Below are 55290 nucleotides of genomic sequence, written 5' to 3'. Positions count from 1 at the left end.
GTCCGATATTTCGGACTACGGCACGATCTGCACGGAGTCACCGGGCCGCAGGGTCTGGTAGAACTTCACCGCCGCCGCGTGCGACAGGTGCACGCAGCCGTGGGACTGCGCGCGCAGGCTGCCCTCGTGGAAGGCGTCCCCGTCGTTGGTGAAGAACACCGAGTAGGGCATCGGCCCGTTGAATTCCTTGCTGTAGTGGTTGGCGTCCTTGTACTGCACCCGGAAGTGGCCGGTCGGCGTCGGGTACTGCGGTTTGCCCGTGGTGACCGGCACCGGGCCGTAGGTCACCTGCCCGCCGTTGACCAGCCAGGCCTGGTTGGTGTGCAGTTGCAGACATGCGCGCGCCTGCGCGTCGCAGGGCGTGGGCGCGGCCTCAGCTGCCGGTGTGGCGAATCCGAGCGCGCCGATCGCCGCCGCGCCCGCCACGGTCACGGAGATCTTTCGCAAGGTAGCCATGCATGTTGGTTACTCCTTGCCGCCCCTTCCATGCAAGGTCGTAACGAGTTTTCCGACCAGCTGCTCGGTCTTGTCCGTCCTGGTGAACGAGGTCAGCTTGAGCGGCACCGCGAAACGCTGCTTGGCCACGGCCTTCGGGCGGGCGAACTCGCGCAGCCCCTCCGGCCCGTGGATCCGCCCGAACCCGGAGTCGCCGACCCCGCCGAAGGGTAGCGACGCGATCCCGGCGAAGGAGAACGGAGCGTTGATCGAGGTCATCCCCGCGCGTAACCGGTCGGCCAGCCGCTGCCCGTTGTGCTTGGAGAACACCGTCGAGGCCAGGCCGTACTTCGTCGCGTTCGCCTTCTCCACGGCCTCGTCCATGTCCCGCACCTTCGCCACCGTCATCGTCGGCCCGAAGGTCTCCTCGCACACGGCCTCGGCGTCCTCGGGCACGTCGACCAGCACGGTCGGCTCGACGAACCGCTCACCGACGTTGCCGCCGGTCAGGGCCCGGCCGCCGCGGGCGATCGCGTCCGCGATGTGCTTGCGGACCACGTCGAGCTGGGCGGGCATGGTCATCGGCCCGTACTGCTCGCCCGCCTTGACCTTGCCGGTCAGCGCGAGCACCTTCTCCAGGAACGAGTCGTAGACGCGCTCGTGCACGTACACGCGCTCGACGCCGATGCAGGTCTGGCCGGAGTTGGAGAACGCGCCCCACACGGCGGCGTCGGCGGCCGCGTCCAGGTCGGCGTCGGAGTCGACCAGCAGCGCGTCCTTGCCGCCGGCCTCGATCACCACCGGGGTGAGCGTCTCCGCCGCGGCGGCCATGATCTTCTTGCCGGTCGCGGTCGAACCGGTGAACGCGATCTTGTCCACGCCCGCGCCGACGAGCGCTGCGCCGGTCTTGCCGAATCCGGTGATCAGCTGGAACACCGGGTGCTCGGGCACGGCCTCGGCGAACGTGTCGACCAGCCACTTCCCGACGCCGGGCGTGTACTCGCTGGGCTTGAACACCACGGTGTTGCCCGCCGCGAGCGCGTAGGTGATCGAGCCCATCGGGGTGAACACGGGATAGTTCCACGGGCCGATCACGCCGACCACGCCCAGCGGCAGGTACTCGACGGTCGCGGTGTGGTTGGACAGCAGCAGGCCCGCCGAGCGGCGCTTGCGGCCGAGCACCTTGCGCGCGTTCTTGGCGGCCCAGGCCACGTGCTCGATGGCCAGCACGACCTCGAGCTGCGCGTCCCCGTACGGCTTGCCGGTCTCCCGCTGGACGACCTCGCACAGTTCGCGCATCCGCCGGGTGATCGTCGCGTTCCAGCGGCGCAACCGCTCCGCGCGCCCGTCGAACCCCAGCGACATCCACCACCGGGAAGCTTCGCGTGCCCGTTCGACCGCCTCTTCGACCTGCTCGCGGGTCTGGACCGGGTAGGTCCCGACGACCTCGTCAGTGGCCGGGTCGAGCGAATCGAAGGTCTCCTGTGACACTTCCACGGCGGTCATCTCTGGCCTCCCTACTGGTGAGTACGCCCAGGATGGCACAAGCAGTGGCCAAGCTCACTACCTGAACGAGAGACGCGGACCACAACGAGACCTGATCACGTGACTTCATGGCGAGGCCGTTTCGACCGGCCTACGCTGAACTCGTCTCATGCGAGGGAGCGAATAGATGCGAATCGTCCACTATGGACACGCCTGTGTGCTGCTGGAAACCGACAACGGGCGGATCCTGCTCGATCCCGGCGCCTTCTCCGAGGGCTTCGACGCCGAGCGTGAACTGGACGCGGTGCTGATCACGCACCAGCACTTCGACCACATCGACTCGGAGAAACTGCCGGGCCTGCTGGAGGCCAACCCGAACGCCAAGCTGATCGTCGACCCGGGCTCGGAGGAGACCGTCGCCAAGCTCGGCCTGGAGTACCAGGTCGTCCGGCCCGGCGACGCGTTCGAGGTCGGCGGCACGGCGGTCAACGTGGTCGGCGGGCAGCACGCCGTCATCCACGAAGACATCCCGGTCATCCCGAACGTCGGCTACCTCTTCGAGCACGGCGCCTTCTACCACCCCGGCGACTCGTTCCACGTGCCGGAGCAGAAGGTCGACGTGCTCGGCCTGCCCACCGGGGCACCCTGGCTCAAGGCCGGCGAGGCGGTGGACTTCCTGCGTGCGGTCGCGCCGCGCGTCGCGGTGCCGATCCACGAGGCGGTGCTCGCGAACCCGGCCATGCACTACGGGTTGTTCACCAACCTGGCGCCGGAGGGCACCGAGGTCCGCGTCGCGCCGCGGGGCGAGGCCCACAAGCTCTGATAGGTCGAGCCGAAGGCCCGGTTCTCCAGCGCCACGTCGACCGCGTCGAGCAGTGCCTGCCGGAGGCCCGGCCGGGCGAGATCGGCCGCGTCCACGCCGAGCCGTACCAGGCCACCGCGCCGCGCTGCCCGGGCCGTCGCGAGCACCAGCGCGAACGCCCGCACGGTTTCGGTGCGCTCGCGGCTGGTGAACTCCTGCACGCGTGCCCGGTGCACCTCGCCGGTGCGCAGGTCATGGATCGCGCCGAGGTCCGCGCAATAGCGGAATCCCTGTCCGCGCAATGCTTCCAGCGTCCCACGCGAGGCGAGCCAGCGTGGCGGCGCGAAGCCGTCCGCGGCGAACCCGGCCCGGTCGAGCGCGGCTTGCGCGGCGATCAACCGCAGCCGGGCCTCGTGCGCGGGCAGCGCCGCGAACTCGGCTTTGCGCCCGAACGTCAGCGCCCGGTGCGACGGCGCGATCCGGTGGTCGTAGCCGTGTAGCAGGAGGCCGTCGCCCCGGCTGGTCCGGGCGTGGATCCACTCGGTGACCGGGCCGTCGGAGCGGGGGTCGAAGAGCAGCGACAGCGGTACCTTGCGATGGTCGAGCTCCGCGGCGAGGTCGGCGCAGCGGTGCAGTGTCCGGGGGCCGATGCCGGACAGTGAGACCAGCAGACGGGCGTCCATGGCACCCATTAGCGCAGCCGCACATGACCCTGCGCTTACCCCGAGATGACGCTGTGCCTACAGGATGGGTGCGGGCACGTAGTCGGTGGCCTCCGGGAAGCGGGTCAGGATGGCCTCGACGTGCTTCGCGACCGCCGCGACCTGCGTGGGAGCGACGCCGGTGAACGACAGCCGGTCGGCGAGCAGGCGGTCGAGGTCCTCGCGGCTGAGCGGCAGGCGCTCGTCGGCGGCCAGCCGGTCGAGCAGGTCGTTCTCGGAAAGCCCCTGCTCACGCATGGCGAGCGCGACCGAGACCGCGTTCTCCTTGATCGCTTCGTGTGCGGTCTCGCGACCGACGCCCGCCCGCACGGCTGCCATCAGCACCTTCGTCGTGGCCAGGAAAGGCAGGTAACGGTCGAGTTCGCGGGCGACGACGGCCGGGAAGGCGCCGAACTCGCCGAGCACGGTGAGGAAGGTTTCCAGCAGCCCGTCGAGCGCGAAGAACGCGTCCGGCAGCGCGACGCGGCGCACCACCGAATCGGACACGTCGCCCTCGTTCCACTGGTCGCCGGCCAGCTCGCCGATCATCGACAGGTAGCCGCGCAGCACCACGGCCAGCCCGTTGACCCGCTCGCACGAGCGCGTGTTCATCTTGTGCGGCATCGCGGACGAGCCGACCTGGCCCGGTTTGAAACCCTCGGTGACCAGCTCGTGCCCGGCCATGAGGCGAATCGTCTTGGCCAGGCTCGACGGCGCGGCCGCGAGCTGCACGAGCGAGGACAGCACGTCGAAGTCCAGCGAGCGGGGGTAGACCTGGCCGACGCTGGTGAACGTGCGGGAGAACCCGAGATGCTCGGCTATCCGCCGCTCCAGCAGGTCCAAAGTCGACTCGCTACCGAGCAGGTCGACCATGTCCTGCGCCGTGCCGACCGGCCCCTTGATCCCGCGCAGCGGATAGCGGCCGATCAGCTCGTCCAGCCGCTCGAACGCGACCGTCAGCTCGTCGGCCGCGGTGGCGAACCGCTTGCCCAGGGTGGTGGCCTGCGCGGCGACGTTGTGCGAGCGGCCCGCCATGACCAGGTCCGAATGCTCCACGGCCAGCCCCGCCAGCTTGGCCAGCACGGCGGCCACCCGGCCGCGGATCAGCTCGAGCGAACGGCGGATCTGCAGCTGCTCGACGTTCTCGGTGAGGTCACGCGAGGTCATGCCCTTGTGCACGTGCTCGTGCCCGGCCAGCGCGTTGAACTCCTCGATACGCGCCTTCACGTCGTGCCGGGTGACGCGCTCGCGCTCGGCGACCGAGGCCAGATCGACCTGGTCGAGCACGCGCTCGTAATCCTCGATGACCCCGTCCGGGACCTCCACCCCCAGCTCCCGCTGCGCCCGCAGCACCGCGAGCCACAGCTCCCGCTCCAACGTGACCTTGCGTTCCGGAGACCACAGCGCCACCAGGTGGGCGGAGGCGTAGCGGGAGGCGAGCACGTTGGGAATGCTGGGTTTGGTCACCTCTCCAGCCTAAACACCCGTGTTCGTGTGTGAGTGTGAGCCTGCTTCAGCTCAACGCGTCGCGCAGCATCGTCCGCGCGACCGCTCGCGGATCCGGATCCACCTCGATCAGCGCGTTGACCACGGCGCCGTCGACCAGTGCGATGATCTCGGCCAGCCGCTTGCGGTCGACCGGTTTGCCGGAGCGGGCGAAGATCTCGGTCAGCAGTTCGTGGAACTCGGCCTGCATCGCGCGCATCACCGGGCGCAGGTAGGGGCGGCGGCCGGTGGTGACGAGCCGTTCGTAGCGCAGCAGCACCGCGTCGTACGTCGTGTCCTCGCCGAGCAGCTGGTCGAGCACCACCTCGACCAGGGCGTTCACGTCCCGGTGCTCGGTGCCCAGCGCCGCGAGCTGCGCCTTGCCCGCGTCCAGGTCCACCCGGCACCGGTGCGCGACGGCGGCGGTGACGAGGTCGTCGAGCGAGTCGAAGTAGTACGTGGTCGACGCCAGCGGCAGGCCGGCGCGCTCGGCGACGGCGCGGTGCCGGATCGCCTCGAAGCCGCCTTCGACCAGCAGGTCAGCTGCCGCTTCCACCAGCGCCGCACGCCTGCGTTCGCCCTTGGGCGTGCTCGCTGCCGCGGTCATAGCAGAAAATGTAACCGCGACTCGCGGCGCTTCCGTTGAGGGTGGCGGTGCGCGAGGGGCCGGCCTTCAGAAATGCCTCGCCAGCGACGTGGAGATCTGGGCGAGTCGCGACTCCAGCGGCGGGGCGCTGCCCGCGTCCGGGGAGCTCAGCACGACCAGCGATCCGCCGCTCGCGGTCTCCGCCGTGGACAGCACGGTGCCGTCGCTGAACGGCTTCATCGCGAACGGGGTGGGGAACACCGTCACCGAGACGAAGCCGTGCCGGTCACCGTCGCTGACCTGGAACCCGGCCGAGCGGGCGTTCGTCGTGCACACACGACCGGGTGCGGGGCCGGTCACGCCGGTCGCCGGGAGCTCGCCGGCGAGGGCTGTGGCGAGCTCCCGGTCGACCTTGTCGCACCCGGAGGTGCTTTCGGCCCGTGGGCCGTCCTGTCCGTTGCCGCCGCTTCCCTGCATGGGCGACGGGCCGGACAAAGCTCCCGGAGGACGTACCGGCGCGCCGGCCGGTTGCGCGCTCTGCGACTCCGTCCCTCGAAAGTAGGTGACGCCGACGATCCCGGCGGCGCCGAGCAACACGACGACGCAGGCGCAGGCCGCGAGCAGTGCCGTTCGGCGACGAGCCGTCGCTCGCGCGGAGGCGTTCGTGACGTCCGTGAGGGTGAAGCCGGGCGGCGGCGGGTCACCGGGAGCAGTCCGGAAGAGGCCTTCCAGTTCCTTTTCATCCACCCGTCTCCACCTCCTCGCCAAGCGCCGCGCGCAGATGGGCCAATCCGCGTGCCGTCTGGCTCTTCACGTTCCCCTCGCTGCACCCGAGCACCCTCGCGACTCCGGCCACGTCGAGGCCCTCGAAGTACCGCAGCACCAGCACCGCGCGTTGTTTCGGTGGCACGTCCTCGAGCCCGGCGAGCAGGTCGGCCCTGGTCGCGACCTGCTCGTCCAGCGAGCCGCCGGCGGGCTCCGGTTCGGGCACCCGGTCGGTGTGCCGCTCCCGGCGCCACGGACGGCGCGACTCGTCGATCGACGCCCTGATCAGCGTTTTCCGTACGTAGGCATCGGTCGCGCGAGGGTCGCGGATCTTGGTCCACCGCCGGTGCAGCGCGACGAACGCCGTTTGCGCGAGATCGTCCGCGCGATGCCAGTCACCGCAGAGCAGGTACGCGGTTCGCCGCACGGAGTCCTGCTTGGCAGCGAAGTACTCCGCGAACTTCCGTTCGTCGTCCTCGTTCACCGGCCTCCCGTGGCGTCTCGCAGGTGAAGACGTAAGCGGGGCACGTTACGGTTGCACACCTTCTTGTAGATCAACTAGTGAGTGTGATGTGATCTGACTGTGACCTCCACTGACTCTCCGCTCGATTTTCGCTCGGACACCGTCACCCGGCCGGATGAAAAGATGCGCAGAGCGATGGCGTCCGCGGAGGTCGGTGACAACGTCATCGATGTCGACCCCACCGTCAAGGCCCTCGAGGACCGCGCGGCCGAGATGCTCGGGATGCCGGCGGCGCTGTTCACACCGAGTGGCACCATGGCCAACCTGATCGCGCTGTCGGTGCACCTGCAGCGCGGTGACCGGTTCCTCGCGCCGAAGGGCGCGCACGTCCTGGTCAACGAACTGGGTTCGGCGGCGTGGCTCGCGGGCGGGATGCCCGATCCCCTCGAACACGACGCAGGCCCCGGCCGTCCGAAGCCGGCGACCCTGGCCGCCGCCATCGGCGCCCGCGGCGGCCCCTACTACACGCTGCGCACCACGTTGCTGTGCCTGGAAAACACGCACAACGCCTCCGGTGGTGCGGTCATCCCGCCACACGAGCACGCCCAGCTGCTGGCGACTGCGCGGCAGGCGGGCCTGCGCGTGCACCTCGACGGTGCCCGCATCTGGCACGCCGCGACGGCGCTCGGCCTGCCGCCCGCGGCGCTGACCGTGGGTGTGGACACCGTCTCGGCGTGCTTCTCCAAGGGCCTGGGCGCGCCGGTCGGTTCGGTGATCGCGGGGACGGCGAGTTTCATCGAACGCGCCCGGCGGATGCGGCAGATGCTCGGCGGTGGAATTCGCCAGGGCGGGATCATCGCGGCGGCCGCGCTCGTCGCGCTCGGCCGCGTCGGTGACCTGGCCGAAGACCACGAAAAGGCGCGCAAACTGGCGGCCGGTCTGGCGGATCTGGGGTGGGACGTCAACACCCCGGAAACGAATATCGTGCTGGCTCGCGTCGCGGATGTTTCGGTGACGCTGGAGTCGTTGCGTGCACTCGGAATCCTGGCGGTACCGCTCGGCGGCCGGGTACGGTTCATCGCACACCGCGATCTGTCCATGGCGGACATCGAGGAGGCGTTGCGCCGCATCAAGGCCGGAGGGCATCCATGAACGACGGCGGGGGGTGGGCCCGCGAAGCGGGGCGGGAACAACGCTGGATCGTTTTCGACTATGGCGAAGTCATTTGTGGGAGAACGAATGCCTTGCCGGAGCTGGCGAACACGATGGGTGCGGGACTCGCGGAATTCGAACCGCATTACTGGGCGCACCGCGATCGATATGACCGGGGCGCCGCGGATCTTGCGTACTGGAGCGGGATCGGTGAGGCGCTCGGCGTGCCGGTCGATCGGTCCACTTCGGACAAGCTGACCGCGATCGACATCGAGGGCTGGTCGCACGTCGAGCCCGAGTCGGGGGAACTGCTCGCCGCGCTGGACGAGGCGGGCGCCCGGCTGGCGTTGCTGTCCAACGCTCCGGCTTCCTTCGCCCGGTTCGCCGAACGCCAGGACTGGGCGAAGCATTTCCGCGTGCGGGTGTTCTCCGGCGACGTCGGCGTGGCCAAACCCGACGCGGCGATCTTCGAGACGCTGCTCGCCCGGCTGGAAGCCCAGCCGGGCGACTGTCTGTTCTTCGACGACCGCCAGTCCAATGTGGACGGCGCACGAGCCGTCGGCCTGCGCGCCCACCGCTGGCTCGGCGTCCAGGCGGCGGGCGAACTGCTTTCCTAGCGACGCAGCTGCTTGGGGGTGTTGCGGCCCTTGATGGCGCCATATGCCGCCGTGCCGAGGAACACGGCGCCACCGATGATCGCGATCCAGAGGACGGCCTTGAGCAGGAAACCGACCACCGATCCGATCACCATGAACGCCACCCAGGCGACGATGAGTGCCCCGACGATCTTCCAGAACATGGCATCCCTCCGGGTGAGCCTCGCGAACCGGTGCGGCCCGCTACGAGCCAAGGCTCCCACGTCGGAGGGCGCGAAGGCTCGTCTCACTGGCAACGTTCAGGGGAAAGCCGGGGTTCCCCCTGAGTCGAGCCACTCGCCGAGCCGCCGGACCCCCTCGGTGACCTCCTCGGTCGCGCCCGCGAACGAGAACCGGACGAACTTGCCGCCGTCCACCGGATCGAAGTCGATGCCGGGCGTGATGGCCACGCCGGTGTCGGCGAGCAGCCGCTGGCACCAGCTGAGGCTGTCCGTGGTGTGCGCGGAAGCGTCGACGTAGGCGTAGAAGGCGCCGTCGACCGGGGCGACCCGGTCCAGCCCGATCCCCCGCAGCCCGTCGAGCAGCAGGTCACGGTTGGCGCGGTAGTGCGCCACGTGCCCGTCCAGCTCCTCGTAGGACTCCGGCGTGAACGCGGCCACGGCGGCGTGCTGCGCGAGCGCGGGGGCGCAGATGTTGAGGTTGCCGGTCAGCACGTCCACGGCGCGGTGCAGCCGGCGTGGCACGAGCATCCAGCCCAGCCGCCATCCGGTCATCGCGAAGTACTTCGAGAACGAGCCCAGCACGATCGACTCGGCCGAACTCTGCCAGGCGCAGCCGAGCTCGGTGCCGTAGGAAATGCCGTGGTAGATCTCGTCGCTGATCAGCTGCACACCACGCGCCGAACACCAGCCCGCGATCGCCGCCAGTTCGCCCGGCGGCAGCGTGGTGCCCGCCGGGTTCGTCGGGCTCGCGACGACCAGGCCGCTGATCGGGCCGAGGCGGTCGAGCAGGTCCACGGTCGGCTGGAAACGGGTGCTCTCGTCGGTCGCGAACTCGACCACCTCGCAGCCGAGCGCGGACAGCAGGTTGCGGTAGGCCGGATAGCCCGGACGGGCCATCGCGACGCGGTCCCCCGCGTCGAACGCGGACAGGAACGACAGCATGAACCCGCCGGAGGAACCGGTGGTGACGATGACGTCCTCGGGGCTGACCTCGAGCCCGTAGCGCCGGTCGTAGTGCCCGGCGATGGCCTCGCGCAGTTCGGGGATGCCGAGCTGCACGGTGTAGCCGAGGTTCTGCTCACGCAGCGCTCGCTCGGCGGCCTCGCGCACCGGCCGCGGCGCGCCCGCCGTGGGCTGCCCCGCCGCGAGCGAGATCACGTCACCGTGCGTGCGCTGCCGCGCCTGCGCCGCGGACAGCACCTCCATCACGTGAAACGGCGCGACGTCCGCACGTCGCGCCGGTCCGGGGAACACTGCTACATCGACCATTGCTTCAGGCTAGGCGGGTCAGTAGCCGACGTAGCCGCCGCCATGGGCCATCGAGGCCAGACCCGGGGTGTTGGCGATGCTGCCGTAGCGGCCGATCGTGTACCGCACGCCCGCGATGATGTTGTCCACCGGGTTGTAGATGTCGTCATGCCCGGGCAGCTTGTTCGCGTTGAACGTCGAGTCGATGCACTGCATCAGGCCCTTGGACGGGTGCCCCGCCTGTGCGTTGGAGTCCCACAGGTTGATCGCGTTCGGGTTGCCGCCCGACTCGTGCTCGATGATCGCCCAGATGTTCTTGATGTCCGCGTCGGTGACGTTGACGCCGGCGGCCTGCAGCTCCTTGATGGCCTGTTCGATCCACTGCTGCACGTTGCCGGGCGGCTGGCCGCTCGGCGGGCCACCGCTCGACCCGAGGCCGCCCGCTCCACCGCCACCGCCACCGCCGCCGTGGCTGCCCCCGCCGCCTCCGCCACCACCGGAACCGCCGCCGTGCAGACCGCCGGTGCTCTTCATCGACGACGGCGCGGTACCCAGCGGCGGCACCGAGTCGTAGCCGCCCTGGACGTCCTGCTGCACCAGGCCCATCACCCGCTGGATCTCCTGGTTGGCGGCGTTGAGCTTGTCGCCGATCTGGCTGTTGGCGTCGTTCGCGACGGCCGTCGTGGCCTGCAGGTTCTCCGCGATGATCGCGTCCGGCATCTTCGCGGGCATCGTCGCGCCCTCTTGCTTCGAGTTGGCGGCGTCGACCTGCGCCTGCGCGGCGTCGGCCGCCGCCTGGGCCTGCTGGTTCATCCCGTCGATCTTGGTGTGCGCGTCGTCGCGCAGCTGCTGGACCTCTTTCTGCGTGCGATCCAGGAAGCTCTGCAGGTTCCCCAGTTCGTTCGCGACCTCGTCGAGGTGGTCGTTGACCTTCTGCCCGGCGTCGCCGATCTTCTTGACGTAGTCGAAGAACGCGTCCGCCTGCGGTCCGGTCCACGTGCCGCCGCCCAGTACGGCCGTGGCGTTGCGCAACGCGGCCGAGTGGTCGGCGGAGTCCTTCGACGCCTGCCGGAACTGGTCGGCGACACCCTGGATGTCGGCCGGCCGGACCTTCTCGACCTGCTGGGTCTTCGACTCGACGTCGGGCCAGTTCGGCGGGAATTCGGCCTTGGCGCTCATGACAGGCTGTCGTCCTTCACGGTCACGCTGTCCTTCGCGGCGGCCTCTGTCTCGCGCAGTGCCTTCGCGGCGTCACGCAGCGCGCCGCCGGTGGAGCGCATCAGATCCGCGGCCGCGTCGAACTGTCCGTGCATGCGGTCCTTGAACGAACCGAGCGTGCGCGCCGCGGCCTCGGACGGCGTCTCGCCGGGCCGCTCGTCGGGATGCTTGAGGTCGCCGAACGGATTCGGCCCCTGGATGCCGGTCATCTTGCCCTTGGCGTCCTTGAAATGGTCGTGCAGGACCTCGACCTTGCCCGCAACGTGCTCCATCGAGTCCGGATCGCTCTGTGGCACCCTCGCCATCCCCCTTCGGCATTTTGACTCCGCCAGATCAGACGCCCGCGCTCCGGCGGCGGTTCCCGACTCTTTTTAGCAGGTCAGACCTCATCCAGCAGTTCCCACAATCGAATCGCCAGCAACTGGTTGTCGGCCGGGGCGACGGTGATCCAGTCCTGTCCGTCGGCGCCGCGGCCGAGCTGTACGAGATAGCGCCCGGCGTCGGTGTCGTGGAAGGCGATCACCCGGTCGGCGCGGTGGATCTGGCCGTCGCGGCCGAGCCGTTCGACGCCGAACTGGCCGCGTGCGGTCATCCCGGCCATCATCCCGGCCAGCTCCTGCGCGTGCCACAGCTCCACCCCGCGGTCTTCCAGCGCCGTGACCAGCGCCTTCGGATCGCCCTTGGCGTCGGCGTCGGCCTCGCGGACGACCTGGTGCGGCACGCTCACCGACCGTCCGACCCCGGCGCCGAGCTGCCCGGCGACCGAGACGGCCGATTCCGGAAGGGACGTGTCGCGGGCCGGGATCAGCCACACCTCGTCGCGGTCGACCACGGCGAGCAGCGCCTGACTGCCGATGCTGACCGCGAGACCCTTGATCTCGCGATCGGTCCACACCCAGATGTCGATCGAGACCTTCGGATGCGCGAGCAGGTTCAGCTGGTCGACGAGGTCGGTGCTCGCGCGGTCGCCCCTGGCCAGCCGCCGGGACCGCAGCGACTCCCATGCCTGTTCGACGAGCGCGCGCCGCTCCGGATGGGTGCGGCCGGGGCTGGGCACGCGCAGCGCGGGATGCGGCGGTGGCAGGCGCTCGGCCTCCCACAGCATGTCGAATTCCAGTGTGGACAGCACGATGCTGCCGTTGTCGGCCACGGTGCTCAGCGATCTTCCGAGAGCCGGTGTTCGCCGATGACATCGATCGAGACCTCGCGACCGTCGGCGAACAGGTCCCGGTCGTCGACGCCGTACTTGCGCACGTGCAGGGCATCCTCGTCGCCGTCCTGGGTGGCGGCGGGTTCGAGGATCGCGCGGGTGTGCTCGGCGCTCGGCGGTTCCGGCGTGGCCCGCTTCGCGTGCTGGGCCTCGGCCTCCTCCGGCAGATCGCCGACCGGCAGCTGCTGGGTGCGCTTGCCCGCGGTGTTGCGACCCCGGCCGCGGCCAGGACGCTCTTCCTCACCGCTGACCGCGCCGCCGACTCCGGCCGCGCCGACGGCGGGCGCTCCTTCGGCGAGCCCGCTCACGCCAGGCGCACCGCGCATCGAGAACCCCGGCCCGACGTTCGCGCCCGCGGACGAACTGGACGGTCCCGCGCCGAACATCTTTCCCTTGCCCAGCAACGATTCCCCGGGCTGCGGCGCGCCTGCGCGTGCCTGCCCGTCGGCGGGAAACCCGGTCTTGGCCCAGGACCCCGACCGCGAATCGGGTGCGAGCCGGCCGCTGCCGCTCTGCGACGCGCCGGGCACCAGACCGGTCGTCGTGCCGCCCGGCCCCTGCGTGGCCGGCAGCGCGGGGTTGACCGGGGAACCGGTCGCCGGACGGGCCGTCGTCTCGCTGGGCCCGCTGCCGGTCTTCACCGGCCCGGCCACGTTGACCGGTGCTTCGGTGGCCGGGGCGCTGGCGGGGGCCGTGGCCGAACTCGGTGCGGTGGTCTGCGGCTGCGGTGCACTCGCGGCGACCCCGGTCTGCCGGACCGGCACGCCGATCGCCGGGGTGGCGGTGTCGGCGACCGGAGCGTGCACCTGCGGCGCCGGGGCCGGAGCCTGGGCGGCGGCCGGAATCGCGGCCGTCGCGCCCGCGGCCTGCGTCGGTGAGATGTCCGGGGACACCGGCGTGATCGGGGGCTGCGCGGTCGGAGCGCCGCCGGTGTCCACGGTCAGTGTCTGCGGCGCGTCCACCGGTTCGGACGAGGCCAGATAGTTGCCGGTGTCGTGGGCGTAGGCGTTGAGCGCGTCCACCGCCTGTGCCCGTGCCTCCAGGCCCGCGCGCACGTTCTTCGCGTGGTCGGTCTCGAACCCGAACAGGCTGAACACCGTGTCGCCGAAGGTGTATCCGCCGCCGCTCTTGAGTAGATCCCTCGGGTCGGGCAGCTTGTTCTTGGTGCGGTTGAACGCCTCCCCCTGCTGGAAGATCAGCTGCGCGGCGGCCGAGACCTTGCTGGTGGCCGCTTCGGAGAATCCGGCTTGTTCGGCCATCACCGCGCTGGCCTGGCCACCGGCTTGGCTCTCCCACGTCACGCCGAGCGCCCCGAGCTGCTGCCGCAGGGTCTGGTCGGTCTGCGCGAGCGCGGTCGCGATCTGCTTGAGCGCGTCCACCGCGTCGCCCATGCTGGCCGCACCGGCGCCGTCGCGGAACTTCGCGACCTCGGCCGCGAGCGCTTCGGAGCCGTACCCGTCGAAGCGCTGATCGCGCAGCTTGGTGATGAGCTCGGGGATGTCGTAGCGACTGCTGTCGAAGGTGCTCACTTCAGCGTCTCCAAGGTCTCGACGGCCATTTTCGCCACGGTGGTGGACATGTCGCACAGCTGTTGCTGGGTGAAGGAGCTGTTGTCGGGTGCCATCTGCGCGCGCAGCGTCTGCCCGTCGCCGACGCCGACCAGCGTCTCGCAGTCCTGGATGCCCTGGCTCGGCCGGTAGATGACCAGCGCGGGAAACCCGGGCACGTCGACGGGCTGCTGGGTCATGCTCGTCTTGTGGTGCGTGCCGCCGACCCAGTCCTCGATGCCGTAGTTCGGAACCGTCTCGAGGTAGTAGGTGTAGCTCGGCTGGGCGGCGTCCACGTCGAACGCACACGTCGGCCCGTCCCGCCAGCTCGCGCGGTCGACGAGCCGGGGCGCGCCGTTCTCCTTGAGCTGGTTCAGCTGGGTGTCGGTGAGCAGCTTGCACGGATCGACGTCGCGCAGCGACAGGTCCTTGGTGCGGGCGGGCAGGCCCGAGCCGGCACCGGCCGGGGTGGTGGCGGGCGCGGCGACGCCGGCCACGGTCGTGGTGCACCCGCCGAGCGCGAACATCGCGAGGACCCCTGCCGCGGCGGTCCTAGTGCGTGCCCGCACCGCGGTCTCCGAGGGCCTTGATCTTCTCGTCCTCGCCGATCCGGTAGTCCTCCGCGGCCTTGCGGAGCTGGGCGGCGAACCCGCGCAGCTCCTTGATGTAGTTCTGCACGCGTTCGGCGTAGGAACCGTCGCCGGTGGCGATCACCCGGTTCCACGCTTCGGCGGCGGTCGCGCTGACCACGTCCTCGGCCGGTGCGTCGATGTTCAGCTCGGCCAGCAGCTGGCGGACCCGGTCCTCGAGCGCGTCGGCCTGCTCGTTGACGATCTTGGCGACCTGTGCGACCTGATCGGGTTCGACCTGGATGTCCGCGACTCCGGGCACGGCGGGAACCGCCGAGCTCAACGCGCCCACGGTGTTCATCTTGCGCACCCCCGAGTACGGAAAGTAGCGAGCCCCTTCGATCAGCAGGCTACCAACGTGCGAGTAACGACGGGCTGAGTTTGGACGCAGCCGACCCGGGAGTGGTTCCGGTGCTACCGCGCCGGGACGGTGATCTCGCCGGTCACCGCGCGCGACGCGATGTCGGTGCGGTGGTGGGAGCCGGCCAGGTGCACCTTCGCCACCCGCTCGTACGCCTGCTCCCGCGCCGCCGCGAGGTCGGGCCCGGTGCCCACGACCGAGAGCACCCTGCCGCCCTGCGCGACCACGGCGCCGTCCTCACGGCGGCGGGTGCCCGCGTGCAGGACGCCGGGTGCCTCGGCGCCGGTGATGACGTCCCCCGCGCGCGGTACCCCGGGATAGCCGTCGGCGGCGATCACGACAGTGACAGCGGCACCGGGCTGCCACTCCAGCGGCGGGTGCTGCGCGAGCGTGCCCGTGGCGGCCGCGTGCAGCAGCCCGGCCAGCGGGCTGGCCAGCAGCGCCAGCACGACCTGCGTTTCCGGATCGCCGAACCGGCAGTTGAACTCGATCACCTGCGGGCCCTCGGCGGTGAGTACGAGCCCCGCGTAGAGCAGCCCGGTGAACGGGGTGTCGCGGGCGGCCATCTCGTCGACGACGGGCTGCACGATGTCGGAGACGATCTCCTCGACCAGGTTCTCCGGTGCCCAGGGCAGCGGCGCGTAGGCACCCATCCCGCCGGTGTTCGGCCCGGTGTCGCCGTCGCCGACCCGCTTGAAGTCCTGCGCGGGCAGCAGCGGCACCACGGTGCGGCCGTCCACGAGGCAGAACAGGGAGACCTCCGGGCCGTCCAAAAAGGACTCCAGAAGGACCGGGTGGCCGCCGTCGAGCAGGGTCATGGCGTGCGCGCGGGCCTGGTCGTAGTCGGTGGTGACGACGACGCCCTTGCCCGCGGCGAGCCCGTCGTCCTTGACCACCCAGGTCGGGCCGAAACGCTCGAGCGCGGCGTCCAGGCGAGCCGGGTTGTCCACGGTCTCGCTGTGCGCCGTGGCGACCTTCGCCGCCGCCATGACGTCCTTCGCGAACGACTTCGAACCCTCGATGCGCGCGGCGGCCGCCGACGGGCCGAAGCACGCTATACCGGCCTTGCGCACGGCATCGGCGACACCGGCGACCAGCGGCACCTCGGGGCCGATGACCACGAGGTCGGCCTTCCACGAGGTGGCCAGCTCCGCGACGGCACCGGGATCGGCCACGTCGACCCCGAGCTGTTCGGCGACCGAGGCCGTACCCGCGTTGCCGGGGGCACAGGCGAGCGCGGTCACCGCCGGGTCGTGCGACGCGGCGAGGACGAGGGCATGTTCGCGGGCACCGGACCCGACAACAAGGACACGCACGCCTTGAGCGTAGACAATGCGTTGCCGCACGTTCCGTTTACCCGGCCGACAACGGGCCGTCGACCGGTTTTGACATGCCGGACTTCCCTGGGGAAGAGAGTGTGCCGAAAGTCCGTTATGTGGAGGTCAGCCGATATGCGGAAAAGTCTGGTGGTGGCTCTCTTGTCGGGCCTGTCCCTGCTCGGCGTCGCGAGCCCGGCCGACGGTGTGGAGGAAGAACACGGTGGTGAGTCCGCCCGTCCCGTGGTGGTCGGTCATCGCGGCGCGCCCGGCTACCGTCCCGAGCACACCCTCGCCTCCTACGAACTCGCCTTCCGGCAGGGCGTGAGCTGGGTGGACGTCGACCTGGTGCCGACGAAGGACGGCCGGCTCGTCGCGCGGCACGAGAACGAGATCGGCGGCACCACCGACGTCGCGCAGCACCCCGAGTTCGCCTCGCGCAGGACCACGAAGACCATCGACGGCACCGAGCTCACCGGCTGGTTCACCGAGGACTTCACCCTCGCCGAGCTCAAGACGCTGCGCGCCACCGAGCGCATCCCCGGCATCCGGCCGCACAACACCATCTACAACGGACGGTGGGAGATCCCGACGTATCAGGAAGTGCTGGATCTCACGAAACGGCTGGGCAAGCAGCTGCACCGCACGCTCGGCACGTACCCGGAGGTCAAGCACTCCACGTACTTCTCGTCGATCGGCAACCCGACCGAGCCGAAGCTGGTGAACATCCTCGACCGCAACGGGCTCAACCGGCCGGGCGCTCCGGTGATCATCCAGTCCTTCGAGGTGACCAACCTCAAGGAGCTGAGCAAGCAGGTGCGGGTTCCGTTGCTGCAGCTGACCTCCGCGAGCGGCGCCCCCGCCGATTTCGTCGCCACGGGTGACCCGCGCACCTACGCCGATCTCCTCACTCCCGCCGGGCTCAAGGAAATCTCCACCTACGCCGACTATCTCGGCCCGGAGAAGAACCAGGTCATCCCGCGCGACGCGGCGGGAAACCTGACGACGCCGAGCGCGCTGGTCGCCGACGCGCACGCGGTGGGGCTGAAGGTCGCGCCCTACACCTTTCGCAACGAGAACGGCTTCCTGCCGGCCGACCTCCGGTCCTCGGCGGATCCGGCCGCGTGGGGCGACATCCTCGCCGAGGAGGCGGCCTTCCTGGACGCGGATGTCGATGGTCTGTTCGCCGACCAGCCGGACACGGCGTTGCTGGCGGTGACCGAGTCGTAGCTCGAATTCGCTTGCCGCGAAAAGGTATGGCGTCTGCTTTTTCCGTTTCGCTAACCTTGTCCTCAGGTCGAGAGGGGGTGCGCGAGGCGGCGGGCCTTGGCTCGGTCGCCGTCTTGCCCCTCTCGCGAAATGGACCCGATGACTACTGCTGACAAACTCAGACCCGCGGACGACAAACTCGACGCTGCCGTACTGAAGGTCGCCGGCGTCGTGGTGCTCGGCGCGGTGATGGCCATTTTGGACACCACGGTCGTCAACGTGGCGCTCCAGGCGCTCACCGTCGAGTTCCAGACCTCGTTCGACACCATCCAGTGGATCGTCACGGGCTACATGCTCGCGCTCGCCACTGTGATTCCGGTCACCGGCTGGGCGGCCGACCGCTTCGGCACCAAACGGCTGTACATGCTCGCCATCGGGCTGTTCCTGATCGGTTCGATGCTCGCCGGCATGGCCTGGAACATCGAAACGCTCATCATTTTCCGTGTCCTGCAAGGATTCGGCGGCGGCATGCTGATGCCCGCCGGTATGACGATCATGACGAGGGCCGCGGGCCCGCAACGCGTCGGCCGGGTGATGGCGGTGCTGGGCGTGCCGATGCTGCTCGGCCCGATCGGTGGCCCCATCCTCGGCGGGTACCTCGTCGACGCGGTGAGCTGGCGCTGGATCTTCTACATCAACGTGCCGATCGGCCTGATCGCACTGCTGCTGGCCTGGCGGGTACTGCCCAAGGACGAGTCGCGGCCCACGGACAAGTTCGACTTCGCCGGCATGCTCATGCTCTCGCCCGGTCTGGCGCTGTTGATCTTCGGGGTGTCGAAGATCCCGCACGAGGGCGGTGTCGGCTCGGTCGGTGTGTGGCTGCCGGGGCTGGCCGGGCTCGCGCTGATCGTCGTGTTCGTACTGCGCGCGCTGCGCGTGCCGAACCCGCTGGTGGACCTGAAGCTGTTCCGGGACCGCACGTTCACCATCGCGATGGTGACGATGACGCTGTTCATGCTGGCGTTCTTCGGCGCGATGCTCGTGGTGCCGACCTACTTCTCGCTGGTGCGCGGGGAATCGGCGTTGCAGGCCGGGCTGCTGCTCGCGCCGCAGGGCCTCGGCGCGATGCTGACCATGCCGCTCGGCGGCAAACTGGCCGACAAGATCGGCCCCGGCAAGGTCGTGTTGCCCGGCATGGTGCTGATCGTGGCGGGGCTCGCGGTGTTCACCCAGGTCAGCGGCATCACGTCGTATCTGCTGCTGCTCGGCGGGCTGTTCGTGATGGGGCTGGGTATGGGCGCCACGATGATGCCGATCAGTGCGGCGGCGCTGCAGACCCTCACCCAGCGCTCGGTGGCGCGGGCGTCCACGGCGATGAACATCGTGCAGCAGACCGCGGGTGCCATCGGCTCGGCGATCATGTCGGTCATCGTGGCCGGTCAGCTCGCCGGAAAGTTCGGCGTGTCCACCAGCGAGGGACAGCTTGCCGCGACCGTGGCGGTGCTCAACCCGGCCACCCACGACAACGCCGCGGCGATGGCGGGCGAGGCGTTCGCGACCACGTTCCTGTGGGCGCTGGTGCTGGTCGCGCTGTGCTTCATCCCGGCGCTGTTCCTGCCGCGCCGCCCACCGGTACTTGCCGGGGAGCCCGAGTCCGACGGCACGGCGGCCGTTCAGGTGCCGATGCACTGACGTGCTTCCCACGGCCCTCGCGTGCCCCGGCGGAACCTCGCCGGGGCACGCGCCGTTTCAAAGGCGTGGACGCGGTCTTCGAGTGGAGCATCCCGCTGACGGTGGTGCTCATGGTCGGCGTGGGCGTCTTCGAGCTGTTCCGCAACCGGCACCGCAAGCGCACGGGTGCCCCGGTCACCGCGACCTACATCAACGAGTTCACCGCGGTCTTCTACGGCACCAAACGCGTGGAACTCGACCATCGCGACTCGACGTCCATGCTCCGCGAGGAGGACGCCCAGGGCGCGCCGCCCCGCGACAACATCGACCTCGACCACGGGGTGGCCTACCTCCACCGCGAGAACTAAAGCCCCGCGTCCCGTACGGCCGCCGCCACCTGATCCAGTTCTCCCCGGTCCGGCGTGCGCGGCTTCGCGCGCAACCGGACGCGGTCCCCGCGAAAGCGCGGAATGACGTGCAGATGAAAGTGGAACACTTCCTGGAACGCCGCCGCCCCATCGGCCAGGAACAGGTTCACGCCGTCACACCGCAGTCCGGACCGGCGTAGCGCGCCCCCGAGCCGTTGCGCGATTCGCCACAGTTTGGCGCCGAGATCCTCGTCCAGATCACCCAGCCCGACGGCATGCGCGCGCGGAACCACCAGCAGATGCCCGGTGGTGAACGGCCGGATGTCCAGGAAAGCCACCACATCCTCGTCCTGATGCACGAAGCTGGCCGGCGCCTCGCCGCGCACGATGTCGCAGAAGACACAACTCATCCGCCGAACGTACTCAACCGGCCACGCACCGCCCGATGGGTGAGGATCAAGGCATGGAGCTGCTGACCTTGATGGGAGTGCTGGCCGCCGCGCTCGGCCTCACCGCCCTCGCCCGCCGGTACAACCTCTCGGCCCCGCTGCTGATCGTCGTCGTGGCGCTCGGCGTCTCCTTCATCCCCGGCGTGCCCAGGATCGAGCTCGAACCCGAACTGATCCTCACCCTGGTGCTGCCCCCGTTGCTCTACTCGACGGCACTGGAAAGCTCCTTCGCGCAGTTCAAGGCGGCCATGCGCCCGATCGTCGCGCTCGGCGTGGTGCTCGTCGTCGTGACCGCGGTCGTCGTCGGGCTCTGCGTGCATCTGCTGCTGCCCGACATGCCGATGGCCTCGGCGCTCGTGCTCGGTGCGGTGGTCGCCCCGCCGGACGCGGTCACCGCCGTCGCGATCGGCCGCAGGCTCGGCCTGCCGCGCCGCCTCATGACGGTGCTGACCGGCGAAAGCCTCGTCAACGACGCCGCCGCCCTGACGCTGTACAAGATCGCGCTCGCCGCCGTGCTCGGCACCGCGGGCAGCATCGGCCACGGATTCCTGATCTTCCTGGTCGCCGCGGTGCTCGGCATCGGCGTCGGTCTGCTCGCCGGGATGATCGTGGGCGCCATCCGCCGCCGGCTCGACGATCCGCTGATGGAGTCGGTGTTCGGCATCATCGTGCCGTTCGCGGTGTACGTGACCGCCGAGCATCTGCACCCGTTTTCGCAGGACTTCAGCGGATCCGGGGTGCTCGCGGTCGTCGCCGCCGGTCTCTATCTCGGCCAGCAGTCCCTGCACGCGGGCTCGGCGACGCGCGTGCAGGACTCCTCGATCTGGGCTTCGCTGGACGTGCTGCTCGAAACGCTGGTGTTCGCGCTGATGGGACTGCAACTGCCGTTCGTACTGGAGAGCACCAACTCCGCCGCGTCCGACAACGGCACCCTCGTGATCGCCGCCTTCGTCGTGCTGGTGGTGACGATCGCGGTGCGCATCCCGTACGTGTTCCTCACCGGTGTGCTGCCGCACGCGCTGCGCCTGTTCGGTGGCGAACGAACTTCGCCGCCGTGGCGGTATTTCACGGTGCTGTCCTGGACCGGTATGCGTGGCGTGGTCACCCTCGCCGCGGCCACCGGTGTGCCGCTGGTGACGCACACCGGTGCGCCGTTTCCCGGACGCGACGAGATCCAGCTGTTCGCGTTCGCCGTCGCGATCGGCACGCTGCTGGTGCAGGGCCTGTCGCTGCCGGTGATGATCCGCAAGCTCAAGGTCAGCAACGAGGCCGAGGCGGAACGAGACGAGCAGGAGGAGCTGCACGCCAGGGAAGCCGCGATGAACGCGGCACTGAAGCGGCTCGACGAGATGATGCCCGACCTGTTGTCCAAAGTGGACGTATCGAAGGAGCGGGCGGAACGGATCAACGCCCGGCTGCGGGGACTGGTCGAGACGCGTTACCGGGGCGCCATGGCCGCGATCTCGCTGACCGCCGAGGAACGCGAGGCCAGCCCACACGCCGCGTTCGTCCTGGCCCGGCGCGAACTCCTGCTGGCACAGCGGGAAGCCGTTCTCTCGTGCCGGGCAGCGGGCGAGGTGGACGACGACGTGGTCCGCAAGGTGCTGCGGGAACTCGACCTCGAGGAACTCGCCCTGTCCGACACGCTCACGTCACGGCTCAGCTGACCGGCAGGAGCAGGGCACGTGATCCCCGTCCCACTACTCGGGAGCTCAGGCTCCTAGATGAACTCGTGCCGCACGATCGTCTGGTCCCGGCCGGGGCCGACGCCGATCGCCGAGATCCGGGCGCCGGAGAGTTCCTCCAGCCGCTCCACGTAGGCCTGCGCGTTCGCGGGCAGGTCGGCGAACGTGCGGCACTCCGAGAGGTCCTCCCACCACCCGGGCAGCTCCTCGAAGATCGGCACGGCGTGGTGCACGTCGGTCTGCGTCATCGGCATGTCCTCGGTGCGGAAACCGTCCACCTCGTACCCGACGCACACCGGGACCTTCTCCAGCCCGGACAGCACGTCGAGCTTGGTCAGGAAGTAGTCGGTGATGCCGTTGACCCGGGCCGCGTAGCGCGCGATCACCGCGTCGAACCAGCCGGTGCGCCGCGACCGGCCGGTCGTCACGCCGAACTCGCCGCCCTGCTTGCGCAGGTGCTCGCCCATCTCGTCGTTCAGCTCGGTCGGGAACGGCCCGGAGCCCACGCGCGTGGTGTACGCCTTGAGGATGCCCAGCACCGTCGTGATCCGCCCCGGCCCGATGCCGGAACCGGCGCTCGCGCCACCCGAGGTCGGGTTGGACGAGGTCACGAACGGGTAGGTGCCGTGGTCGACGTCGAGCAGCGTGCCCTGCGAACCCTCCAGCAGCACGGTCTCGCCGCGTTCGAGCGCCTTGTTGAGCTGCAGCCGGGTGTCGGCGATGCGGTGCGCGAACTTCTCGCCCGCGGCCAGCACCTCGTCGGCGACCTGGTCGGCCTCCAGCGCCTTGCGGTTGTAGACCTTGACCAGCACCTGGTTCTTGAACTCCAGCGCGGCCTCGACCTTCTGCCGGAAGATCTTCTCGTCCAGCAGGTCCTGCACGCGCACGCCGACCCTGGCCACCTTGTCCTGGTAGCACGGCCCGATGCCGCGGCCGGTGGTGCCGATCTTGCGGCTGCCCAGGTAACGCTCGGTGACCTTATCGATCGCCACGTGGTACGGCATGATCAGATGCGCGTCGGCGGAGAGCAGCAGCCTGCCGGTGTCCACACCGCGCTTCTCGAGCCCGTCCAGCTCGTCGAGCAGCACCCCCGGATCGACGACGACCCCGTTGCCGATCACGTTGGTGACGCCCGGCGTCAGGATGCCCGACGGAATGAGGTGCAGGGCGAAGTTCTCCCCGTTCGGCAGCACGACGGTATGACCGGCGTTGTTGCCGCCCTGATAACGGACGACCCACTGGACGCGGTCGCCGAGCAGGTCGGTGGCCTTGCCCTTGCCCTCGTCGCCCCACTGGGCACCGATCAGCACGATGGCCGGCATGTGACACTCCAGGTATTCGGCGTGATTTTTGAAAAGCCGGGGTATGAGCGTAACGGAGGGCCGCGACGTGCGGGGACAGGTGTTGGTGTGCGGGTCGCCGGGGCAGGCGTTGCCGGACGTGGACGGGCTGTCCGTGCACCACGTCGGCGAGCGGCCGGGCAAGGCCGAGTTGGACGCCCTTCTCGACGATGGTCCGCTGATCGTCGCCGGCACCGACGCCGACCTCGCCGCGGTCGTGGTTCGCCTGCTGCGCAAGGAAAAACTCGCCGCCACGCCGGTCGGTTTCGTCCCGCTGGACCCCGCTTCGGAGGTGGCCGCGTTGTGGGGCCTGCCCATCGATCCGGCCCGCGCGCTGGGCGTCGCGACCCGGGGTGAAGTCGATCCCGTGCCGCTGATCCGTGACGACTCCGGCGGCGTGTTAGTGGGCAGAGGCACATTCGGAGCCATCCGGGGGGTTGCTTACTGCGACGACGAGCTCGCTCTGCGTGGCACGGCTCGTTCGATCGAGGTATCACCCGATCCGGAGGGTGGCGCCGGACTCGTCGTGCGCGTGCTGAAGGGGCTCGTGTTCAAGCGGCCGGTCACCTTCGGCGGGCGCGCGTTCCAGTTGGGCTGCGTGCCCACCCGGCCGACCTGCGACGGTGTGCCGTACCCCCGGGCGATCACCCGGTGGACCTGGTACCGGCACACCGAAGACCTGCGCTTGATCCGTGGGCTCGGCTGACCAGGCGTGATCGCGGACCGTAAACCTACTCTCGTCGGCAAATCATCCACACGTGTTGCGTAGGTCACTTCGCGTCGCCGACGCGGAGAAGACGGCGCTGGCGGACATGCTCGGCCACTGCGGATCCATCACCGCTTCAATCAGTGATTGATTTCATGGCAGGTCTGCGGTCTACTCGACGTGTGATCAAGGACGCCACGCGAGAACGGCTGTTGACCGTCGCCGAGAGCCTGCTACTCGAAACGGGCTACGACGACGTGTCGGTCCGGTCGATCAACACTGCCGCCGGCATGAATCCGGCGGCCGTGCACTACCACTTCGGCTCCAAGGACGGCCTGGTCGGCGCGCTGCTGGAAGCGCGGCTCGCGCCGCACTGGGCGGACCGGCTCGCCACCGTGTCCGAGCGGCGCGCGCGGGGCTGGACACCGACCGTGGCCGAGCTGGTGGACGTCGTCGTGACGCCGCTGCTCGACCTGTCCGCGGAGTCGCTCGGCCGGCTGCACCTGCACCTGCTCGCCAGGCTGTTCCTCGGCAGGCAGCAGGTCGAATGGAGCTCGCGCTGGTTCAGCCTTGATCCGTGGATCGAGCTGTTGCGGGCGGCGCGGCCCGATCTGTCGGCAGGGGAAGCGGCGCGACGCTGGGTGCTGGCCTTCGACCTGGTGCTGCAGACGGTCGGCGCGCCGCTCGCGACGACCCTGCCGAAGGAGAAGATCTCGGGCACCACGCTGCGTGCCTTCGTCACGGCCGGGCTGGACGCGGCATGACCGACGTCTTCGAACCCGCCCGGCTCGGCCCCGTGCGGCTGCGCAACCGGATCATCAAGTCCGCGACCTTCGAAGGCCGCACCCCGGACGCGCTGGTGACCGACGACCTGATCGAGTTCCACACCCGGCACGCCGCGGGCGGGGTCGGCATGACGACGGTCGCCTACTGCGCGGTCTCGCCGGAGGGCCGCACCGACCGGCACCAGATCTGGATGCGGCCCGAGGCGGTGCCGGGGCTGCGCAGGCTCACCGACGCGGTGCACGCGGAGGGCGCGGCGATCAGCGCGCAACTCGGCCACGCCGGACCGGTCGCGAACGGCGCGTCGAACCGCGCGCCGGCGCTCGCGCCGACCCGGCGGATGAGCCCGCTGAGCCTGCAGCCGATCCGCGCCGCCACCACCGGCGATCTGGCCAGGATCGTGCGCGACCACGCCAGGGCCGCCCGGCTCGCGCTGGAGTCCGGGTTCGACGCGGTGGAAATCCACTTCGGACACAACTACCTGGTGAGCTCTTTCCTCAGCCCCAAGCTGAACCGGCGCACCGACGACTACGGCGGCAGCACCGGCAACCGTGCCCGGCTCGCGCGGGAGGTCGCCCGCGCCGTGCGGGACGAAGTCGGCGACCGGCTGGCCATCACGGCGAAGCTCAACATGGACGACGGCGTGCCGGGCGGATTGTGGCTCGACGAGAGCCTTCAGGTCGCGCAATGGCTGGAGGCCGACGGGTCACTGGACGCGCTCGAACTCACCGCGGGCAGTTCCCTGCTCAACCCCATGTACCTGTTCACCGGCGAGGTTCCGCTGCGCGAATTCGCCGCGGTGTTCCCCGCGCCGCAGCGATGGGGAATCCGGGCCGTGGGCCGGGCCTTCCTCCGCGAGTACGCCTACCGCGAGGCCTATCTGCTCGACCGCGCCCGCCAGTTCCGTGCCGCGCTGGGAATGCCGTTGATCCTGCTCGGCGGGATCAGTACCAAGGCCACCATGGATCTCGCGATGGCCGAGGGGTTCGCGTTCGTCGCGATGGCGCGGGCACTGCTGCGCGAACCCGACCTCCCCCGGCGGCTCCAGGCCGACGCGACGACGAAATCCCTGTGCATCCACTGCAACAAGTGCATGCCGACCATCTACCGCCGCACCCGCTGCGTCCTCGTGCCGGACTAGCCGTTCGACAGCGTGGTGAGGATTTCCCTTGCCACGGCGTCGTTCTGCCGGAACGGCAGGGCGTTCATCCTCGGCCGGGTGAACGCCGCGGTGGAACGGGCGCTGGTGTGCGGGCCGAGCGAGAACCGGCGCGGGTGCGCCATGCCGTTCGCGTCGAGCAACCGGCTGTCCGACGGCCGGGTGTGGATCCGGCCGGAGGCCACACCTCGCACGGTTTCGTCCGCGATATCACCGGAGTCGCGCAGGAAACGCACGAAACCGTCGGAGGCGCGCGGCACGCTCGCCTCGGGCAACCGGGCCTCGATCAGCGTGCGCGCCTCGACCGAACCGGGAAAGCTCGCACCGGAGCCCACGAACCGGTCGTGGTCCAGTTCGACGCGCATCTCGGCGCCGAGGAAGGAAACGATGCCCGCTTCTTCCAGCGCCAGCAGCTCGTGCAGGCGACGCGGTGGCGGGCCGCTGGCGAAGTAACTGAAGAATCCGTGCCACCATCTGTCCAAATCAGACACTTGCGACGCCGGATCGATACGCCGTGCGGTGACGAGGGCGGGCAGCTGGCCGATCACCGACAGCATCGCCATGAACGCGCCGAGGTCCGCGGAGTAGGCGACATCCGCGCGGCGCGCCAGGTCCGCTTCGACGTACTCGCGAAGGTGCTTGGCGAACTCCTCCCGCGAGCCGAACGACACGCCCTCGAGCGGCCGGTCGAGACGGCGGAGATCGAGCCGGTCCTCCGCGGCGGGCACGGACCGTTCGATCAGCGCCCGCATCTCGTCGCCGTCCCAGGGAAGTTCCGCGAACCGCTTTGCGAACTCCTCGAAACCGAGCCGCACCCGGCCCGGATGGCCGGTGAACAACTCGGCGTAGTAGCCCCAGGTGAGTTCCTTCGCGATGAGCGGCCACACGTCGGCGAAGAAATCCCCGTACTCCGGCAGGTTTTCGATCGCGGCCCGGTCGAAGAACCGCGGCAGCCGCAACGGTTCGCCCTGCAGCCGGTAGCCGGGCTTCGAGTGGTACGGCACGCCGCGCCGGGATCCGACGTGCAGGACCGGTTCCCGGCCGCTCGGCTGGTAGACCAGGCCGTCGGCCCGCTCGGCGAACCGGCCGCCGCGTCCTTCGGTGAGCAGCAGCATCAGGTCCACGAAGGCGAGCCCGAAACCGCGCACCAGCACGTCCTCACCGGGCGCGACCGCGTCGTAGTCGACGTCGGCGGTGTAGCCGGCCGGGTAGTACGCGAGGCCGTGCCGCGCGGCGAACTCGGCGATGCGCGCCTCGCCGGCATCCGGTTCGGCGTCGAGATGGCCGACGGTCAGCAGCAGCGCGTCGGCGTCGATCAGTTCGCCGCCCTCCAGCCGGACCCGTTGCCCGTCGATGCTCGCGGCGCGGGCGCGGTGCTCGATCACCGTGATCTCGCCGGGAAGGTCGTCGAGCACGGTGCGATAGACCCAGGCCAGGTAGGCGCTCGCGAGTCGCCTGGTGGGAAACGACGTGCTCGCCATCGTCGTGAGCTCGTCGCGCAGATCGTCCGCGACGTGAGCGCGAATTTCGCCCGCGCGCACCTGTTCGGCCCATTCCCACAGCGACGGGCCGGGCCGGATCGGGCCCTCGATCCGGACGGTCTCGTCGGTGAACATCGTGACGTCCTCGGCCATCGAGTTCATCCGCAGCAGCGGTGACTGCTCGTACCGCCAGATCCGCCCGGCGCCGGGCGGGAACGGGTCGATCAGGTGCACCACCAGAGCGCGGCCGCCGAGCAGCGCGGCGTTCGCGGAAATCCGTTCCAGCACGCAGACACCGCGCGGGCCCGCGCCCACGATCGCGAGCTGAAGCGGCGGCATACCGTCGAAGCTACGGAGGTTTCCCTTGCCGCGCCCCGCTGTCCGCGATGTGGACAGCTCACCGGAACCGTGCGATCACCTCCGGGGTCTGGCCGTGCAGCCGCAGCACGCCGCCGATGGTGAACTCGGTGAGCAGGTCGATGAGCGCGTCGCGGTCCGGCGCGTCGCCGTCCCACCGCAGGTTCACCAGCGCCTCGACCATCGCGAAGTACATCGTGACCAGCGCGGTGTCCGCGCGGCCCGGTTCGACCCCGTGCTCGGCCCAGCGCTGCCTGCTGGCCCTCGTGTAGACCTCCGCCAGCCGCGCGCGCAGCCGGGTCAGCGCCGGAATGCCCACGCGCTCGGCCTCCTGCAGCACCGGCATCGCCGAGGGGTGCTCGGCGACGAAGGTGAACAGGTTCGCGTAGTTCTTGTGGGCCCACGACTTCAGGTCCAGATCCGCGTCCCCGGACCCGAGCTCGGCGATGGACGCGTAGGCCAGTTCCTCGATCGAGAGCACCGTCCGCTCGAACACCGTCTGCTTGTCGCCGAACAGCTCGTACACGGCTTGCCGCGTCAGGCCCGCCTCGCGCGCGAGCTGTTCGATGGTGGCGCCGGCCAGCCCCTGCGTGGCGAACACGCGTTGCGCGGCGGCGAGCACGAGGGCCTGCTGCTCCTCGACGGGCAGCTTTCGCGGCCTGCCCGGACCACGCTTCCGGGGGGTTGACATCAGTGATCGTCACCTCGATTCTTTTTCCGACAAAGCTGTCGGAAATTGGCTCATCGGGGAGCGAGTATGCGTTACGCGTATCGCTGGCGGTTTGCGGCGATCCTTACCTCGGTCATCGGACTGGTCTCACTGGTCGTCGGCGCCGTGCCGGCCGGTGCCGCTGACTTCTACGATCCACCGTCGCCACTGCCCTCGGGAAGCAACGGCGACATCATCCGCCACGAGCCGAGCCAGTTCTTCCTCGACCCGACCAAGCTCGTGCCCGCTCCCGCGAGCGTGCAGCGGATCATGTACCGCAGCACCGACACGCACGGCGACCCGGTCGCGGTCACCGGCACCGTGCTCACCCCGACCGCGCCGTGGAACGGCCCTGGGCCCCGCCCGATCATCAGCTACGCCGCGGGCACCCAGGGCGTCGGCGACCAGTGCGCGCCGTCGAAGGCGCTGGCCAGCGGGCTCGAGTACGAGGGCCCGTTCCTGTCCGGATTACTCGCTCGCGGCTACGCGATCGTGATGACCGACTACGAAGGGCTCGGCACGCCCGGCGTGCACACCTACGTCAACCGCAAGGCCGAGGGCTACGCGGTGCTCGACGCGATCCGCGCCGCGCAACGGCTGCCCGAAGCGGGCCTGCCCGCCGACGGCCCCGTCGCGATCGCGGGTTACTCGCAGGGCGGCGGCGCGGCGGCCGCGGCCGCGGAACTGCAGTCCAGCTACGCGCCCGAACTGCACCTCAAGGGCACCTACGCCGGTGCGCCGCCCGCCGACCTCGCCGCCGTGGCGGACAACCTGGACGGGCACTACGCCGTCGGTTTCCTGATGTTCGCGGTCGCGAGCATGAACTACGCCTACCCCGACCTGCACATCCCGGCCGTGCTCAACGACAAGGGCAAGGCACTGCAGACCGAGGTCGAGCAGGAATGCACCGCGGACGCGCTGCTCAAGCACGCGTTCACCCGAACCGCCGACCTGACCGCCGACGGCCGCCCGATCACCGCCTACCTCGGCGAGGAACCGTTCGCCTCGGCGGTGGCCGAACAGCGCATCGGCAACATCAAGCCCACGTCCCCGGTGCTCGTCGCGCACAGCGCCGGTGACGACATCGTGCCCTTCGACCAGGGCCGTCAGATGGCGCGTGACTGGTGCGCCAAGGGTGCGACCGTCCAGTTCGACACCCTCGGCGTCCCGACCCACGTCGGCGGCTTCGCGGCCGCCTACCCGCTGGCCCTCCAGTGGCTGGACAACCGGCTGCGCACGACGGAAGCAGCTCCGAACAACTGTGGGGAGTTCTAGGAATGGTGAGGCTCTACTTCAAACCCGTGGCCTCGGCGGCGGCCGGGTCGGAGTCGGCGAGGAACGTGCGGCAGCGCTCGTACTCGTCGGTCTCCCCGATGCGGCCCGCGGCCTTGCCCAACGCGGCCAAGGCGCGCAGGAAGCCCTGGTTCGGGCGGTGGTTCCAGGGCACCGGGCCGAAGCCCTTCCAGCCGGAGCGGCGCAGCTGATCGAGCCCGCGGTGGTAGCCGGTGCGCGCGTAGGCGTAGGCGGCGACCACTTCGCCCGCTTCCAGCGAGCGCTCGGCCAGCGCGGCCCAGGCCTCGCTGAAGTCGGGATGCTCGGCGGCGACCTCGGCGGGATCGGTGCCCGCGTCGAGCGCGGCCTCGGCGTCGGTGCGTTCGGGAAGGCGGGTGGGCTCCGGTTCGAGCAGGTTGGTCATGCCGCCATCCTGCATCGTCAGAGGAACAGGCTGGTGAGCACCCCACTGCCGAGCAGAACGAGTGCGGCGACCAGCACCGCGGCGACGAGACGTTTCGGCATCATGAGCGCAGAGGATGCCGCTCACCCGGCCGTGGAGGCAAATTCCTCACACGGCCGGGTGATCGAAGCTCAGAGCTTCTGGCCCGCCGACTTGAGCGCCTGCGCCGCCTCGACGATGCGCTCGGCCATCGAGGCCTCGGCCTTCTTCAGGTAGCTACGCGGGTCGTAGGTCTTCTTGTTGCCGACCTCGCCGTCGATCTTGAGCACCCCGTCGTAGTTCTTGAAGAAGTGGTCCGCGATCGGACGCGAGAACGCGTACTGGGTGTCGGTGTCCACGTTCATCTTGATCACGCCGTAGGACACGGCCTCGTGGATCTCCTCCAGCAGCGAGCCGGAACCGCCGTGGAAAACCAGCTCGAACGGCTTCGACCCGGCGGGAAGGCCCAGCTTCTCCGCCGCGACCGCCTGGCCGCGCTTGAGCACGTCCGGGCGCAGCTTGACCGCGCCCGGCTTGTAGGCGCCGTGCACGTTGCCGAAGGTCGCGGCGAGCAGGTAGCGGCCCTTCTCGCCGGAGCCGAGTGCGTCCACCGTCTTCAGGTAGTCGCCCTCGGCGGTGTAGAGCTTCTCGTTGATCTCGTTGGAGACGCCGTCCTCCTCGCCACCGACGACGCCGATCTCGACCTCGAGGATGATCTTCGCCGCGGCGGCCTTCTCCAGCAGCTCCGCCGCGATCTTGAGGTTCTCGTCGAGGTCGATCGCCGAACCGTCCCACATGTGCGACTGGAACAGCGGGTTCTCGCCCCGGTTCACGCGCTCCTGGGAGATCGCGATCAGCGGGTTGACGAAGCCGTCCAGCTTGTCCTTCGGGCAGTGGTCGGTGTGCAGCGCGACGTTGATCGGGTACTTCGCGGCGACGACATGGGCGAACTCGGCGAGCGCGGTCGCGCCCGTGACCATGTCCTTGACCTTGGTACCGGAGGCGAACTCCGCGCCTCCGGTGGAGACCTGGATGATCCCGTCGCTCTCCGCGTCGGCGAAACCGCGAAGGGCGGCGTTGAGGGTCTCCGACGAGGTCACGTTGATGGCCGGGTAAGCGAACTCGCCCCCCTTGGCCTTGTCCAGCATCTCGCCATAGACCTCGGGCGTGGCGATGGGCATCGTTGGTCCTCCTAGCAGGTGGTTCGCTCTCCGTTGCCCGAATCGTACGAGGTACCGCGTGACACCACTATGAGAGCAGGACCTGCGCCACAGCGCGATAGGCCGGAATCGGGTCGTCGTTGAGGACCTGGATGCAGACGTGGTCCGCCCCGGCGTCGAGATGCGCGTTGATCCCGGCGGCGATCTTCTCCGCGTCCCCGTGCAGGACCAGCGCGTCGATGAGCGCATCGGAACCGCCGTTGGCGATCTCCTCCTCGCTCCAGCCCAGCCGCTTGAGGTTGCTCACGTAGTTACGCAGGTGCAGGTACGGGTTCTCCACGCGCGGGCGGCCGATGCGGCGCGCCTCCTCCGGGTCGGTGCTCAGCACGACCTTGTGCTCCGGGGCGAGCAGCACCCCCTCGCCGAGGATCTGCCGCGCCTCGCGCGTGTGCTCGGGGGTGGTCAGGTACGGGTGCGCGCCCGCGGTGCGCTCGGCGGAGAGCTTGAGCACCTTCGGGCCCAGCGCGGCCAGCGCCCTGCCCTCGACCGGTACGCCGGCCTCGTCCAGCTGGTCCAGGTACTCGACGATCTTGTCGTAGGGCTTCTGGTAGACCTGCGTGGCTTCCGGGTGGCCGATGCCGACACCGAGCAGGAATCGGCCGGGATGACGCTTCTCGATGCGGTGGAAGGAAGCGCCGACGGTGGCGGCGTCGTCCTTCCACATGTTCACGATGCCCGTGGCGACGACGATGCGCTCGGTCGCGTCGAGCAGTTCGTCGACGATCGCCAGCTTGCCGTCCGGGGAGCCGCCGATCCAGATGGCGCCGTAGCCGAGGCTTTCCACCTCGCGCGCCAGTTCCGCGTTCAGCTGCGTCGCGCCTCGCCAGATTCCGAGTTTGCCCAGTGCGTTAGCCATGCCCGTCTCAACCGGCGAGCGCGGGCGGTTAATTCCTTTATGTTGGAGACATGCCCAAAATCGGTAACAGCGACCTCGACGTCTATGGGTTGAACCTCGGTGGCAACGTGTTCGGCTGGACCGCGGACGAGCAGCAGTCGTTCGAGGTACTGGACGCGTACGCGGCGGCGGGTGGCAACTTCGTCGACACCGCGGATTCGTACATGGCACGCGTGCCAGGCAATTCGGGCGGCGAGTCGGAGACGATCATCGGCAGCTGGCTCGCCAAGCGCGGCCGTCGCGACGACGTGATCATCGCGACGAAGGTCGGGAACTGGGCCCAGCGGCCGGGCCTGTCCGCGAAGAACATCCGTGCGGCCGCCGAGGACTCGTTGCGGCGCCTGCGAACCGACCACATCGACCTGTATTACGCGCACCGGGACGACAAGGACACGCCGCTGGAGGAGACGCTCGGCGCCTTCGACGAGCTCGTGCGTGCTGGGAAGGTCCGCTACATCGGGGCGTCCAACTACAGCGCGGACCGGCTGGCCGAGGCTCTGTCCATTTCGGACAAGGAGGGTTTCGCCCGGTATGTCGCGCTGCAGCCGCACTACAACCTCGTGGAGCGGGCCTACGAGCAGGATCTGGCGCCACTGGTCGAGAAGGAAGGGCTGTCGACGCTGCCGTACTTCGCGCTGGCCAAGGGGTTCCTGACCGGCAAGTACCGGTCGCGCGAGACGCAGAGCGACAGCCCGCGCAGCGAGGGCGCCGTGGCGTACCTCGACCACCGCGGCCAGCGGGTGCTGGAGGTGCTGGACGACATCGCCGCCGCGCACAAGTCGACGCCCGCCGCCGTGTCGCTGGCCTGGCTCGCCGCGCAACCGACCGTCGCCGCGCCGATCGCGAGCGCCCGCAACCTCGACCAGCTGGCGGACCTGATCGCGTCCGTCGAACTGCACCTCACCGACCCAGAGCTGGCAACCCTCACCACCGCCAGCACCTAACCCGCGAGTCCACCGTTCCCCGCCCCCGAGTCGAGCCTTCCGCGCCCCCGAGTCCGGGGTTCCATGCCCCCGAGTCCGGGGTTCCACGCGCGCGAGTCCGGCGTTCCGTGCGCCCGAGTCGGGTGTTCTGTGCGCGCGAGTCGGGTGTTCCATGCGTCCGAGTCGGGTGTTCCGTGTGCGCGAGTCGGACGTTCTGCGTGCTCGAGTCCGGGGTTCCGTGCGTCCGACTCCGGGGTTCGGTGGGCTCGAGCCGGGTGTTCTGCGTGCGCGAGTGCCGTTCGGGCGCGCCAGACTTGGCCGCGGGAAAGCTCAGCTCACCCGCATGGGAACTCCAACTCGGCGGCCCGGAAACCTCAACTCGCGCCCACAAGCCCGACTCGGCCATCTGGAAATCTCGACTCGGGCGCACGGAAACCTCAACTCGGGCGCCCGGAAGGCTGGACTCGCAGTAACCCTACTGGGGAGTAGCTTACTCGGGGTAGGTTCGGGTACGGTGGGCGCATGGCCAACGTAAAAGGCAAGGTCGTGCTCATCACCGGAGCTGCGCGCGGCATCGGGGCGGGGCTCGCCGAAAGGCTCGCCGCCCAGGGTGCCAAGGTGGCCCTCGTCGGTCTCGAAGCCGAGGAGCAGCAGAAGGTCGCCGACCGAATCGGCGACTCCGCGCGCGCCTGGGAAGCCGACGTGACGGACTGGACCGCGCTGGAGAAGGCGACGGCCGGCGTCGTCGAGCACTTCGGCGGCATCGACATCGTCATCGCCAACGCGGGCATCGCGACCACGGGCTTCGTCCGGTCCATCGACCCCGCCGCGTTCGAGAAGGTCATCGAGGTCGACCTGCTCGGCGTGTGGCGCACCTTCCGCGTCACCTTGCCGCACGTCATCGAGCGCAAGGGCTACCTGCTGGCCATCTCTTCGCTCGCGGCCATCACGCACGCCCCCGGCATGGCCAACTACGCCGCCGCGAAGGCCGGCGTCGAGGCGTTCTGCAACAGCCTCCGCGCCGAGGTCGCCCACCTCGGCGTCAAGGTCGGCGTCGCGCACCCCACCTGGATCCGCACCGACCTGGTCGAAAGCGCCGACAAGCATCCGGTGTTCGGCAAGCTGCGCGCCGGAATGCCGGGCCTGATGGGCAAGACCTACCCGCTCGACGTGGCGCTCGACAACATCGAGGCCGGGGTGCTCAAGCGTGCCCGCACGATCCACGTGCCGCGTTGGGTCGGCGCGCTCAAGCTGATCCGCGCGTTCCTGCCGCCGATCATCGAACTGGGCTCGCGCACCAGGGTTCCGGCCGCCGACAAGGCTGCGCTCGACGACATCGAGGCCCGCGGCGCCCGCGAATCCGCGATCACCGGGCACGGCGGCCGGGCGGCGACCAAGTAACGCCCGGCCCTCGTCCGCCTACTGAACCCACGCCCCCAGTACGGGGTTGAACTCACGCACCGTGCGCTCCGCGAGCGCGCCCTCCCGGTGGTACGGGTCGGCGTCGAGGATCTTCGTCAGCTCTTCCTCGCTCGCCGCCTCGAAGATCATCGCCCCGCCGCTGCCGTCCGTGAAGGGGCCCGCAACCGTGCACACGCCGTCCTGCGCGAGCTTGCTCAGGTACTCCCGGTGCCTTGGCCGGACCGCGCCGAACTTCTCCTGCACATAGCGGGTCTCCACCAGAAACCAGGCCACCGGAACGCCTCCATTCGAACAAACGGGCAACAACCCGCACGCTACCTGGTCGCGACCTATGGCGGGACTCGTGCAACCCGATACCCTGGGCGCGCGTGGAACCAGACGTGGGCAACGGGACGAAGGTAAGGGACGGGCAGGGCTACATGCCGGAAGGCAGTGCGGAGAAGAGTGTTGAGCGCACGCTCGGTCATTTGCGCACGATCGACGGGCTCCAGCAGGTCCCGCCTCAACCCACGGCGCCACTGACACTGGAAGACCTCTACCGCACGCACCGGATGCGGCTGGTGCGCCTGGCGATCCTGCTCGTCGACGAACCGGCGACGGCCGAGGACGTGGTGCAGGAGGCGTTCACCGGACTCCACCGCAACTGGGGCAGGCTGCGCGACGCCGCGGCCGCGGTCGGCTACCTGCGCACGGCCGTGGTGAACGGGTCACGCAGCGTGCTGCGCCGCCGTAAGACCGCGCGCGAATACGTCCCGCCGCACGCCGTCAACGCGCGTTCCGCGGAAAGCCTCGCGATGCTCTCCAGTGAGCATCAGGCCGTGGTCAACGCGCTGTCGAAGCTGCCGCCGCGCCAGCGCGAGGTGCTCGTGCTGCGCTACTACGGCGGAATGTCCGAGGCGGAGATCTCGGAGGTCGCGGGTATCTCCAAGGGCACGGTGAAGTCCACTGCCAGCCGGGCGCTGGAGTCGTTGCAGAAGGCGATGAGCGGTTAAGCACCGAGTTGGTTTAGACCAATATATGCTGGAGTGCGTGACAGACCTCGTGCTCACCGGCGGCAGGCTCGCCCTACCGGACGAACTGGTCGATAACGGCTGGCTGGCGGTCTCCGGCGGCCGCATAGCGGGCATCGGCACCGGAACGCCGCCCGCGGGTGAGCACGTCGACCTGGCCGGTGCACTGGTCGTGCCCGGTTTCATCGACTCGCACTGCCACGGTGGCGGAGGGGGATCGTTCTCCAGCGCCGATCCGAAAGAGATCCTGCGTGCCGTGGCCGCGCACCGGCGGCACGGCACCACCACGATGCTCGCCAGCCTCGTGTCCGAACCGATCCGGTCGCTGGTCAACCAGCAGGCCGCACTGCGGGAACTGGTCGAGGACGGCGAACTCGCCGGAATCCACCTGGAGGGCCCGTTCATCGCGCGGGCGCGGTGCGGCGCGCACGATCCGGCGGTGCTGCTCGAACCGGACACCACCGCGGTCGACGCGCTGCTGCGCGCGGGGCACGGCGCGGTCCGCATGGTCACGCTCGCGCCGGAACTGGCCGGCGGCGTCCGCGCGGTCCGGCAGCTCACCGAGGCCGGGGTCATCGCGGCGATCGGCCACACCGACGGCACCGAGGAGCAGATCCGGCCCGCCATCGACGCCGGCGCCACCGTCGGTACGCACCTGTTCAACGGGATGCGCCCGCTGCACCACCGCGAACCGGGTCCGATCGGTGCGCTGCTCGACGACGAACGCGTCACCGTCGAGCTGATCTGCGATCTCGTGCACGTCCATCCGACCGTGCTGCGGATCGCCGCGACGCACGCCGGCCGCGGCCGCACGGTGCTGATCACCGACGCGATGTCCGCGACCGACGCCGTGGACGGCCGCTATCACCTGGGCAGACTCGACGTCGACGTGCGTGACGGCGTCGCCACGGTCGCCGAGACGGGCGCGCTCGCCGGGAGCACGCTGACCATGGACGTGGCGTTCCGCAACCTGGTGCGCGGCGCGGGACTGGACGTGCTCGCCGCCGTGCACGCCACCTCGGCCCGGGCGGCCGAACTGCTGGGCATCGAAGACCGGACCGGGTCCCTGCGCACCGGTCTGGCGGCCGATCTCGTCGTGCTGGACGAGGACCTGCGGCCGGCGCGGGTACTGCGCAACGGCGGCTGGGTCTGCTGACGTGTAGCCGAAACCTCACGCCGCCGCTACTAAGCTGAGGCGGGTGAGCGAGCTTGGAGACCCGGAGCGCCTGCTGGCCGAGGCGCTGCGTGCGCAGGCGAGGAGCGCGCCGGCGCCCCAGAACCCGCACGGCCCGCCCACCAACCAGCTGCCACCCCAGTACGGACTGCTTTCCGGTGCCGACGGTGGCGCCCTGGAGCGGGAACGCGCCGCGCTCGAACCGCCGACGGTCGGTGAGCCGCGGCCCCGGCTCGACCGTGCGGCGGGCTCGCTGCCCGCGTACTGGATCCTGCTGCTCGCGGTGCTGCTCGGGCTCGCGACCGGCGCCGTCATCGGCCTGATCACCTTGCTGTAGTGCGCTCCCACAGCCGCCACACATCGTGACCCTGTACCGTTTATTGGCGTGATCCTCGCCGAGACCACGACCACGCTGGCCCTGATGCCCAAATGGTTCAACCCGGAGTACCTGCTGACTCAGTTCGGCGCGTACGTCATCGTCGGGCTGTGCCTGGTCATCTTCATCGAGAGCAGCATCTTCCCGGTGCTTCCCGGTGACTCCCTGCTGTTCACCGCGGGGCTGTTCGTCGCGCAGGGCTCAATCCACGCCCCGCTGTGGCTGGTCTGCCTGCTGGTGAGCGTCGCCGCGCTGCTCGGCAACGCGGTCGGGTACTTCATCGGGTACAAGGCGGGGCCCGCGCTGTTCAAACGGCCGGACTCGAAGTTCTTCAAACAGGAGTACGTCGACAAGACGCACGCGTTCCTGGAGAAGCACGGCCCCAAGGCGGTCGTGCTCGCGCGGTTCGTGCCGTTCGTGCGCACGTTCATCACGTGGATCGCGGGCGTCGGCCGGATGGACGCGAAGAAGTACTTCACCTACACCATCATCGGCGGCATCCTCTGGGCCGGCGGCATCACCGCGCTGGGCCACGTGCTCGGCAACATCTCGTTCATCAAGAACAACATCGAGGCGATCTTCATCCTGATCGTGCTCGTGTCCGTCGTGCCGATCGTCGTCGAATGGGCCCGCAACCGCCGCGAACGCAAGCACGCCGCGGCCGCTGCCTCCGACACCGAGACCACCCAGCAGATCCCGAGGATCGACGGCTGAGACCTCAGTGGGAGGTCGACTCCCGCTCGACCAGCGGAGCGTGCAGCAGCACCGCCTCCCTCGGCCGCGCCGGGTCCGCGATGCGGCGCAGCAGCAGGTCCACACCCGCGGTGCCGACCTCGTCCGCGGGCAGCTGGATCGTGCTCAGGCTCGGTTCGAGATAGGCGGCGAACGGGTGATCGCCGTAGCCGAGAATCCGCACGTCACCCGGCACGGTCAGACCGCATTCCCGCACCGCGCGATAGATCCCGAGCGCGAAGTAGTCGTTGCCGGTCACGATCAGTTCCGGGTGGTTCTCCCTGGTCAGCAGCCCCGCGGCCAGCCGGTAGGCGTCGTCGGGGCGCCACGGCAGGCTCGCCCCGGCCGTCCGGCGGGTCGGCACCTTCAGCACCAATGACCGGTCCGGATCGCCGATCGCCTCGTGGAAACCGGCGATCCGGGCCGTCACGGTACTGATCTCCAGGTCTTCCTCGAACAGCCATGCCCGTCGCGTGCCGCCGCCCACCCGGCGGACCGCGTCGGTGAGCGCCTGCTGCACGTCCAGTCCGACGAAGTCCAGCCCCAGCGCGGGAATGTCGCGGCTCAGCAGCACCGCGGGGATACCGGCCGCGGTGAGCTGCTCCCAGCCAGCGCCGTGATGCTGGATCGGCACGCCGAGGACGCCGTCCACGCCGTAGCGCAACAGCTGCTGCAGCGCCCGCTCCTCGTTCTCCTCCGACTCCTCGGTGACGAGCAGCAGCACCGAATACCCCTCGGCGCGGCACTGCCGCTCGACCGTCGAGATGAGTGCCGCGTAGAACGGGTTCGACGGGTTGGTGATCACCAGGCCGACCGCGGTGGTCGTACCCGAGACCAGTGAGCGGGCGTGGGTGTTCGGGACGTAGCCCAGCCGCCGGGCCTCGGCCACGATGCGCTCGCGGGTGGCCTCGCTGACCTGGTCCTTGCCCGCCAGCGCGCGGGACACCGTGTTCGCCGACAGGCCGACGCGGTCGGCGACGTCCCGTAACGTGACCCGCTGGTTCCGCGACACCCGCCGGTCCTTTCGTCTCAGCCCTTGCCCACCAGGTAGATCCGCAGCTTCGCGACCGCGCCGGGCGCCACTTCGCAGCTCACCCGCAACCACTGCCCGAACCCGGCCACCGGCCAGCTGGTCAGCCCGGTGGCGTCCACCCGGTGCCGATTATCGTCGAGCGGGCACCAGTGCAGTCCGTCAGGGGAGATTTCGGTGCGGAACTCCACCGAGCCGGTCAGCTCCAGTGCCTGTACGAAGAAGCGGGCCTCCCCGGCCCACGGCAGTTCGTACGGTTCGGTCCGGAAGTCCTCGCGCACCATCGTGTTGCGTTCCAGTACCGCGGTCATCGTCGAGCGCATCGGCCTCACCAGTCCACCGAGATCAGCACCGAGTCCAGGAACAGGAAGTTCCGGATCGCGGCGTGTGTGCGTACGGAGAAGTAGAAGTTGAGCAGGTTGTCCAGGGTCGAGTAGCGGTCCGGGTACACCGGCACCGGCACCTCGCGCATGTCGACCACCTGGTCGTTGAGCTGGAACTCCACATTGGACCTTTTCGCGGTGTCGATCTCCCAGCGCAGATAGTGCCAGTTGATCTTCGTGGGCACCTCGTTGACGCACAGCTCCTGCGGATCGGTGAAGTAGCGCCAGTCGTCCGGGTCGGGTGCGGTGAAGTCGGCCGCGTACGGCAGCGCGAACTTGCCCTCCTGGTGATCGCGCGGGGTCGGTTCCGGCACCACCGGGTACATCCAGCGCCTGGTCAGTTCGCCGTCGAGGTCGGTGTTCTGGTACCGCAGCACGTTGTGGTAGCGGATCCCGTTGTCCGCGCAGATGTCCGTGGCCACGGTGAAGGCGCCGAACTGCGACTCCGCCGGATGCCGGTTGCCGTCCCAGTCCACAGTGGACGCGAACTCGGTGCCGACGACGGCTTCCGCCTTGAAGGCGAAGTAGGTCTCGATGCGCACCCGGCCCCGGCCGCCCATGGTGAGCCGGCGGATGCCGGTGGCCGTGTGTCCCTTGTACGGCCGGGTCGCCAGCTTGAGCGCGTAGTTCCCGCTCAGCGTGCCGTGCGTGCCGACGTCGAAGAACGAGCACGAGGACAGCTGTGGTGGCCGGAAGTCCCGCATGTGGTCGTCGACGGTGTCCAGATCGCCGCGGCCGTCGTAGTTGCCGATCAGCTCGGTCCACCCGTGGGTGGTCGAGGAGAACCGGTCGAAGCACAGGATGCGGTCCAGCGGATTGAACTTCGCCAGTGCGGGATCGCCGTGCGGCCGGGTGGCCGTCGTGGTCATCAGACTTGTCCTCTCGAAATTAACGTTCATGTGACGCGTCGGCCCGAGACTCTTCTTGACTGTTGGAACGCCTACCTCGTAGCCTGTCGCCAACATTAACGTTAATGGTCGGAACTCAATGACGCAATGAGGGGTCATCGATGGCACTTCGGATCAGCCGGGCGACGGTCGCCTCGACCGTGGGCACCGCCTTGGAGTGGTACGACTTTTCGCTGTACGGCACGGCCGCCGCGCTGGTGCTCCCGCAGGTCTTCTTCCCGTCCGGGGATCCGCTGGCCGCCACACTGTCGTCGCTGGCCACCTTCGCGGTCGGCTTCTTCGCCAGGCCGGTCGGCGGGGTGCTGATCGGCATCTTCGGCGACCGGATCGGCCGCCGCACGATGCTGTTCGTCACGCTGCTGCTGATGGCGGTCGCGTCGACCCTGATCGGCCTGCTGCCCAGCTATGCGACCGCCGGGGCGTTCGCGCCCGTCGCGCTGGTCGTGTTGCGGGTGGTGCAGGGTCTCGGCGCGGGCGGCGAGTACGCGGGCGCGATGCTGATGTCCGCCGAGCACGCCGAGCCGAGGGCGCGCGGGATCAACGCGAGCGCGCCGACGCTGGGCAACGCGGTGGGTTCGCTGGTCGCCACCGGCATCTACTTCCTCGTGCAGAGCCTGATGTCCAAAGAGGACTTTCTCGGCTACGGCTGGCGCATCCCGTTCCTGCTCAGCTGTCTGGTCGGAGTGGCCGGGGTGATCGTGCGGCTCAAGGTGTCCGACAGCCCGGAGTTCAAGCGGGCCAAGGAATCCGGCCGCGACACCCGTGCTCCGCTGCGCGAGCTGTTCGCCACGTCACGGAGCAAGATCATCCCCGGAATGCTGGTCAGCGTCGCGCCGAACGTGATCAGCTACCTGCCCTCGGTCTACGCGTTGACCTATCTGACCAAGCACGTCGGCGTCGCATCCTGGGTCGGGCTGCTCGGCATCGTGATCGCGAACCTGGTCAAGCTCGTCACCGTGCCCACCGCGGGCTGGCTGTGCGACCGGTTCGGCAGGCGGCCGGTGATGATGACCGGCGCGATCTCCGCGGCAGTGCTGTTCTACCCGTTCTTCTTCATGCTCGACACCGGTACGCCCGTGGTGATCTGGGCGGCGTTCGTACTGATCTACACCCTGTGCAACGACCTCACCCTCGCCTCACAGGCGACGATGATGTCGGAACTGTTCGACGTGCGGTACCGCTACACCGGCGTCACCTTCACCCGCGAGATCGCCGGTGCCGTCGTCGGCGGCTGCATCCCGTTCGTGGCCGAGGCACTCAACGACGCCTCCGGCGGGAAGACCTGGCCGATCGTGCTCGTCTCAGCGGTGCTGTGCCTGCTGTCCGTGGTGGGCGCGCGCTTCATCGCCGAACCCGAGCACCTGCGCGCACCCGCGGCGGCCAGGGCCGCGGTCGGCTAGCGACCTTCGGCCCTTTCCCCGGCCGGGCCGGCGCCGGATCGTGGCCGCATGGTGGCGGGAGACGAGCAGCTGTACAAGGTCCGCAAGGGCGCGGTCGACATCGTGAACGTGCCGGAACTCGGCTTCGTCGTGGTCGCGGGAAGCGGCGCACCGGAGGGAGCCGAGTTCGCGGCGGCGATCCAGGCGCTGTACGCGGTGAGCTACGGCGCGCACTTCCTGCTGAAGAAACAGGTCGGACAGGCTCCGCACGTCATGCCGCTCGAGGCGCTGTGGTGGGTCGACGACATGTCCGAGGGGCAGGCGAGTTTCCTCAACACCGACCGCGGGCTCTGGCACTGGCAGGCCATGATCATGCAACCGGACCCGATCGAAGCCGGAATCGTCGCGACGGCCATCGCGCAGGCGCGCGAGAAGAAAGCGTCGCCCGCGCTCGACCAGCTGGTCTACCAGCGCTGGAGCGAGGGCCGGTGTGCGCAGTTGCTGCACATCGGCCCGTACGCCGAAGAGGCGGCCTCCATCGCCCGCCTGCACGAGGCGATCGCCGACGCCGGCTACCGGGTGCGCGGCCACCACCACGAGATCTACCTCGGCGACCCCAGGCGCAGCGCACCGGACAAGCTGCGCACGATCCTGCGTCACCCCATCGAGCCCGCGGAAGCGCCGGTCACGTCATCGAGAACATCGACCCGGGGTTGAACAGGTTCTCCGGGTCCAGTGCCTGCTTGATCTGCCGGTGCACGCGCATGCCCACCGGGCCGATCTCGCGTTCCAGCCAGTCCTTCTTGATCTTGCCGACGCCGTGTTCACCGGTGACGGTGCCGCCGAGCGAGAGGCCGATGTCGAGAATCTCGTCGAAGGCGCGCCTGGCCCTGGCGAACTCGTCCGCCGAATCGGGCGAGTAGACGATCGTCGGGTGCATGTTGCCGTCGCCGGCGTGCCCGACCACCGCGATGCGCAGGCCGACCTCCTCGCTGATCCGCTCGCAGCCCTTGATGAGTTCGGCGATCCGCGTCCTCGGCACCGACACGTCGTCGGTCAGCCACACGCCGTACTCCTCCAGCGCGGTCAGCACCACGCGCCGGGCCTGCAGCAGCATCTTGCCCTCGGCGAGGTCGTCCGTTGCGTACGCCATCGTCGCGTCGCAGTCGTTGCAGATCTGCTCGATCGCGGCCAGTTCGCGCGCGGCCACCTCGCCGCCGGAGTCGGACTGGCACAGCAACAGCGCCTGACAGTCCGAACCGGCACCGAGATCGGTGTTGAGGTAGTGCTCGGCCGCCTTGATGGAGCTGGAGTCCATGATCTCCATGAGCGACGGCACCAGGCCCTCGCGCACGACCCGCGCCACCGCCTCGCCCGCCTTGTCGGTGGAGTCGAAACCGGCGACGAGCGTGCCGGGCGCCTGCGGCAGCGGGCGCAACGCCACGGTCGCCTTCGTGATCACGCCGAGCGTGCCCTCGCTGCCGATGAACAGCTTCGTCAGGTCGTATCCCGCGACGCCCTTCACGGTGCGCCGCCCGGTGCGCAGCAGCGACCCGTCCGCGAGCACGACCTCCAGCCCCAGCACGGAGTCAGTGGTGACGCCGTACTTCACGCAGCACAGCCCGCCCGCGTTGGTGGAGAGGTTGCCGCCGATCGTGCACCAGTCGTAGCTGGAGGGGTCCGGCGGATAGAACAATCCGTGCTTTTCCACCGCGTTGCGGAACTCGAGGTTGACCACGCCGGGCTGCACGACGGCCAGCCGGTTGCCCGGGTCGATCTCCAGAATCTGGTCGAACTTGGTCATCACCAGCACGACGCAGCCGTCGATCGCGTTCGCGGCGCCGGACAGCCCGCTGCCGGCGCCGCGCGGCACGATCGGCACCTTCGCTTCGGCGCACGCCCGCACCGTGGCCTGCACACCGTCGACCTCGGAGGGCAGCACCACCGCCAGCGGCCTGCCCGACGGGGCGAGCGGCATCATGTCGCGCGAATAGCTGTCGATGACGTCGGGATCGGTGAGGACGGCGTCCTTACCGAGCGCTTCGCGGAGTCGCGTCAGCAGTGCCTCGTTGCCCATAGATGCATCCTAGACGCCAGGGCATCCGCAGTGCGGAAAAAGATTTCCGTTATTTCAGCGCGCCCAGCCGATAATCCTTTCGGCCGGGATGTGCAGCACGAGCCGCTGGTCAGCCACCATCGCGCGCCGGTAGTCGTCCCAGTCCGGATGCTCGCCCGCGACCTTGCGATACAGGTCGATGAGCTCCTCGACGGCCTCGTCGTGCGGGTCCTTCGCGACGGCCGACAGCTCCGCGGTGCCCTCGGCGACGGCGTAGGACCAGCCGTCCGTGGAGGTCACGTGGTATGTGGCGCGCGGATCCCGCCGGAGGTTGCGCGTCTTGGCGCGGCCATCGGTGATCGAGACGAGAATCGTGTTGGTTGCGGAGTCGAAGTAGTGGGTAACGTTGGACAGTTGGGGCCGCCCGTCCCGCCGGATCGTGGCGAGTACGCCGAACGGGCGCTCGCCGAGAAGTTTGTAGAGAGCCGCGTCGTCTGCCATGCCGGAGGAAACATCTTCGGACCCGGTCGGCATTCCGGAGGGCCGAGGATAAATCAGTTGCCTTCGGCAACTAAAGTGTTTTGCAACACAGTGCAGTTATTTGAGTGGCGCAACCAACCACCGTGGGTGCATCCTTGCTGTAGGCAACTAGTTGCATCGGACAAACAAGACAAGGCGGAGAGAGTGATCGCGATGGCACCTCCCATCACGGAAGAGGCCTTCACCACGGCGGAGCTCGACGTCGCGGATGAGGTCGGTGTCGAGCTGGTCCGCTTCGTGCGTCTGATCAACAAGGCGAAGTCCCAGGTGGCCAAGCAGGGTCCGGACGGCATCGAGCGCGCCGCCTACGCGATCCTGTTCCACCTCATCCATGACGGCCCGCAGCGCACCAGCAAGCTGGCGGAGACGCTGCACGCCGAGATTTCCACGATCAGCAGGCAGAGCAGCTCGCTGGTCCAGCACGGCCTGGTCGAACGCCAGGCCGATCCCGAGGACGGCCGCGCCTGTCTGCTGGCGCCGACCACCGAGGGGCTGCGTGTTTTCGAGGAGAACCGCAGGCAACGAAACATCTGGCTCGCAACGGTGCTGGCCGACTGGCCGGAAGAGGACCGGGACAAGCTCAACGAGCTGCTGAACCGCCTCAATACCGGCATTGAGCAATCGATTCCACAGGCCGCCGATCACGTGTCGGCGCACGGCAAGGGGGCCAACGAATGACGAGTCCTACCCGACAACAGCCGGCACCGCCCGGCGAAGCGCATGGCGAGGAGGGGCCGCGCCTGAGTCACCGGCAGATCCTGACGATCCTGTCCGGTCTCGTGCTCGGCATGTTCCTCGCCGCGCTCGACCAGACGATCGTGTCCACCTCGATCGTCCGGATCGCCAACGACCTCAACGGTTACGACCTGCAGGCGTGGGCCACCACGGCGTACCTGATCACCGCGACGATCGCGACGCCGCTGTACGGCAAGCTGTCCGACATCTTCGGCCGCAAGCCGTTCTTCATCACCGCGATCTCGATCTTCGTGATCGGTTCGGCCCTGTGTACGTTCTCCACCTCGATGTACATGCTGGCCGGATTCCGTGCCCTGCAGGGCCTGGGCGCCGGTGGTCTGATGTCGCTCGCGCTGACCATCATCGGCGACATCGTGCCGCCGCGTGAGCGGTCGCGGTACCAGGGCTACTTCATGGCCGTCTTCGGCACCTCGACCGTGGTCGGCCCGGTGCTCGGCGGCGTGCTCTCCGGTCAGGACACTATCGCCGGCATCGCCGGATGGCGCTGGGTCTTCCTGATCAACGTGCCGATCGGCATCATCGCGCTGTTCGTCGTGGCCAAGGTGCTCAACGTGCCGCACACGCCGCGCAAGAGCAAGGTCGACTGGTTCGGCGGTATCGCGCTGGCGATCGCCGTCGTGCCGCTGCTGATCGTCGCCGAACAGGGCCGCACCTGGGGCTGGGGTTCCACCGGCGCCGTGCTCTGCTACGCCGTCGCCGCGTTCGGTGTGGTGCTGTTCCTGTTCACCGAGTACGTGATGAAGGACGCGGCGCTGATCCCGCTGCGGCTGTTCAAGAACGCGACCTTCAGCGTCGCGATCCTCGGCGGCGTGATCGTCGGTGTGGCCATGTTCGGTGGCCTGACGATGGTTCCGCAGTACTACCAGGTGGTGCGCGGTTACTCGCCGACCGAATCGGGTCTGCTGATGCTGCCGTTGGTGCTGGGCATCATGTCCGGCTCGCTGATCTCGGGCCAGGTCACCGCACGCACCGGGCGCTACAAGTTCCTGCCGGTGACCGGTACCGCGCTGATCACGGTCGGCATGCTGCTGTTCGCCAACCTCATCAAGTACGACAGCCCGCTGTGGCAGCCGATGGTGTACTCGCTGGTGATCGGCCTCGGCCTCGGTGGCTGTATGCAGACGCTGATCATCGCGGTGCAGAACGCGGGCCCGCGCCGGGACATGGGTGTGTCCACCGCGGCCGCGACGTTCTTCCGGCAGATCGGCGGCACCCTCGGCGTCGCCGTCTTCCTGACCATCCTGTTCAACGTGCTGCCGAGCAAGCTGACCGCCGCCTTCGGTGGTTCGCTTCCCGCCGGCATGTCCGGTGGTGCGCAGGGGCTGGCCGCCAACACCAGCGGTATCCAGAGCCTGCCCGCGGCGATCAAGACCCCGATCCTGGTCGGTTTCACGAACTCGATCGTGGTCGTGTTCTGGGTCGGTGCGGCGGTCGCGCTGCTGGCCTGCATCGTGCTGATGTTCATGCGCGAGATTCCGCTCAAGGGCGGCCCGGCCGCGCCGCCCCCGGTCGAGGGTGGCGAGGCGCTCGTCGAAGCGGGAGCCGGGGAGCAGACCGCGGAGGACACCTGGGCCGACGCGGAGGCCGCGCTCGCCGAACCCGAACCGGAGCCCGAACTCGTCGGCGCCGGCAGGCACGCCGCGCCCAACACGAACGGGCACGGGCAGTACCAGCTAGCCAACCAGGCCGCGCCCTTCGCGACCGTGACGACAGGAATGAGCAGCCCCGTGGACACCGACGGTCAGCCGATCAGCGGGCACATCCGCAGGCAGGACGGTTCGTCCGTGCTGGGCGCCGCGCTGACCCTGATCGACCAGCGAGGCAGGCAGGTCTCGCGGGCGACCGCGGGCGGCGACGGCGGCTACACGATCAACGCGCCGGGCGAAGGCACCTACGTGCTCATCGTGTCGGCCGGCGGGCACCAGCCCCAGGCCTCCAGCGTGGTCGTCGGCAACGGCCCTGCGCGGGTCGACCTGACGCTGGTCGGCTCGGGTGAGCTGACCGGGTTCGTGCGGCTGGCCGGTACGGGCAACCCGTTGCCCGGCGTGACGGTGACGCTGACCGACTCGCGCGGTGAGGTCACCGGTGCCTCGATCACCACGGGCGAGGGCGCGTACGCGTTCCACGGCGTGGGTTCGGGTACCTACACACTGGTCGCCAGCGCCGAGCGGATGCGGCCGACGGCCGTCATGCTCACGGTGCCGGAGAGCGGTCTGCTGCGGCAGGACGTCGAGCTGACCTCGGCCGTCGTGCTGGCGGGCACGGCCCGCACCGACGGCGGGCGCGCCGTTCCGGACGCCCGGATCACGGTGCTCGACGCGGACGGCAACGTCGCGGCCGTGGCCAGGACCGACTCGGAGGGCCGCTACGTGATCAGCGACCTGCCCGAGGGCGACTACACGGTCGTCGCCAGCGGCTACCCGCCCGCGACCAGCCAGGTGAACCTGCCCGGCGGCGGCGAGGCGCGCCACGACGTGCGGCTCGGCTACGAGCAGGTGATCGACGAGCTCGCGACGAATTCCGGGGAGGCGGGCCAGTCATGACCGGCTTGCACGCGCAGATCCGCACAGCTCAGGGCTGGGCGGTGGAAAACGCCGTGCTGACCGTGACCGATATGGGCGGCCAGCAGGTCGCGCGGGCCGTCAGCGACGCCGCGGGGGCGGTGGACACCCCTCCGCTGTCCCCCGGCGTCTACACGGCGGTGCTCACCGCCGCCGGGTACGCCCCGGTGGCCAGGACCGCGCAGATCGGCTCGGACGGCACCGGTTCGCTCGGGGAGATCCCCCTGGCGCCGATGGCGGGGGCGGTCGAACTGCCCCCGCCCGGCCCGTGGACCATCGACCCGGTGCACTCGACGGTGGTCGCCACCGCGCGGCACCTCGGCATCGCCAGCATCAAGGCGCGCTTCAGCGACGTCGGCGGCCGGATCACGATCGGCCGTCCGGCGGAGAAATCGTCGGTGCAGGCCGAAATCAAGGCGGCCAGCATCGACACCGGCATCCGGATGCGCGACGACCACCTGCGATCGCCGGACTTCCTGGACGTCGAGGCGTATCCGACGATCGCGTTCGAGAGCACGGGGCTGCGCCAGCGCGGTGCGGACACGTGGACGCTCGCGGGCAACCTCACGCTCCACGGGGAGACGCGGCCGGTCGAGCTGGATCTGACCTACGGCGGGTACGGCCCCGACCCGTGGGGCGGGGTTCGGGTCGCGTTCCACGCGGAGACCCAGTTGCACCGGAATGACTTCGCGATCAACTACAACGCGATGGTGCGTGCCGGGGTCGCCGCGATCGGTACCACGGTCAAGGTCGAACTCGACATCGAGGCTGTTCAGGGCGAGTCTCTACCGGAGATGTGAACCCGGTTCGGCACCCGGACCCTAGGGGAATTCGATAACGGATACGGGAAATCCACCCTTCCGATGAGTGAGGTTCGGCGGCGGCACGTAGGCTTCGCGGAGTGAGTGCTGTCTACGCCGCCCCCGAAGGCCTCGGTGTGGGCTGGCTGGATACCGCCGGCCCACTGCTCGTGTGGGTCATCGTGCTCAGCTTCGTGTTCGTCGAATGCGCGCTGATCATCGGCCTGTTCCTGCCGGGCGATTCGCTGTTGTTCGCCGCGGGCGTGGTGCTCGCCGGGCACGGCGCGGACGCCAACGCGTGGCTGCTGTCCATCGCGGCTCTCGTGGTCGCGGTGGTCGGCAACCAGGTCGGTTATTACATCGGGCGGCACACGGGTACCAAGTTCATCGCCAGGCGCGGTGGTCGTGTGCTCAACCGGGGAAACCTGGATCGGGCCAGAGAGTTCCTCGACCGCAAGGGCTTCTTCGCCGTCGTCGCCGCGCGGTGGATCCCGTGGGTGCGCACGCTCGCGCCGCTCATCGCGGGCGCCGCACGCATGGACCCGCGCCGCTTCCTGACCGCGACCGCGCTCGGTGGTGTGCTGTGGGTGCCGACGCTGGTGCTGCTCGGGTACTACGGCGCCGGGCTGCTGGACGTCATCCCGTGGGTCAAGAGCGTGGTCATGTGGCTGTCGATCGCGTTCTTCGTGGGCGGCACCGCGTTCGGCATCGTGCGGTACCGGCAGGAGATGCGGCGCCCGGTGGACACCGGGAGCGGCCGGGACGCCGATCCAGAGGAGCTTCGCCGGGCGGCTTAGGTTCTGGGGCCTCGCCTTTGGGGGTTTGTTCGGTGCTGGTTGGGTTCTTTGGCTGCCGGTGCCTCTCCCCACCCCGATCCTTTTAGGGTGTTACGCCGCGCTCGGGGCGTGTCAAGACCGCTTCGCGCCGCTGGCGCGGTGGCCTTCGGCCAGTCTTGACACGCCGGAGCGCGGCGTCATGCGGCTGGGGATCGGGGTGGGGAGAGGTCTGGCTGGGGCTCTGCTGGCTCGGCTTCGCCGTCGCGGGTAGAGCGGTCGTTCGGGTTGCTCGCCGTTCCCGCTGTCGCCGTCGCTGGGCGCTCGGGCCGACTCCGTCGGCTGCCAGCCCCCGGTCAGCCGCCGCACGCCGCCAGCCAGGCGAGCGCCGCGGTTAGGAGTTCGGGTCCGCCCAGACTTCCAGTTGGATGCCGTCCGGGTCCCGGAACACCACCACCGCCGAGCCGGGGAGGGTGCGGGAGGCCTTCGCCGGTGTGTAGGTCACCCCGTAGTCGGCCAGGCGCTGCTCCCACTCCTTCAGCTCGAAGTAGGACTCCACCTTGAACGCCACGTGGTCGAGGCCCGTGCGCCGTTCGTCGAAATCGGCTCGTTCGGTGTTCGGGTGCTGCACCAGGACCACCGAGAAGGCATCAGCCTCGGCGCGCATCATGACCTTCCGGATCCCCGTCTCCGGATCCTCCCGGCGCGCCACTTCCTTCAGCTGCAGCACCCGCTCGTACCAAGGAACACTGCGATCCACGTCGGTCACCGTGAACGCGAGGTGATGCACGCTGGTCAGCGTTGACATTTCGGCGGGCCGTCCTTTCCGGGGTTCCCTCCCTCCAGCGACAAGGCTACCGACCAAAACCACCCGCCACCGTTGTCCACAGAATCTGTGGACAACTTCGAGTTATCCCCACAACCTGTGGACAACTGCCGCTCGGCTGCTCGTGGGCGGATTCCCGCGACCCGAAACCGTCCCCGCACCAGCCGGAACGTGAGTCTTTCCACAGGCTCAGATCGCGAAGTTCACCAGCGGCAGGTTCTCCAGCACGAGGTCCGCGCGCGCGGCCGTCGGCTGCACCAGATCGGCGTTGCGCTGGTCCGATCCGAGCGCTCGCTGCCGCGCCTCGACCAGCGTGCGCCCGTACCGGCGATGCCGCGTCACCAGGCGCTCGATGCGTTCCGGCTCGTCCGGCGCCAGGAACCACACCTCGTCCAGCAGCCCCCGCACATCGCCCCACGGCTCCGAGTCGACCAGCAGGTAGTTGCCTTCCGTGATCACGAGCGAGACCTCCGGCGCGACCGCGACCGCACCGGCGATCGGCTCCTCGATCTCCCGCCGGAACTCCGGCGCGTAGACCGTCTCCTTGGCCTCCCTGAGCCGGCGCAGCAGGTGCACGTAGCCGTAGCCGTCGAACGTGTCCGGCGCGCCCTTGCGCTCCAGCCGCCCGAGCCGCCGCAGCTCGACCTGAGCGAGGTGGAACGCGTCCATCCCGACGACCGCGGCCCGCGTGCCGAGCGCGTCGGCGATCCCGCGGGCGAGCGTGGTCTTGCCCGAAGCGGGCGAACCCGCGATTCCCAGCATCGTCCGGCCGCCCCTGGCCACCAGGGCCTCGGCGCGGCTGAGCAGCTCGTCGAAGGATGTCATCGTGCTCCTATCCGTGGGACCCAGGATCGGGGCCCGCTGTGCCGCACCCGTTCGGCGGCGACCTCGTTGGCGAACCGGATCAGCTCCGGCAGCTCGAATTTCCCTAGACCGTATGCGAAAGCGCCGTGCCAGACGTCGCCCGCGCCGAGGGTGTCCCGCGCCTCGACGACGGGCACCGGCACCTCACCGGAGTCGCGCGCGGTCCACCAGCGCACGGGGTCCGGCCCGGCCGTGAGCACGACGGTGCCGACGCCGCGCTCCAGCAAGCCCGAGGCGGATCCGGCGAACCGCGCCGAACAAGCCGCGTAGTCGACCAGCGGCAGCAGCTCCTCGAAGACCGGCTTCCAGCTGCCCGCGTCCAGCACCACCGGTACCCCGCGCTCCCGCGCCCACCGTGCGGCACCGAGCGCCAGCGCCGGATGATGCCCGTCGACCAGTACCGCGCGTGCCTTCACGTCGAAAGCCGGCAGCGCCACAAGCGACTGGGCGGCGTTCCGCGAAACCACGGTCCGCTCGCCGTCGCGCTCGCGGACGGCCACCGCGCTCAACGCGGGCGGGTCCTCGGCATCCGGTGCCGCGTCGATCAGGTCGACCCCGCAGGCGGCCAGATCCGCCCGTGCGAGCGCGGCCAGCGGATGCGTGCCGAGCGCGGTCAGCAGCGTGGCGGAACCACCGAGGGCGGCTACCGTGACCGCCGCGTTGGTCGCGGGACCGCCCGCCGCCACGTCCACCGACCGGCTCTGCACCTTCTCGCCGGGGGCGGGCAGCTCATCGACCCGTTGCACCACGTCGATCGTGCAGAGGCCGGCGAGCAGGACGGTCACGAACCGGGACGGTAGAGACCTCTATGCTTCCACCGCAAGCGTTTGCGCAAACGCTTGCCGGGAACGGGAGCAGGTGCATGCCGCAGAGTAAGTCGACCAGGCCGACCCAGCGCGATATCGCGGAGCTGGCCGGAGTCTCGATCACCACCGTCTCACACGTCGTGAACGGCACGCGCCCGGTGGCCCCGGAAACCAAGGCCGCCGTGCTCGCGGCGATCGAGGAAACCGGCTACACGGGCGACGTCATCGCGCGCTCGCTGGTCACCGGGGGCACGCGCTCGCTGGGGGTCGCGATCTCGCTGCTGGCCAACCCGTACTTCGCGGCGCTGATGCAGGCCATCGAACGCGAGGCGGCGCTGGCCGGGTACACGGTGCTGCTGGCCGACACGCACGACTCCGTCGAGACGGAAACCGACACCGTGCGCACGCTGCGTTCCCGCCGCGTCGAGGGCATGCTGCTCACCCCGGCGCCGGGCGACGGGAAGGTCATCAACGAACTCGTGTCGCTCGGTGTGCCGCTGGTGCTGGTCGACCGCGTCACGATGCGCACGGACGTCGACCAGGTCGGTGTGGAGAACATCCAGTCCACCTCGGCGCTCACCGAGCACCTCGCCGCGCAGGGGCACCGGCGCATCGGCTTCGTCAGCGGGTCGCCCGGGCTGAGCACCAGCGAGGAACGCGTCCTGGGCTACCGGCTGGGCCTCGGCCGCGGTGGGCTGTCGTGGAATCCGGAACTGGTCGCGTCGGGACGGTCCTCCCGGGAGGGTGGCGCTGAGGCGCTACGCGCGTTGTGCGGCCTTCCGGAACCGCCGACGGCGCTCGTGGTCGGCAACGACAGCATGATGGTCGGCGTGCTGCACGAGGCGCGCCGCATGGGCCTGAAGGTCGGCACGGATCTGGCGGTCGTGGGCTACGACGACGCGGAGTGGGCCGATCTCGTCGAACCGCCGCTGACCACGATGGCGCAGCCCATCGAGGAAATCGGCCGCAACGCGGTGCGCCTGCTGCTGGCCCGCATCGCGAATCCGGACCGGCCGACGGAGACCCGCAGGCTGCCACCGAAGCTCATGCATCGCGAGTCGTGTGGCTGCTGAGCGTCGCCGCCGCTTCCAATAGCAGCCAGGCGCCGACCTGAACGGACAGGTCGCGCGCCGGATCACCGACCGGCGAGCGCGGTGCGGGTGTGGACCAGTCGGCGCTGAACAACGGCCCGCCCGGGGCTTCGACCGCACCCTCCCAGCACGCGCGGGCCGAGCCGAGCACCAGTTCGCGCGCCGCATCGGCTTCGGCGCCGGGCGGAATCCGTTGCGCCGCAAGGGCGAGATACCGCGCGAGGATCCCGGCGAACAGGCCGCCGTCGCCACCGCCCTGGCCCATCAGCACCCCGCCGGGCGCACAGTGTGCCGCCACCGCGCGAACCGTGCGCGCGGCCGCCTCCATTTCGGACAGTTCAAGACAGGTACCGAGGAAAACTCCTTGGCAGTAGGTGTAAATGACCTGCACCAGCTCGCCACTGTCCACATGCAACCCGTCCCAGACGAGCCCGGTGGCGGGATCAACCAGCGTCGCCTCCAGCCATTCGAACAGCTCGCGTGCGCGCGCGATGTCGCCGGTGCGGGCGTGCAGGATCGCGGCCGGGCCGTTGGACGGGGTGTTCTTGAACCGGTCGTGCTTGCGCCACCAGATCCCGCCGCCGCCCTCCGGCGTCCACGCACCGCGCAGTTCGGCGAGGATCATCTCGACGTCGTGGCCGGTGCGGTGCAGCGCCAGGCCGAGCCAGGCCATGTCGTCGTAGTACTCGTTGGTCCACTTGCCGAAGTTGCGCAGCCGGACCGAGGAGACGAACCGGTCGATCGTCGCGGCGCGTGCCGGGGTGGGATCGCGGTGCTGCGCGTCGATGAGGCAGTCCAGCAGATGGGCCTGCCACCAGTAGTTCCAGTGCCAGTGCACGCGCTGATCCGGGGTCGGCGGCCAGCCGCTGCGGCCCAGCACCGTGCCTGGCAACCCCCATACCCTGCGCAAATGCCGCGTGACGATCGCCCGCTCCGCCGCGGCGGCCCACTCGCGATGCATAGGTCCATCATGAATTGGCCCTAGACATACCGCACGGTCTGTCTAGGCTCGGTCCCATGGCGCTGCCGACCTCCCCGCCCGTCGCCCACCACCACCCTCAACGGAAGCGCTCCGCGCTGCTGACCTGTCCCTTGTGCGAGGCCACGTGCGGTCTCGATGTCACACTCGACGGCCGCCGGGTGACCGGCGTGCGCGGAGACGCCGAAGACGTCTTCTCCAAGGGCTACATCTGCCCGAAGGGCGCCTCGATCGGCGCGCTGCACCACGATCCCGACCGTCTCCGTGCGCCGCTGGTCAAGCGGGACGGCGAGTTCGTCGAGGTGTCGTGGGAAGAGGCGTTCGCGGTCGTCGAAGAACGACTGACCCCGCTGCTCGCCGAGCGCGACACGATCGCGGCGTACGTCGGCAACCCGACGGTGCACAACCTCGCGAGCGCGCTCTACAGCCGCGTGTTCTTCAAAGCGCTGGGCACGAAGAACTTCTACACCGCGGGCAGCGTCGACCAGCTGCCGAAGCACTACTCCTCCGGCTACCTCTTCGGTGACGGCTTCACCATCCCCGTGCCGGACGTGGACCGCACGCGGCACCTGCTGATGCTCGGCGCGAATCCGTTGGTGTCCAACGGAAGCCTGATGACGGCCCCGGACATGCGGGGCAGGCTGCGGGCGATCCGCGAGCGCGGCGGCAAGGTCGTCGTGGTCGATCCGCGGCGGTCCCGCACCGCGCAGGTCGCCGACGAGCACCACGCGATCCGCCCCGGCACCGACGCCCTGCTGTTGTTCGCGCTGGTCAACGTCCTGTTCGAGGAGAACCTCACCACCCCGGTCGAGCCGGTCAACGGGGTCGAGCGGGTCGCGGAGCTGGCGCGGGAGTTTCCGCCCGAGGCGGTCGCGCCCGTCACCGGCGTCGAGGCGGGCGAGATCCGCCGCATGGCAAGAGAACTCGCGGCCGCCGAAAGCGGCGCGGTGTACGGCCGGATCGGGACCACCACACAGGCGTTCGGCACGCTCAACAGCTGGCTCGTCGACGTGCTCAACGTGCTCACCGGCAACCTCGACCGCCCGGGCGGCGCGATGTTCCCGCTCGCCGCGGTCGGTCAGGCCAACAGCGCTGCCGGGAAGCGGCGGCCGTTCACCACCGGACGCTGGAAGAGCCGGGTGCGCGGGCTGCCCGAAGTGTACGGCGAGCTGCCGGTCGCGACGCTGGCCGATGAGATCCGCACCCCGGGCGAGGGGCGCATCCGGGCGCTGATCACTATGGCGGGCAACCCGTGCCTGAGCTCGCCCAACGCCGACCGGCTCGCGGAGTCGTTGGCACAGCTGGATTTCATGCTGTCGCTGGACGTCTATCTCAACGAGACCACCAGGCATGCGGACGTGATCCTGCCGGGCCCGACGCCGCTGGAGCGCTCGCACTACGACATCGCGTTGTACCAGCTCGCCGTGCGCAACGTCGCGAACTACACCCCGGCCGCGGTGCCGTCCGAGGTGCCGCAGGAGTGGGAAACCCTGTTGCGGCTCACCGGAATCGTCACCGGACGGGGTGCCGGCGTCGACATCGCGGCGCTGGATTCCTTTGCCGCGGCACAGATCGCGCAGCGCAGCGGTCTCGATCCGGCGGTGGCCGGCGACCGGACCGGACCCGAACGGCTGCTCGACCTCATGCTGCGCGCCGGTCCCTACGAGCTGACACTGGCCGACCTCGAAGCCGCGCCGCACGGTGTGGACCTGGGCCCGCTCGAGCCGCGTCTGCCGGACATCCTGAGTACCGCGAGCGGCAAGATCGAACTCGCGCCGGACGCCATCATCTCGGACGTGCCGAGGCTGGCCGCCGAACTGCGGAGCGGCGCGGAGGGCATGGTGCTCATCGGACGCAGGCAGCTGAGCTCGAACAACTCGTGGATGCACAACCTCGAACCGTTGGTGCGCGGGCAGAACCGGTGCACGATGCTGG

At 69.5% G+C, this 55290-nt stretch carries 58 protein-coding genes (1 of these 58 only partly in view); 25 read left to right on the top strand and 33 right to left on the bottom strand.

Annotated elements, in window-relative coordinates; genetic code table 11:
- Positions 1-15: 15 nt before the first annotated feature.
- Together HFP15_RS23940 and HFP15_RS23935 are read right to left on the bottom strand one after the other, a co-directional pair.
- Positions 16-456 carry a L,D-transpeptidase gene (locus HFP15_RS23940; protein WP_168518972.1) on the bottom strand — a complete coding sequence of 147 codons (441 nt, stop codon included), beginning with the start codon at positions 454-456 and terminating at the stop codon, positions 16-18.
- Positions 457-465: 9 nt separating this feature from the next.
- Positions 466-1941: an aldehyde dehydrogenase family protein gene (locus tag HFP15_RS23935; RefSeq protein WP_168518971.1), complete on the bottom strand. Its 1476-nt coding sequence runs from the start codon at positions 1939-1941 to the stop codon at positions 466-468.
- Between the two features lie 166 nt (positions 1942-2107).
- Between HFP15_RS23935 and HFP15_RS23930 the strand changes: the two genes are divergently transcribed.
- Positions 2108-2743 (top strand): MBL fold metallo-hydrolase, encoded by a 636-nt coding sequence (locus HFP15_RS23930; protein WP_168518970.1) that lies wholly within the window; start codon positions 2108-2110, stop codon positions 2741-2743.
- Here HFP15_RS23930 and HFP15_RS23925 read toward each other — a convergent pair.
- The 5 genes from HFP15_RS23925 to HFP15_RS23905 all read right to left on the bottom strand — a co-directional run bounded on the left by HFP15_RS23925 (position 2665) and on the right by HFP15_RS23905 (position 6743).
- The gene (locus HFP15_RS23925; protein WP_210717768.1) at positions 2665-3405 is read right to left on the bottom strand and encodes a DUF2334 domain-containing protein; all 741 of its coding nucleotides are present in this window, start codon (positions 3403-3405) and stop codon (positions 2665-2667) included. The two genes, HFP15_RS23930 and HFP15_RS23925, sit on opposite strands and share 79 nt — an antisense overlap.
- A 57-nt stretch (positions 3406-3462) precedes the next feature.
- Positions 3463-4890 (bottom strand): adenylosuccinate lyase, encoded by a 1428-nt coding sequence (gene purB, locus HFP15_RS23920; RefSeq protein ID WP_168518969.1) that lies wholly within the window; start codon positions 4888-4890, stop codon positions 3463-3465.
- A gap of 46 nt (positions 4891-4936) precedes the next feature.
- Positions 4937-5515: a TetR/AcrR family transcriptional regulator gene (locus HFP15_RS23915; protein WP_168518968.1), complete on the bottom strand. Its 579-nt coding sequence runs from the start codon at positions 5513-5515 to the stop codon at positions 4937-4939.
- Between the two features lie 66 nt (positions 5516-5581).
- A complete protein-coding gene (locus HFP15_RS23910; protein ID WP_168518967.1) occupies positions 5582-6241 on the bottom strand; it encodes a hypothetical protein in 660 nt (219 codons plus the stop codon).
- Entirely contained in the window at positions 6234-6743 is a 510-nt protein-coding gene (locus tag HFP15_RS23905) for a SigE family RNA polymerase sigma factor (protein WP_168518966.1), read from the bottom strand. Before HFP15_RS23905 ends, HFP15_RS23910 begins: the two co-directional genes overlap by 8 nt.
- A gap of 99 nt (positions 6744-6842) precedes the next feature.
- On the opposite strand from HFP15_RS23905, the gene HFP15_RS23900 reads away from it, so the two are divergent.
- Together HFP15_RS23900 and HFP15_RS23895 are read left to right on the top strand one after the other, a co-directional pair.
- Entirely contained in the window at positions 6843-7874 is a 1032-nt protein-coding gene (locus HFP15_RS23900; RefSeq protein ID WP_168518965.1) for a threonine aldolase family protein, read from the top strand.
- Positions 7871-8491 carry an HAD family hydrolase gene (locus HFP15_RS23895; RefSeq protein ID WP_168518964.1) on the top strand — a complete coding sequence of 207 codons (621 nt, stop codon included), beginning with the start codon at positions 7871-7873 and terminating at the stop codon, positions 8489-8491. Before HFP15_RS23900 ends, HFP15_RS23895 begins: the two co-directional genes overlap by 4 nt.
- Here HFP15_RS23895 and HFP15_RS23890 read toward each other — a convergent pair.
- The 9 genes from HFP15_RS23890 to purD all read right to left on the bottom strand — a co-directional run bounded on the left by HFP15_RS23890 (position 8488) and on the right by purD (position 16220).
- Entirely contained in the window at positions 8488-8673 is a 186-nt protein-coding gene (locus HFP15_RS23890) for a hypothetical protein (protein ID WP_168518963.1), read from the bottom strand. The two genes, HFP15_RS23895 and HFP15_RS23890, sit on opposite strands and share 4 nt — an antisense overlap.
- Before the next feature lie 96 nt (positions 8674-8769).
- The gene (locus HFP15_RS23885) at positions 8770-9960 is read right to left on the bottom strand and encodes a pyridoxal phosphate-dependent aminotransferase (protein WP_168518962.1); all 1191 of its coding nucleotides are present in this window, start codon (positions 9958-9960) and stop codon (positions 8770-8772) included.
- Positions 9961-9978: 18 nt separating this feature from the next.
- Complete coding sequence (locus HFP15_RS23880; RefSeq protein ID WP_168518961.1) at positions 9979-11118, bottom strand: transglycosylase SLT domain-containing protein; 1140 nt, start codon at positions 11116-11118, stop codon at positions 9979-9981.
- Positions 11115-11462: a hypothetical protein gene (locus HFP15_RS23875; RefSeq protein WP_168518960.1), complete on the bottom strand. Its 348-nt coding sequence runs from the start codon at positions 11460-11462 to the stop codon at positions 11115-11117. Before HFP15_RS23875 ends, HFP15_RS23880 begins: the two co-directional genes overlap by 4 nt.
- 74 nt (positions 11463-11536) lie before the next feature.
- The gene (locus HFP15_RS23870; protein WP_281355628.1) at positions 11537-12316 is read right to left on the bottom strand and encodes an ESX secretion-associated protein EspG; all 780 of its coding nucleotides are present in this window, start codon (positions 12314-12316) and stop codon (positions 11537-11539) included.
- Positions 12313-13896 carry a hypothetical protein gene (locus tag HFP15_RS23865; RefSeq protein ID WP_168518959.1) on the bottom strand — a complete coding sequence of 528 codons (1584 nt, stop codon included), beginning with the start codon at positions 13894-13896 and terminating at the stop codon, positions 12313-12315. Before HFP15_RS23865 ends, HFP15_RS23870 begins: the two co-directional genes overlap by 4 nt.
- On the bottom strand, positions 13893-14483 hold the full coding sequence (locus tag HFP15_RS23860) for a DUF3558 domain-containing protein (protein ID WP_312871718.1): 591 nt from the start codon (positions 14481-14483) through the stop codon (positions 13893-13895). Before HFP15_RS23860 ends, HFP15_RS23865 begins: the two co-directional genes overlap by 4 nt.
- Positions 14467-14844 carry a PE domain-containing protein gene (locus tag HFP15_RS23855; protein WP_168518958.1) on the bottom strand — a complete coding sequence of 126 codons (378 nt, stop codon included), beginning with the start codon at positions 14842-14844 and terminating at the stop codon, positions 14467-14469. The genes HFP15_RS23860 and HFP15_RS23855 overlap by 17 nt, the downstream gene beginning before the upstream one ends.
- A 113-nt stretch (positions 14845-14957) precedes the next feature.
- On the bottom strand, positions 14958-16220 hold the full coding sequence (gene purD, locus HFP15_RS23850; protein ID WP_168518957.1) for a phosphoribosylamine--glycine ligase: 1263 nt from the start codon (positions 16218-16220) through the stop codon (positions 14958-14960).
- Positions 16221-16382: 162 nt separating this feature from the next.
- Between purD and HFP15_RS23845 the strand changes: the two genes are divergently transcribed.
- The 3 genes from HFP15_RS23845 to HFP15_RS23835 all read left to right on the top strand — a co-directional run bounded on the left by HFP15_RS23845 (position 16383) and on the right by HFP15_RS23835 (position 19468).
- The gene (locus HFP15_RS23845; RefSeq protein WP_376768891.1) at positions 16383-17450 is read left to right on the top strand and encodes a glycerophosphodiester phosphodiesterase; all 1068 of its coding nucleotides are present in this window, start codon (positions 16383-16385) and stop codon (positions 17448-17450) included.
- A 138-nt stretch (positions 17451-17588) separates the two neighbouring features.
- Positions 17589-19121 (top strand): DHA2 family efflux MFS transporter permease subunit, encoded by a 1533-nt coding sequence (locus tag HFP15_RS23840; RefSeq protein ID WP_168518955.1) that lies wholly within the window; start codon positions 17589-17591, stop codon positions 19119-19121.
- A gap of 65 nt (positions 19122-19186) precedes the next feature.
- Complete coding sequence (locus HFP15_RS23835) at positions 19187-19468, top strand: DUF6191 domain-containing protein (RefSeq protein ID WP_312871717.1); 282 nt, start codon at positions 19187-19189, stop codon at positions 19466-19468.
- Here HFP15_RS23835 and HFP15_RS23830 read toward each other — a convergent pair.
- The gene (locus HFP15_RS23830) at positions 19465-19878 is read right to left on the bottom strand and encodes an HIT family protein (protein ID WP_168518954.1); all 414 of its coding nucleotides are present in this window, start codon (positions 19876-19878) and stop codon (positions 19465-19467) included. The two genes, HFP15_RS23835 and HFP15_RS23830, sit on opposite strands and share 4 nt — an antisense overlap.
- A gap of 53 nt (positions 19879-19931) precedes the next feature.
- Between HFP15_RS23830 and HFP15_RS23825 the strand changes: the two genes are divergently transcribed.
- Positions 19932-21584, top strand: coding sequence for a Na+/H+ antiporter (locus HFP15_RS23825; RefSeq protein ID WP_168518998.1), 1653 nt, complete (start codon positions 19932-19934; stop codon positions 21582-21584).
- A gap of 53 nt (positions 21585-21637) precedes the next feature.
- Here the strand turns inward: HFP15_RS23825 and HFP15_RS23820 are convergent, their stop codons facing one another.
- Positions 21638-22924, bottom strand: coding sequence for an adenylosuccinate synthase (locus HFP15_RS23820; protein ID WP_168518953.1), 1287 nt, complete (start codon positions 22922-22924; stop codon positions 21638-21640).
- A 43-nt stretch (positions 22925-22967) separates the two neighbouring features.
- Between HFP15_RS23820 and HFP15_RS23815 the strand changes: the two genes are divergently transcribed.
- The 3 genes from HFP15_RS23815 to HFP15_RS23805 all read left to right on the top strand — a co-directional run bounded on the left by HFP15_RS23815 (position 22968) and on the right by HFP15_RS23805 (position 25572).
- Entirely contained in the window at positions 22968-23648 is a 681-nt protein-coding gene (locus tag HFP15_RS23815; RefSeq protein WP_210717766.1) for a hypothetical protein, read from the top strand.
- A 182-nt stretch (positions 23649-23830) separates the two neighbouring features.
- A complete protein-coding gene (locus HFP15_RS23810) occupies positions 23831-24412 on the top strand; it encodes a TetR/AcrR family transcriptional regulator (RefSeq protein ID WP_312871716.1) in 582 nt (193 codons plus the stop codon).
- Positions 24409-25572, top strand: a complete 1164-nt coding sequence (locus tag HFP15_RS23805; RefSeq protein WP_168518951.1) for an NADH:flavin oxidoreductase — start codon at positions 24409-24411, stop codon at positions 25570-25572. The genes HFP15_RS23810 and HFP15_RS23805 overlap by 4 nt, the downstream gene beginning before the upstream one ends.
- On the opposite strand, the gene HFP15_RS23800 is transcribed toward HFP15_RS23805, so the two are convergent.
- The gene (locus tag HFP15_RS23800) at positions 25569-27410 is read right to left on the bottom strand and encodes an FAD/NAD(P)-binding protein (protein WP_168518950.1); all 1842 of its coding nucleotides are present in this window, start codon (positions 27408-27410) and stop codon (positions 25569-25571) included. The genes HFP15_RS23805 and HFP15_RS23800 overlap by 4 nt on opposite strands.
- A 58-nt stretch (positions 27411-27468) precedes the next feature.
- Complete coding sequence (locus HFP15_RS23795) at positions 27469-28119, bottom strand: TetR/AcrR family transcriptional regulator (protein ID WP_168518949.1); 651 nt, start codon at positions 28117-28119, stop codon at positions 27469-27471.
- A 66-nt stretch (positions 28120-28185) separates the two neighbouring features.
- On the opposite strand from HFP15_RS23795, the gene HFP15_RS23790 reads away from it, so the two are divergent.
- A complete protein-coding gene (locus HFP15_RS23790; protein WP_168518948.1) occupies positions 28186-29412 on the top strand; it encodes a lipase family protein in 1227 nt (408 codons plus the stop codon).
- Between the two features lie 13 nt (positions 29413-29425).
- On the opposite strand, the gene HFP15_RS23785 is transcribed toward HFP15_RS23790, so the two are convergent.
- The 3 genes from HFP15_RS23785 to HFP15_RS23775 all read right to left on the bottom strand — a co-directional run bounded on the left by HFP15_RS23785 (position 29426) and on the right by HFP15_RS23775 (position 31927).
- A complete protein-coding gene (locus HFP15_RS23785; protein WP_168518947.1) occupies positions 29426-29833 on the bottom strand; it encodes a DUF3151 domain-containing protein in 408 nt (135 codons plus the stop codon).
- Between the two features lie 170 nt (positions 29834-30003).
- The gene (gene fbaA, locus HFP15_RS23780; RefSeq protein WP_168518946.1) at positions 30004-31032 is read right to left on the bottom strand and encodes a class II fructose-bisphosphate aldolase; all 1029 of its coding nucleotides are present in this window, start codon (positions 31030-31032) and stop codon (positions 30004-30006) included.
- 67 nt (positions 31033-31099) lie between these two features.
- Positions 31100-31927: an LLM class F420-dependent oxidoreductase gene (locus HFP15_RS23775; RefSeq protein WP_168518945.1), complete on the bottom strand. Its 828-nt coding sequence runs from the start codon at positions 31925-31927 to the stop codon at positions 31100-31102.
- Between the two features lie 50 nt (positions 31928-31977).
- Between HFP15_RS23775 and HFP15_RS23770 the strand changes: the two genes are divergently transcribed.
- Together HFP15_RS23770 and HFP15_RS23765 are read left to right on the top strand one after the other, a co-directional pair.
- Positions 31978-32910, top strand: coding sequence for an aldo/keto reductase (locus HFP15_RS23770; protein ID WP_168518944.1), 933 nt, complete (start codon positions 31978-31980; stop codon positions 32908-32910).
- A gap of 501 nt (positions 32911-33411) precedes the next feature.
- Positions 33412-34290: an SDR family oxidoreductase gene (locus tag HFP15_RS23765; protein WP_168518943.1), complete on the top strand. Its 879-nt coding sequence runs from the start codon at positions 33412-33414 to the stop codon at positions 34288-34290.
- Between the two features lie 18 nt (positions 34291-34308).
- Here the strand turns inward: HFP15_RS23765 and HFP15_RS23760 are convergent, their stop codons facing one another.
- The gene (locus HFP15_RS23760) at positions 34309-34584 is read right to left on the bottom strand and encodes a YciI family protein (protein WP_168518942.1); all 276 of its coding nucleotides are present in this window, start codon (positions 34582-34584) and stop codon (positions 34309-34311) included.
- A 146-nt stretch (positions 34585-34730) separates the two neighbouring features.
- Between HFP15_RS23760 and HFP15_RS23755 the strand changes: the two genes are divergently transcribed.
- From HFP15_RS23755 to HFP15_RS23740, 4 genes are read left to right on the top strand one after another with little or no spacing between them, the layout of a single operon-like run.
- Complete coding sequence (locus HFP15_RS23755) at positions 34731-35303, top strand: SigE family RNA polymerase sigma factor (RefSeq protein WP_168518996.1); 573 nt, start codon at positions 34731-34733, stop codon at positions 35301-35303.
- A gap of 49 nt (positions 35304-35352) precedes the next feature.
- Complete coding sequence (nagA, locus tag HFP15_RS23750) at positions 35353-36477, top strand: N-acetylglucosamine-6-phosphate deacetylase (RefSeq protein ID WP_168518995.1); 1125 nt, start codon at positions 35353-35355, stop codon at positions 36475-36477.
- Between the two features lie 43 nt (positions 36478-36520).
- The gene (locus tag HFP15_RS23745) at positions 36521-36832 is read left to right on the top strand and encodes a hypothetical protein (protein WP_168518941.1); all 312 of its coding nucleotides are present in this window, start codon (positions 36521-36523) and stop codon (positions 36830-36832) included.
- A gap of 48 nt (positions 36833-36880) precedes the next feature.
- Positions 36881-37585, top strand: a complete 705-nt coding sequence (locus HFP15_RS23740; protein WP_168518940.1) for a DedA family protein — start codon at positions 36881-36883, stop codon at positions 37583-37585.
- 4 nt (positions 37586-37589) lie between these two features.
- On the opposite strand, the gene HFP15_RS23735 is transcribed toward HFP15_RS23740, so the two are convergent.
- From HFP15_RS23735 to HFP15_RS23725, 3 genes are read right to left on the bottom strand one after another with little or no spacing between them, the layout of a single operon-like run.
- Positions 37590-38615 carry a LacI family DNA-binding transcriptional regulator gene (locus HFP15_RS23735; RefSeq protein ID WP_168518939.1) on the bottom strand — a complete coding sequence of 342 codons (1026 nt, stop codon included), beginning with the start codon at positions 38613-38615 and terminating at the stop codon, positions 37590-37592.
- Positions 38616-38632: 17 nt separating this feature from the next.
- Positions 38633-38956: a hypothetical protein gene (locus HFP15_RS23730; protein ID WP_168518938.1), complete on the bottom strand. Its 324-nt coding sequence runs from the start codon at positions 38954-38956 to the stop codon at positions 38633-38635.
- 5 nt (positions 38957-38961) lie between these two features.
- Entirely contained in the window at positions 38962-39885 is a 924-nt protein-coding gene (locus HFP15_RS23725; protein WP_168518937.1) for a DUF6772 family protein, read from the bottom strand.
- A gap of 140 nt (positions 39886-40025) precedes the next feature.
- On the opposite strand from HFP15_RS23725, the gene HFP15_RS23720 reads away from it, so the two are divergent.
- Entirely contained in the window at positions 40026-41324 is a 1299-nt protein-coding gene (locus HFP15_RS23720; protein WP_168518936.1) for an MFS transporter, read from the top strand.
- A 48-nt stretch (positions 41325-41372) separates the two neighbouring features.
- Complete coding sequence (locus HFP15_RS23715) at positions 41373-42020, top strand: GyrI-like domain-containing protein (protein ID WP_168518935.1); 648 nt, start codon at positions 41373-41375, stop codon at positions 42018-42020.
- On the opposite strand, the gene HFP15_RS23710 is transcribed toward HFP15_RS23715, so the two are convergent.
- Together HFP15_RS23710 and HFP15_RS23705 are read right to left on the bottom strand one after the other, a co-directional pair.
- Entirely contained in the window at positions 41989-43380 is a 1392-nt protein-coding gene (locus HFP15_RS23710) for an FAD-binding oxidoreductase (RefSeq protein ID WP_168518934.1), read from the bottom strand. The two genes, HFP15_RS23715 and HFP15_RS23710, sit on opposite strands and share 32 nt — an antisense overlap.
- A gap of 54 nt (positions 43381-43434) precedes the next feature.
- A complete protein-coding gene (locus HFP15_RS23705; protein ID WP_168518933.1) occupies positions 43435-43860 on the bottom strand; it encodes a PPOX class F420-dependent oxidoreductase in 426 nt (141 codons plus the stop codon).
- A 192-nt stretch (positions 43861-44052) separates the two neighbouring features.
- Between HFP15_RS23705 and HFP15_RS23700 the strand changes: the two genes are divergently transcribed.
- The 4 genes from HFP15_RS23700 to HFP15_RS23685 all read left to right on the top strand — a co-directional run bounded on the left by HFP15_RS23700 (position 44053) and on the right by HFP15_RS23685 (position 48813).
- The gene (locus tag HFP15_RS23700; RefSeq protein ID WP_168518994.1) at positions 44053-44577 is read left to right on the top strand and encodes a MarR family winged helix-turn-helix transcriptional regulator; all 525 of its coding nucleotides are present in this window, start codon (positions 44053-44055) and stop codon (positions 44575-44577) included.
- Positions 44574-47198 (top strand): MFS transporter, encoded by a 2625-nt coding sequence (locus HFP15_RS23695; RefSeq protein ID WP_168518932.1) that lies wholly within the window; start codon positions 44574-44576, stop codon positions 47196-47198. Before HFP15_RS23700 ends, HFP15_RS23695 begins: the two co-directional genes overlap by 4 nt.
- Complete coding sequence (locus tag HFP15_RS23690) at positions 47195-48016, top strand: YceI family protein (protein WP_168518931.1); 822 nt, start codon at positions 47195-47197, stop codon at positions 48014-48016. Before HFP15_RS23695 ends, HFP15_RS23690 begins: the two co-directional genes overlap by 4 nt.
- A 101-nt stretch (positions 48017-48117) precedes the next feature.
- Positions 48118-48813, top strand: a complete 696-nt coding sequence (locus tag HFP15_RS23685) for a DedA family protein (RefSeq protein ID WP_168518930.1) — start codon at positions 48118-48120, stop codon at positions 48811-48813.
- Positions 48814-49183: 370 nt separating this feature from the next.
- Here the strand turns inward: HFP15_RS23685 and HFP15_RS23680 are convergent, their stop codons facing one another.
- The 3 genes from HFP15_RS23680 to HFP15_RS23670 form a co-directional block, all read right to left on the bottom strand.
- Positions 49184-49597, bottom strand: coding sequence for a VOC family protein (locus HFP15_RS23680; protein WP_168518929.1), 414 nt, complete (start codon positions 49595-49597; stop codon positions 49184-49186).
- Between the two features lie 207 nt (positions 49598-49804).
- The gene (locus HFP15_RS23675) at positions 49805-50440 is read right to left on the bottom strand and encodes a nucleoside/nucleotide kinase family protein (RefSeq protein ID WP_168518928.1); all 636 of its coding nucleotides are present in this window, start codon (positions 50438-50440) and stop codon (positions 49805-49807) included.
- The gene (locus tag HFP15_RS23670; RefSeq protein ID WP_168518927.1) at positions 50437-51264 is read right to left on the bottom strand and encodes a PfkB family carbohydrate kinase; all 828 of its coding nucleotides are present in this window, start codon (positions 51262-51264) and stop codon (positions 50437-50439) included. Before HFP15_RS23670 ends, HFP15_RS23675 begins: the two co-directional genes overlap by 4 nt.
- Positions 51265-51341: 77 nt before the next feature.
- Here HFP15_RS23670 and HFP15_RS23665 point away from each other — a divergent pair, with 77 nt between their 5' ends.
- Entirely contained in the window at positions 51342-52358 is a 1017-nt protein-coding gene (locus HFP15_RS23665; protein WP_168518926.1) for a LacI family DNA-binding transcriptional regulator, read from the top strand.
- Here the strand turns inward: HFP15_RS23665 and HFP15_RS23660 are convergent.
- The gene (locus HFP15_RS23660; RefSeq protein ID WP_168518925.1) at positions 52330-53337 is read right to left on the bottom strand and encodes a glycoside hydrolase family 76 protein; all 1008 of its coding nucleotides are present in this window, start codon (positions 53335-53337) and stop codon (positions 52330-52332) included. The two genes, HFP15_RS23665 and HFP15_RS23660, sit on opposite strands and share 29 nt — an antisense overlap.
- Positions 53338-53393: 56 nt before the next feature.
- On the opposite strand from HFP15_RS23660, the gene HFP15_RS23655 reads away from it, so the two are divergent.
- Positions 53394-55290 carry the 5' portion of a molybdopterin-dependent oxidoreductase gene (locus HFP15_RS23655; protein WP_168518924.1) on the top strand. 293 nt of this gene lie beyond the right edge of the window, so 1897 of the gene's 2190 nt are visible here — the first part of the coding sequence; the start codon lies at positions 53394-53396; the stop codon falls past the right edge of the window.

Source organism: Amycolatopsis acididurans (assembly GCF_012328925.1).
In the GTDB taxonomy this organism is placed as follows: domain Bacteria; phylum Actinomycetota; class Actinomycetes; order Mycobacteriales; family Pseudonocardiaceae; genus Amycolatopsis_E; species Amycolatopsis_E acididurans.
This window is presented reverse-complemented; position numbering and strand designations above follow the sequence as displayed.

Coding starts and splice junctions, on each gene's coding strand:
- HFP15_RS23940 (WP_168518972.1), bottom strand. CDS start 456: ATGGCTACCTTGCGAAAGATCTCCGTGACCGTGGCGGGCGCGGCGGCG.
- HFP15_RS23935 (WP_168518971.1), bottom strand. CDS start 1,941: ATGACCGCCGTGGAAGTGTCACAGGAGACCTTCGATTCGCTCGACCCG.
- HFP15_RS23930 (WP_168518970.1), top strand. CDS start 2,108: ATGCGAATCGTCCACTATGGACACGCCTGTGTGCTGCTGGAAACCGAC.
- HFP15_RS23925 (WP_210717768.1), bottom strand. CDS start 3,405: ATGGACGCCCGTCTGCTGGTCTCACTGTCCGGCATCGGCCCCCGGACA.
- HFP15_RS23915 (WP_168518968.1), bottom strand. CDS start 5,515: ATGACCGCGGCAGCGAGCACGCCCAAGGGCGAACGCAGGCGTGCGGCG.
- HFP15_RS23895 (WP_168518964.1), top strand. CDS start 7,871: ATGAACGACGGCGGGGGGTGGGCCCGCGAAGCGGGGCGGGAACAACGC.
- HFP15_RS23890 (WP_168518963.1), bottom strand. CDS start 8,673: ATGTTCTGGAAGATCGTCGGGGCACTCATCGTCGCCTGGGTGGCGTTC.
- HFP15_RS23885 (WP_168518962.1), bottom strand. CDS start 9,960: ATGGTCGATGTAGCAGTGTTCCCCGGACCGGCGCGACGTGCGGACGTC.
- HFP15_RS23880 (WP_168518961.1), bottom strand. CDS start 11,118: ATGAGCGCCAAGGCCGAATTCCCGCCGAACTGGCCCGACGTCGAGTCG.
- HFP15_RS23875 (WP_168518960.1), bottom strand. CDS start 11,462: ATGGCGAGGGTGCCACAGAGCGATCCGGACTCGATGGAGCACGTTGCG.
- HFP15_RS23855 (WP_168518958.1), bottom strand. CDS start 14,844: ATGAACACCGTGGGCGCGTTGAGCTCGGCGGTTCCCGCCGTGCCCGGA.
- HFP15_RS23840 (WP_168518955.1), top strand. CDS start 17,589: ATGACTACTGCTGACAAACTCAGACCCGCGGACGACAAACTCGACGCT.
- HFP15_RS23830 (WP_168518954.1), bottom strand. CDS start 19,878: ATGAGTTGTGTCTTCTGCGACATCGTGCGCGGCGAGGCGCCGGCCAGC.
- HFP15_RS23825 (WP_168518998.1), top strand. CDS start 19,932: ATGGAGCTGCTGACCTTGATGGGAGTGCTGGCCGCCGCGCTCGGCCTC.
- HFP15_RS23820 (WP_168518953.1), bottom strand. CDS start 22,924: ATGCCGGCCATCGTGCTGATCGGTGCCCAGTGGGGCGACGAGGGCAAG.
- HFP15_RS23815 (WP_210717766.1), top strand. CDS start 22,968: ATGAGCGTAACGGAGGGCCGCGACGTGCGGGGACAGGTGTTGGTGTGC.
- HFP15_RS23805 (WP_168518951.1), top strand. CDS start 24,409: ATGACCGACGTCTTCGAACCCGCCCGGCTCGGCCCCGTGCGGCTGCGC.
- HFP15_RS23800 (WP_168518950.1), bottom strand. CDS start 27,410: ATGCCGCCGCTTCAGCTCGCGATCGTGGGCGCGGGCCCGCGCGGTGTC.
- HFP15_RS23795 (WP_168518949.1), bottom strand. CDS start 28,119: ATGTCAACCCCCCGGAAGCGTGGTCCGGGCAGGCCGCGAAAGCTGCCC.
- HFP15_RS23790 (WP_168518948.1), top strand. CDS start 28,186: ATGCGTTACGCGTATCGCTGGCGGTTTGCGGCGATCCTTACCTCGGTC.
- HFP15_RS23785 (WP_168518947.1), bottom strand. CDS start 29,833: ATGACCAACCTGCTCGAACCGGAGCCCACCCGCCTTCCCGAACGCACC.
- fbaA (WP_168518946.1), bottom strand. CDS start 31,032: ATGCCCATCGCCACGCCCGAGGTCTATGGCGAGATGCTGGACAAGGCC.
- HFP15_RS23775 (WP_168518945.1), bottom strand. CDS start 31,927: ATGGCTAACGCACTGGGCAAACTCGGAATCTGGCGAGGCGCGACGCAG.
- HFP15_RS23770 (WP_168518944.1), top strand. CDS start 31,978: ATGCCCAAAATCGGTAACAGCGACCTCGACGTCTATGGGTTGAACCTC.
- HFP15_RS23765 (WP_168518943.1), top strand. CDS start 33,412: ATGGCCAACGTAAAAGGCAAGGTCGTGCTCATCACCGGAGCTGCGCGC.
- HFP15_RS23755 (WP_168518996.1), top strand. CDS start 34,731: ATGCCGGAAGGCAGTGCGGAGAAGAGTGTTGAGCGCACGCTCGGTCAT.
- HFP15_RS23730 (WP_168518938.1), bottom strand. CDS start 38,956: ATGCGCTCGACGATGACCGCGGTACTGGAACGCAACACGATGGTGCGC.
- HFP15_RS23725 (WP_168518937.1), bottom strand. CDS start 39,885: ATGACCACGACGGCCACCCGGCCGCACGGCGATCCCGCACTGGCGAAG.
- HFP15_RS23720 (WP_168518936.1), top strand. CDS start 40,026: ATGGCACTTCGGATCAGCCGGGCGACGGTCGCCTCGACCGTGGGCACC.
- HFP15_RS23715 (WP_168518935.1), top strand. CDS start 41,373: ATGGTGGCGGGAGACGAGCAGCTGTACAAGGTCCGCAAGGGCGCGGTC.
- HFP15_RS23710 (WP_168518934.1), bottom strand. CDS start 43,380: ATGGGCAACGAGGCACTGCTGACGCGACTCCGCGAAGCGCTCGGTAAG.
- HFP15_RS23705 (WP_168518933.1), bottom strand. CDS start 43,860: ATGGCAGACGACGCGGCTCTCTACAAACTTCTCGGCGAGCGCCCGTTC.
- HFP15_RS23700 (WP_168518994.1), top strand. CDS start 44,053: ATGGCACCTCCCATCACGGAAGAGGCCTTCACCACGGCGGAGCTCGAC.
- HFP15_RS23695 (WP_168518932.1), top strand. CDS start 44,574: ATGACGAGTCCTACCCGACAACAGCCGGCACCGCCCGGCGAAGCGCAT.
- HFP15_RS23690 (WP_168518931.1), top strand. CDS start 47,195: ATGACCGGCTTGCACGCGCAGATCCGCACAGCTCAGGGCTGGGCGGTG.
- HFP15_RS23680 (WP_168518929.1), bottom strand. CDS start 49,597: ATGTCAACGCTGACCAGCGTGCATCACCTCGCGTTCACGGTGACCGAC.
- HFP15_RS23675 (WP_168518928.1), bottom strand. CDS start 50,440: ATGACATCCTTCGACGAGCTGCTCAGCCGCGCCGAGGCCCTGGTGGCC.
- HFP15_RS23665 (WP_168518926.1), top strand. CDS start 51,342: ATGCCGCAGAGTAAGTCGACCAGGCCGACCCAGCGCGATATCGCGGAG.
- HFP15_RS23660 (WP_168518925.1), bottom strand. CDS start 53,337: ATGCATCGCGAGTGGGCCGCCGCGGCGGAGCGGGCGATCGTCACGCGG.